At 70.0% G+C, this 42,824-nt stretch carries 35 protein-coding genes, 1 tRNA gene and 1 rRNA gene (1 of these 37 cut by a window edge); 32 read left to right on the top strand and 5 right to left on the bottom strand.

All coding sequences use genetic code 11. The features are described from left to right. The 20 genes from rrf to B0I32_RS45945 all read left to right on the top strand — a co-directional run. Positions 1-87: ribosomal RNA gene (gene rrf / locus B0I32_RS46035) — 5S ribosomal RNA — on the top strand; the annotation flags it as partial. A gap of 275 nt (positions 88-362) precedes the next feature. Next, a complete protein-coding gene (locus B0I32_RS46030) occupies positions 363-1,682 on the top strand; it encodes a bifunctional folylpolyglutamate synthase/dihydrofolate synthase (protein ID WP_106250504.1) in 1,320 nt (439 codons plus the stop codon). Then, positions 1,679-2,023 (top strand): DUF4233 domain-containing protein, encoded by a 345-nt coding sequence (locus tag B0I32_RS46025; RefSeq protein WP_106250502.1) that lies wholly within the window; start codon positions 1,679-1,681, stop codon positions 2,021-2,023. Before B0I32_RS46030 ends, B0I32_RS46025 begins: the two co-directional genes overlap by 4 nt. A gap of 11 nt (positions 2,024-2,034) precedes the next feature. After that, positions 2,035-3,684: a hypothetical protein gene (locus B0I32_RS46020; RefSeq protein ID WP_106250500.1), complete on the top strand. Its 1,650-nt coding sequence runs from the start codon at positions 2,035-2,037 to the stop codon at positions 3,682-3,684. Between the two features lie 206 nt (positions 3,685-3,890). Beyond that, complete coding sequence (ndk, locus tag B0I32_RS46015; protein ID WP_090773482.1) at positions 3,891-4,301, top strand: nucleoside-diphosphate kinase; 411 nt, start codon at positions 3,891-3,893, stop codon at positions 4,299-4,301. 361 nt (positions 4,302-4,662) lie between these two features. Then, on the top strand, positions 4,663-5,694 hold the full coding sequence (locus tag B0I32_RS46010) for a rod shape-determining protein (protein ID WP_106250496.1): 1,032 nt from the start codon (positions 4,663-4,665) through the stop codon (positions 5,692-5,694). Continuing rightward, positions 5,694-6,572 carry a rod shape-determining protein MreC gene (gene mreC / locus B0I32_RS46005; protein ID WP_106250494.1) on the top strand — a complete coding sequence of 293 codons (879 nt, stop codon included), beginning with the start codon at positions 5,694-5,696 and terminating at the stop codon, positions 6,570-6,572. Before B0I32_RS46010 ends, mreC begins: the two co-directional genes overlap by 1 nt. A gap of 361 nt (positions 6,573-6,933) precedes the next feature. Further along, positions 6,934-7,398: a rod shape-determining protein MreD gene (mreD, locus tag B0I32_RS46000; protein ID WP_106250493.1), complete on the top strand. Its 465-nt coding sequence runs from the start codon at positions 6,934-6,936 to the stop codon at positions 7,396-7,398. Next, positions 7,395-9,440 carry a penicillin-binding protein 2 gene (gene mrdA / locus B0I32_RS45995; RefSeq protein WP_106250491.1) on the top strand — a complete coding sequence of 682 codons (2,046 nt, stop codon included), beginning with the start codon at positions 7,395-7,397 and terminating at the stop codon, positions 9,438-9,440. Before mreD ends, mrdA begins: the two co-directional genes overlap by 4 nt. Before the next feature lie 310 nt (positions 9,441-9,750). Then, on the top strand, positions 9,751-10,917 hold the full coding sequence (gene rodA / locus B0I32_RS45990; RefSeq protein WP_245956516.1) for a rod shape-determining protein RodA: 1,167 nt from the start codon (positions 9,751-9,753) through the stop codon (positions 10,915-10,917). Between the two features lie 1,257 nt (positions 10,918-12,174). Beyond that, positions 12,175-14,085, top strand: coding sequence for a TIGR03960 family B12-binding radical SAM protein (locus B0I32_RS45985; protein ID WP_106250489.1), 1,911 nt, complete (start codon positions 12,175-12,177; stop codon positions 14,083-14,085). A gap of 153 nt (positions 14,086-14,238) precedes the next feature. Beyond that, on the top strand, positions 14,239-14,991 hold the full coding sequence (locus B0I32_RS45980; RefSeq protein ID WP_245956514.1) for a TIGR03936 family radical SAM-associated protein: 753 nt from the start codon (positions 14,239-14,241) through the stop codon (positions 14,989-14,991). Positions 14,992-15,498: 507 nt separating this feature from the next. Next, the gene (locus B0I32_RS45975) at positions 15,499-18,345 is read left to right on the top strand and encodes an Rne/Rng family ribonuclease (RefSeq protein ID WP_342751840.1); all 2,847 of its coding nucleotides are present in this window, start codon (positions 15,499-15,501) and stop codon (positions 18,343-18,345) included. A 216-nt stretch (positions 18,346-18,561) separates the two neighbouring features. Then, positions 18,562-18,864 carry a 50S ribosomal protein L21 gene (gene rplU, locus B0I32_RS45970; protein WP_080046162.1) on the top strand — a complete coding sequence of 101 codons (303 nt, stop codon included), beginning with the start codon at positions 18,562-18,564 and terminating at the stop codon, positions 18,862-18,864. Between the two features lie 15 nt (positions 18,865-18,879). Next, positions 18,880-19,140, top strand: a complete 261-nt coding sequence (gene rpmA / locus B0I32_RS45965; RefSeq protein ID WP_106250486.1) for a 50S ribosomal protein L27 — start codon at positions 18,880-18,882, stop codon at positions 19,138-19,140. A 148-nt stretch (positions 19,141-19,288) separates the two neighbouring features. Next, positions 19,289-20,641, top strand: a complete 1,353-nt coding sequence (gene obgE, locus B0I32_RS45960; RefSeq protein WP_106250485.1) for a GTPase ObgE — start codon at positions 19,289-19,291, stop codon at positions 20,639-20,641. Positions 20,642-20,856: 215 nt separating this feature from the next. Beyond that, entirely contained in the window at positions 20,857-21,975 is a 1,119-nt protein-coding gene (gene proB, locus B0I32_RS45955; RefSeq protein WP_397026670.1) for a glutamate 5-kinase, read from the top strand. A 78-nt stretch (positions 21,976-22,053) separates the two neighbouring features. Beyond that, positions 22,054-23,328: a glutamate-5-semialdehyde dehydrogenase gene (locus B0I32_RS45950; protein WP_106250483.1), complete on the top strand. Its 1,275-nt coding sequence runs from the start codon at positions 22,054-22,056 to the stop codon at positions 23,326-23,328. A gap of 50 nt (positions 23,329-23,378) precedes the next feature. After that, positions 23,379-23,555 carry a hypothetical protein gene (locus tag B0I32_RS58360; RefSeq protein ID WP_181308516.1) on the top strand — a complete coding sequence of 59 codons (177 nt, stop codon included), beginning with the start codon at positions 23,379-23,381 and terminating at the stop codon, positions 23,553-23,555. An 82-nt stretch (positions 23,556-23,637) separates the two neighbouring features. Continuing rightward, positions 23,638-25,575 (top strand): serine/threonine protein kinase, encoded by a 1,938-nt coding sequence (locus tag B0I32_RS45945; RefSeq protein ID WP_106250481.1) that lies wholly within the window; start codon positions 23,638-23,640, stop codon positions 25,573-25,575. 125 nt (positions 25,576-25,700) lie between these two features. On the opposite strand, the gene B0I32_RS45940 is transcribed toward B0I32_RS45945, so the two are convergent. Beyond that, complete coding sequence (locus tag B0I32_RS45940) at positions 25,701-26,732, bottom strand: M48 family metallopeptidase (protein WP_181308514.1); 1,032 nt, start codon at positions 26,730-26,732, stop codon at positions 25,701-25,703. A gap of 87 nt (positions 26,733-26,819) precedes the next feature. On the opposite strand from B0I32_RS45940, the gene nadD reads away from it, so the two are divergent. The 4 genes from nadD to B0I32_RS45920 all read left to right on the top strand — a co-directional run bounded on the left by nadD (position 26,820) and on the right by B0I32_RS45920 (position 28,907). Next, a complete protein-coding gene (nadD, locus tag B0I32_RS45935; RefSeq protein WP_106250480.1) occupies positions 26,820-27,434 on the top strand; it encodes a nicotinate-nucleotide adenylyltransferase in 615 nt (204 codons plus the stop codon). Positions 27,435-27,528: 94 nt separating this feature from the next. Further along, positions 27,529-27,924 (top strand): ribosome silencing factor, encoded by a 396-nt coding sequence (gene rsfS, locus B0I32_RS45930; RefSeq protein WP_106250478.1) that lies wholly within the window; start codon positions 27,529-27,531, stop codon positions 27,922-27,924. Between the two features lie 70 nt (positions 27,925-27,994). Continuing rightward, positions 27,995-28,624 carry a histidine phosphatase family protein gene (locus B0I32_RS45925; protein ID WP_106250476.1) on the top strand — a complete coding sequence of 210 codons (630 nt, stop codon included), beginning with the start codon at positions 27,995-27,997 and terminating at the stop codon, positions 28,622-28,624. Between the two features lie 210 nt (positions 28,625-28,834). After that, positions 28,835-28,907 (top strand) — tRNA-Ala (locus B0I32_RS45920). Positions 28,908-30,817: 1,910 nt separating this feature from the next. Here the strand turns inward: B0I32_RS45920 and B0I32_RS45915 are convergent. The 3 genes from B0I32_RS45915 to B0I32_RS45900 all read right to left on the bottom strand — a co-directional run bounded on the left by B0I32_RS45915 (position 30,818) and on the right by B0I32_RS45900 (position 34,173). Further along, complete coding sequence (locus B0I32_RS45915; protein WP_106250474.1) at positions 30,818-31,150, bottom strand: hypothetical protein; 333 nt, start codon at positions 31,148-31,150, stop codon at positions 30,818-30,820. Between the two features lie 87 nt (positions 31,151-31,237). Then, complete coding sequence (locus B0I32_RS45910) at positions 31,238-32,494, bottom strand: glycosyltransferase family 2 protein (protein WP_106250473.1); 1,257 nt, start codon at positions 32,492-32,494, stop codon at positions 31,238-31,240. Between the two features lie 1,325 nt (positions 32,495-33,819). After that, complete coding sequence (locus tag B0I32_RS45900; protein WP_106250471.1) at positions 33,820-34,173, bottom strand: SPW repeat domain-containing protein; 354 nt, start codon at positions 34,171-34,173, stop codon at positions 33,820-33,822. Between the two features lie 303 nt (positions 34,174-34,476). On the opposite strand from B0I32_RS45900, the gene B0I32_RS45895 reads away from it, so the two are divergent. The 7 genes from B0I32_RS45895 to B0I32_RS45865 are packed head-to-tail and all read left to right on the top strand — an operon-like array spanning position 34,477 to position 41,529. After that, a complete protein-coding gene (locus B0I32_RS45895) occupies positions 34,477-35,412 on the top strand; it encodes a GNAT family N-acetyltransferase (RefSeq protein ID WP_106250470.1) in 936 nt (311 codons plus the stop codon). Then, complete coding sequence (locus B0I32_RS45890; RefSeq protein ID WP_106250468.1) at positions 35,409-36,119, top strand: PIG-L deacetylase family protein; 711 nt, start codon at positions 35,409-35,411, stop codon at positions 36,117-36,119. The genes B0I32_RS45895 and B0I32_RS45890 overlap by 4 nt, the downstream gene beginning before the upstream one ends. Then, positions 36,116-37,759, top strand: coding sequence for an ABC transporter substrate-binding protein (locus tag B0I32_RS45885; RefSeq protein WP_146178556.1), 1,644 nt, complete (start codon positions 36,116-36,118; stop codon positions 37,757-37,759). Before B0I32_RS45890 ends, B0I32_RS45885 begins: the two co-directional genes overlap by 4 nt. After that, positions 37,756-38,736, top strand: a complete 981-nt coding sequence (locus B0I32_RS45880) for an ABC transporter permease (protein WP_106250465.1) — start codon at positions 37,756-37,758, stop codon at positions 38,734-38,736. The genes B0I32_RS45885 and B0I32_RS45880 overlap by 4 nt, the downstream gene beginning before the upstream one ends. Beyond that, the gene (locus B0I32_RS45875) at positions 38,733-39,563 is read left to right on the top strand and encodes an ABC transporter permease (RefSeq protein ID WP_106250464.1); all 831 of its coding nucleotides are present in this window, start codon (positions 38,733-38,735) and stop codon (positions 39,561-39,563) included. Before B0I32_RS45880 ends, B0I32_RS45875 begins: the two co-directional genes overlap by 4 nt. Beyond that, entirely contained in the window at positions 39,560-40,543 is a 984-nt protein-coding gene (locus tag B0I32_RS45870) for an ABC transporter ATP-binding protein (protein ID WP_106250462.1), read from the top strand. Before B0I32_RS45875 ends, B0I32_RS45870 begins: the two co-directional genes overlap by 4 nt. Next, on the top strand, positions 40,540-41,529 hold the full coding sequence (locus B0I32_RS45865) for an ABC transporter ATP-binding protein (protein ID WP_219912347.1): 990 nt from the start codon (positions 40,540-40,542) through the stop codon (positions 41,527-41,529). The genes B0I32_RS45870 and B0I32_RS45865 overlap by 4 nt, the downstream gene beginning before the upstream one ends. Positions 41,530-41,586: 57 nt before the next feature. Here the strand turns inward: B0I32_RS45865 and B0I32_RS45860 are convergent, their stop codons facing one another. Then, positions 41,587-42,564, bottom strand: coding sequence for a helix-turn-helix transcriptional regulator (locus B0I32_RS45860; protein WP_106250459.1), 978 nt, complete (start codon positions 42,562-42,564; stop codon positions 41,587-41,589). 45 nt (positions 42,565-42,609) lie between these two features. On the opposite strand from B0I32_RS45860, the gene B0I32_RS45855 reads away from it, so the two are divergent. Continuing rightward, on the top strand, positions 42,610-42,824 hold the start of the coding sequence (locus tag B0I32_RS45855; protein ID WP_106250457.1) for a hypothetical protein. Its footprint extends 241 nt past the window's final position; the window shows 215 of its 456 coding nt (coding positions 1-215); its start codon is at positions 42,610-42,612; its stop codon lies beyond the right edge, outside the window.

Raw genomic sequence — 42,824 nt, 5'->3', positions numbered from 1 at the left:
GGTTACATTCCGAACCCGGAAGTTAAGCTTCTCTGCGCCGATGGTACTGCACTCGGGAGGGTGTGGGAGAGTAGGTCACCGCCGGACAATCTTTCAAGGGGAGGGTTCCGACGCTTCACAGCGTCGGGGCCCTCTTCTTGCATTTCCGGACCTTTTCTGGGCGTTCTGCCGCCGTGCAGCCTTTCGGGGCAGCTTGGCGGGCTGCCGGCCTGTGAGGGATCGGGTGGGCCTCCCTGGGAGCGTTCCTGAGGAGGTTCTGCTCCCAGGGCATGCCCCGCTGTGAGGGCTTCTTGGCCGGCTGTGGGTGGGGGAGAGGTTCGCCCCGCGTACGGACTGGTGATGACGGTCAGTAGGGTTGAGGGGTGGATTATCGTGCGGTAGAACGCGCGATCCTGGATCGTGGCGTCGAGTGGGATTTCGAGCCGACGCTCGATCGGATCGCGGCCCTTCTTGACCTGCTCGGCTCGCCGCAGCGGGCGTACCCGGTCATACACATCGCCGGCACCAACGGCAAGACGAGCACGGCGCGGCTCACCGAGGCGCTGCTGAAGGAGCGCAACCTGCGGGTGGGGCGGTTCACCAGCCCGCACCTGGTCTCGATGCGTGAGCGCATCACCGTGGACGGAGAGCCGCTGAGCGAGGAGCGGTTCGCGCAGGTCTACGAGGAGATCATTCCCTATGTCGACCTGACCGACCAGCAGGGGCGGCGGATCCAGTTCTTCGAGCTGCTGACGGCCATGGCGTTCGCGGCGTTCGCCGACAGCCCGGTCGACGTCGCCGTCGTCGAGACCGGCATGGGCGGCTCCTGGGACGCGACCAACGTGGCCGACGGCACCGTGTCGGTCATCACGCCCATCTCGCTCGACCACACCGACCGGCTCGGCCCTGACCTGCCCAGCATCGCCACGGAGAAGTCGGGCATCATCAAGCCCGGCGCGACGGCGGTGTTCGCGCAGCAGGAGCTCGCCGCGGCCGAGGTGCTGATGCGGCGCGCGGCCGAGGTCGGCGCGGTCGTCGCCCGTGAGGGGCTGGAGTTCGGGGTGCTCAACCGCGAGGTCGCGATCGGCGGGCAACTGCTGTCGCTCCGCGGGCTCAAGGGTGTTTACGACGACGTCTACCTGCCGCTGTACGGCGCCCACCAGGCGAGCAACGCGGTCTGCGCGCTGGCCGCGGTCGAGGCGCTGACCGGAGGCGACGACCCGCTCGACGTCGAGCTGGTCCGCCAGGCGTTCGCGCAGGCGTCCTCGCCCGGGCGGATGGAGGTCGTGCGGCGCACCCCCACGGTGGTGATCGACGCCGCGCACAACCCCGGCGGCATGCAGGCGTCCCTCGACGGGCTGCACGAGGCGTTCGACTTCGCCAAGGTGATCGGCGTGGTCGGTGTCATGCGCGACAAGGACGTCGAAGGGCTGCTCGAGCTGCTGGAGCCGATCCTCGACGAGATCGTCGTCACGCGGAACTCCTCGCCCAGGTCGTTGTCCGCCGAGGAACTCGCGGCCCTGGCCGAGCCGCTCTTCGGCGAGGACCGCGTGCACGTGGTCGAGCGGCTCGACGACGCCATCGACCGGGCGATCGGGATCGCCGACGCCGAGGGCGAGTTCAGCGGCACCGGCGTGCTCATCACCGGGTCCGTCGTCACGGCCGGCGACGCCCGGCAACTGCTGAAGGCGGATGGCGCATGATGGACTTCGAGGTCACCCCGGGCATGCGCCGGCTCGGCGCGAGCGTGCTCGGCATGGAGGCCATCGTGGCCGGCCTCATCACCCCCGTGGCGATCAGCGTGGGCGGGGTCGAGCCTGGGCTCGCCGTGGCGGTCGGCATCGGTCTGCTCGTGCTGTGCGTGGTCGCCGCGGGCATGCTCAAGCGGCCTGTCGGGTACGTCGTCGGCAGCGTCGTACAGGTCCTGGCGATCGCCACGGGCTTCCTCGTGCCGACCATGTTCTTCCTCGGCGTGATCTTCGCCGCGCTGTGGATCACGGCGATTATCGTAGCTCGCCGTGTCGAGGGCGCTACTACCCGCTAAAGTCGGCCTACATGGCCGTCCCCCCGATTCAACGGCCGCCGCATCAGGCGCGCCTCAGTAACTCCTGGCTGCTCGACATCGTCCTCGGGCTGCTGGTCGTGGCGTCGCTGCCGCTGGCGGTCGTCTCGATCCCCAACACGCTCTCCGTGGTCGCCAGGCTGCTGCCCGACGACCTCGACCAGGCCGGGCTCATGCGGACGAACGGGCTCTCGCTGCCCGCGCTGATGCTGACCGTCCCGCTCGTGGCCGCCGCGCTGCGCCGTGTTCCCGCGCCCCACCTGCTGCTCGGCGGGCTGGTGCTGGTGGCGCTGTCCGAGGCGGCCGGCGGTTACGCGGGCTCCGAGTTCTTCGTCGGCGTCGTCCGCGTGCTGCGCGGCGTCGGCGCGGGCGTCATCCTGGCCGCCACGCTGGCGGCGGTGTGGCACCGGGCCGCCGTCCTGCGGGCGCTGTGGGCGGGCATGTTCGGGCTGAGCCTGCTCACGGCTCAGGCACTGGCGTTGTGGCCGCTCGACGCGGTGAGCAGCTGGCGGGTCACGCTGCAGCCGTACCCGCTGGTGACCGGCGTCGCGCTCGGGCTGGCGGCGGTTCACCTCGTCGCGTGGACGCTGGGCGGGCGGTCCGCCGGGCCCGTGCCGAGCGTCAGGGAACGCGGGCGGCTGCTGCTGACGGCCGTGCCCGCGGCGGGCATCGCGGCGCTGGCGATCAGCACGGCGACCGAGGGCTGGCGAGCCGTTCCCGTCATGGTGCTGGCGGTGGTCGCGATCCTGGGTCTGCTCGCGCTGGCCTCGATCGGCTCCTCCGAGAGCCGTACCTCGGCGTACACGATGGTGGCGGTCGGCGCGGTGCTGCTGCCCAGCGCCGCGCAGGTGACGCTGGTGGAGATGGGCGGGCTCGGCGGGCCGGGGCTGCGAGGGCTGTGGGTGCCGTACGCGGTGGCCGGGGTGCTCGCGATCGTGGCGGCGGTGGCCGTGCGGTTGTTCGCGCAGGGCGTGGGGCGCCGGGTGGCGTCGCTGGGGCTGCTGGCCATGGTGGCCGGGCTCTGCTCGGTGCGGCTTGTGGTGCCCGCCGCCGACGGGATGGTGCTGACGGTGCCGTTCAGCCTGCTCGCGGCGGGTGCGGCGGTGGCGGTGACGGCGGCCCTGCAAGGGGTCGGGGCCGGTGCGGCGATGTCCGGGCTGTCGCTGGGCTGCGCGGGGGTGCTGGCGGGCTTCCTGCTCGGCGCCGGGGTGCAGATGGCGATGCTGGACGGCGTGCGGTCGGCGCAGGAACTCGTCGACAGTTTCGTGGGGGCGCTGCACTGGTGGGCGCTGGCCGGTGGGTTCCTGCTGGTGATGATCATCGTGCTGGCGGCCGTGATGGCCCGTCGCCCTGGGCGCGGGGTTCTGGTCGATGAGCCGGAGGGGCCGGGGACGCCGCCGGACGTTCCCTGCGCGGGGCTGCCTCCCGCGGACGTGCTGCTCGTACGGGGAGCCGATCAGGCGGGGCCGGACGGTGACGGGACGGTGCGGTCTGATGGCGACGACGACCCGTCCACCGTGGCGATCCCGCGGGTCGGTGCGGTGATGGCCGGGCAGATCGTGGAGCCGGTGGCGGGGGCGGGTGGTGTGACGCCCGCGGTGCCGCCGCAGGGGCAGTCGCCCGAGGACGCCGGTTCCGCGTAGCCTTCCGGCTTCTGCGTGGCTTCCGACGGTCGTGTGGCTTGCGGCTCCGCTTAGGCTTCCAGCGTACGGAAGCTAGGGCGAGGGCTCGGGACGGTAAGCTGAGGGCCCTGCTACAGCGACGTGCGGGCGCGTGCCCCGCGAAGCGTCCTCGCGGCCAGGCCGGTGCCTGCCGCCGTGACCCCACCATGTTCGAAGGAGAACTCCAAGTGTCCGAGCGCACTCTTGTCCTGATCAAGCCCGACGGGGTTAAGCGCGGCCTCATCGGTGACGTGATCGCCCGTGTGGAGCGCAAGGGCCTCAAGGTCGTGGCGATGGACCTGCGCACCCTCGACGCCGACACCGCCAAGGCCCACTACGCCGAGCACTCCGAGCGGCCGTTCTTCGGTGAGCTCGTCGAGTTCATCACCTCGGGGCCGCTCGTCGCCCTGGTGCTGGAGGGCCCGCGCGCCGTCGAGGCCTTCCGCGCGCTGGCCGGCGCCACCGACCCGGTGAAGTCGGCGCCCGGCACGATCCGCGGCGACCACGCCCTCGAGATCGGCGAGAACGTCGTCCACGGCTCCGACTCGCCCGAGTCGGCCGCCAGGGAGATCAAGATCTTCTTCCCGGACAGGTTCTAGTCGCCTCCGGCCCCTTCGCGCCCGCGCAGCTTCGGCTGTGCGGGCGCGCTTGTTTTTCTGTCGGTCCTTTCTCGTAGGGTTCCGGGGTGGGCTCGCGCGGATTTCCTGGTCAGTGGCCGCGATTCTTGAACCGCTTTTTGTCGGGGGCTTGCCGTAGGGTTTCTTTGGATTGGATGTTGGATCGTTCCAGCGCGCTGTCGGATGTTGTGGTGCAATCCGGGCAAAATTGCGGTTGAGCTAGGGGCTGGAGATTTTTGACGGGCGCGATGGCTCATTGCGCGCATCGGTGGGTACGTCACGTTACGATTCGAATTCGATCCGTAGTCATTCGCGAACGACGTTACGGAGGGCTCCGTTCCCCATGGGCAGCAAGCTCGCGTTCCTCGGCCGTGACATGGCGGTCGACCTTGGCACCGCCAACACGTTGGTCTACGTGCGTGGCCGCGGCATCGTACTCAATGAGCCGTCAGTCGTCGCGATCAACACCGTGACCGGCAAGATCGTGGCGGTCGGCATCGAGGCCAAGCGGATGATCGGTCGCACGCCTGGCAATATCATCGCGATCCGGCCGTTGAAGGACGGCGTGATCGCCGATTTCGACGTCACCGAACGGATGTTGCGATATTTCATCCAAAGGGTGCATCGACGGCGTCATTTCGCCAAGCCGCGCATCATCATCGCCGTACCCAGTGGCATCACCAGCGTCGAGCAGCGGGCGGTGAAAGAGGCCGGATACCAGGCGGGAGCCAGGCGGGTCTACATCGTCGAAGAGCCGATGGCCGCCGCCATCGGGGCCGGGCTGCCGGTGCACGAGCCGACCGGCAACATGGTGGTCGACATCGGCGGCGGCACCACCGAGGTGGCGATCATCTCGATGGGCGGCGTCGTGACGAGCCAGTCCATCAGGATCGGCGGTGACGAGCTCGACCAGGCCGTGATCGCGTTCGCCAAGAAGGAATACTCGCTGATGCTCGGCGAGCGCACGGCCGAGGAGATCAAGATCGCCATCGGCTCGGCGTGCCCGTTCGGTGAGGAGTCGCACGCGGAGGTTCGCGGGCGTGACCTGGTCAGCGGGCTGCCCAAGACCATCATCGTGTCGAGCGAGGAGATCAGGAAGGCCACCGAGGAGCCGGTCAACGCCATCGTCGATGCCGTCAAGACCACGCTCGACAAGTGCCCGCCCGAGCTGTCCGGCGACATCATGGACCGCGGCATCGCGCTGACCGGTGGCGGCGCCCTGCTCAAGGGGCTGGGCGAGCGGGTCAAGGCCGAGACGGGCATGCCGGTCCACCTGGTCGACAACGCGCTCGACTCCGTCGCCATCGGCTCCGGCAAGTGCGCCGAGGAGTTCGAGGCACTCCAGCAGGTGCTGGTGCCGGAGTCGCGGCACTGATGAGAGATTCGCGCCGTGCTCGGCTGATCCTGGGAGTGCTGCTCGCCGCCGCACTGGTCATCCTGACCGTCGACCACCGCACCGGCGAGAGCTCGCCGCTGCGCCCGCTGCGTGCGGCCGGGGCCTACCTGTTCGGCACGGCGGAGCAGTTCGGCAGCGGTGTGGTGCGCCCGGTGGGCGGGTTCGTGCACGCGATCCTGACCGCGCCGGCCGCCAAGCAGCGCATCGAGGCGCTCAAGGAGGAGAACGCCGAGCTCCGGGCCGGCCTGCTGGCCGGGAAGCTCGACGCCGACCGGGCCAAGCAGCTCAAGCAGCTGCTCGGGCTGGCCGGGACCGGGGGATACAAGGTGGTCACCGGCAACGTGATCGCGCGGCGGGGGCAGCCGGGGTTCGAGGACGCGGTGCAGATCGACGTCGGCACCAACGACGGGGTGCGGTCCGAGATGACCGTGCTCAACGGAGACGGGCTGGTCGGCCGGGTGCTGCACGCGTCGTCCCGCACCTCGACCGTGGTGCTGCTGAGTGATCCGGCCTCGGCCGCGGGGGCGCGGCTGGAAGGCGGCAAGGAGATCGGCGTCGTCCACGGGGTGGGGGAGCACGGCCGGCTCGTGCAGTTCCGGCTGCTCGACTCCACGGCGTCGCTGAGCAGGGGCGGACGGATCGTCAGCTTCGGCTCGCAGCACGGGCGGCCGTACGTGCCCGGGGTGCCCATCGGGGTGATCGAACGGGTGGAGTCCACGCCTGGAGAGCTGACGCGGATCGCGTACGCGCGGCCGTACGCGGACCTGACGGCGCTCGACGCGGTCGGCGTGGTGGTGGAAGCGCCCAAGCGGGACCCGCGTGACGCGGTGCTGCCGGCCAAGGAGCGGGCGCGGTGATCGGCAGCCGGGACGGTCGCGCGCGGTGGGCCGGGGGCGTCGGGGCGGGGAGCGGTGGTCGCGCGAGGCCGGACGGTCTATCGAGGCGGAGAAGTGGCCGGGGGTGGCGTGACCAGGTACGGCGGAGTGGTCGGGTGCGGTGTGACCAGGTACGGCGGGGTGGTCGGGTGGGGTGTGACCAGGTACGGCGGGGTGGTCGGGTGGGGCGTGAGCAAGTGCTGCGGGGCGGTCGGGTGGGGCGGGAGCAGTTGACGTGGGGCGACGGGGTCGGGCGGGTTCGGGTGGGGTCCGCGGGTTGGGCTTGGTGGGGGTGTCCGGGTGGTGACGTGGGGCGGTTTTCCGCGTGTGGGGAGGGGGCGGCGTGATCGGCGGGGTTTCCGTGGTGCTGGCGCTGCTGGCTCAGGTGATGCTCGTCAACCGGGTGTCGCTGCCCGCCGGGGGCGCGCCTGATCTCGTGCTGCTCGCCGTCATCGGGGCGTCGCTGGTCCGGGGGCCGTCGTCCGGGGCCGTGCTGGGGTTCTGCACGGGGCTGCTGGTCGACGTCATGCCGCCCTCGGCGCACCTCGTGGGCCAGTACGCGTTCGTCCTGGCGCTGGCCGGCTACGTCGCCGGGCGCGGGGCGGGAGGGCCGGTCACCACCGTCGTGCTGTGTGTGCTGATGGCGCCTCTGCTGGCCGCGGCCGTGGGCGGGCTGATCGGTGATCCGCGGGTGACGCTGTCCACCCTGACCGAACAGGTGCCGGTCACGATCGTCTACACGTTGCTGGTGTCGCCGATCGTGATCTGGCTGACCACGCGCGGCAGACAGGCGAGGTTCTCGACATGATCAGGATGCGCGCCAGGCTGCTGGTGCTCCACGTACTCGTGCTGACGCTGCTCGTCGTGCTGGCCGTGCGCCTGTGGCAGGTGCAGGTGGTGCGCGGGCAGGAGTTCGTGACGCGGGCCACCGAGACCAGGACGAGGGCGGTCATCGTGCCGGCGGTCCGGGGTCAGATCCTCGACTCCAAGGGCCGGCCGCTGGTGCGCAACAAGACCGCTCTGGTGGTGTCCGTCGACAGGACCCGGCTGTCGCGGATGAAGGACGGCGGCGTCAAGGTGCTGACCAAGCTGTCCCAGGTGCTCGGGCGACCGGTGGCCGATCTGCAGCAGCGCATCACGCCCTGCGGTCCCGGGGTGGGCAAGCCGTGCTGGACGGGGTCGCCGTACCAGCCGGTTCCGCTGGACGAGAAGGTGGACACGCGCGAGGCGTTGCAGATCCTGGAGCGGCAGGAGGAGTTCCCCGGGGTGACCGCGGAGATCCACTCCGTCAGGCAGTATCCCGGCGGCAGGGCCGGGGCGCAGATGCTCGGCTACCTGCAACCCGTCACCGAGGCTGAACTGGAGAAGCGGGAAGGGCTGAAGGCCAGCTTCTCCGGGGTCGACCTGGCCGGGCGCGACGGGCTCGAATACGTCTACGACGACGCGCTGCGAGGCAAGGCCGGGCTGCGCAGGGTGCAGGTCGATCGGATGGGCAAGGCGCTCGGCGTCGAGGAGCAGATCACCCCGATCCCCGGCGACCACCTGGTGACCAGCATCGACTCGCGGGTGCAGATGGTTGTCGAGAAGGCGCTGGCGAAGGCGATGAAGTCCGCGCCCGGCGCCGACGGTGGGGCCGCGGTGGTGCTCGACGCGCGTACGGGGCGGGTCGTGGCCCTGTCCAGTGCGCCCAACTACGACCCCGAGATCTGGGCGGGCGGCATCTCGGCGCGCGGCTACCAGTGGCTGCTGTCGGAAAAGTCCGGCAAGCCGCTCGTGTCGCGGGCGATCAACGGCCAGTTCGCGCCGGGCTCGACGTTCAAGGTCTCGTCGGTGTCGGCGATGTTGCGCGCGGGCTATCCGCTCAACGGGACGTACTCGTGCCCCGGCTCCTACAACGTGGGCGGCCGGGCCTTCAACAACTTCCGCGGCATCGCGCTGGGCACGCTCAGCCTGCACACGGCGCTGGTCAAGTCGTGCGACACGATCTTCTACCGGGCCGCGTACGAGCAGTACGTCAAGGACGGCGGGCGGACGCCGAAGAAACCGCCCAAGGAGATCTTCGCCAACATGGCCAGGGCCTTCGGGTTCGGCAGCCCGACCGGGGTCGACCTGCCCGGCGAGTCGGCCGGCCGCATCCCCGACCGAGCCTGGAAGAAGGACCTGTGGAACAGGACGAGCGCGATCAACTGCGAGCGCTCCCGCAAGGGCTACCCGGAGGTCAAGGACAAGGCGCGGGCCGAGTTCCTCAAGCGGCTGGCGCTGGAGAACTGCACCGAGGGCTTCCTGCTGCGGCCCGGTGACTCCGCCAACTTCTCCATCGGGCAGGGCGACGTGCTCGTCACGCCCATGCAGCTGGCCAGGGCCTACATGGCGCTGGTGAGTGACGGCAAGGTGCGCAGCCCGCGCATCGGGTGGGCGCAGGTGCGGCCTGACGGCAAGGTGGTCAGGAAGATTCCGGTGCCGGTGGTGGGGAAGCTGCCGCTCAGCGAGAAGGAGCGCCTCTACATCAAGAACGCGCTCAGTCAAGTAGCTGCGGACGGCACGGCGGCCGGGGCCTTCGCCGGGTTCCCGATGAACAAGGTACGGGTGGGCGGCAAGACCGGCACCGCGGAGGTATGGGGCAAGAAGGACACCTCGTGGTTCGCGTCGTTCGCGCCGACGAAGAACCCGCAGTACGTGGTGGTCGCGATGGTGTCGCAGGGCGGCATGGGCGCGCAGACGGCGGCTCCGGCCGTACGGGAGATCTACGAGGGGATCTACGGGATCAAACGCAAGCCCGCGGTGCCGGGCGGGCGGTTGAGCACCCGGCTTCCGGAGTTCGCCCCTGACGGAACGGTGGCCGGAGGATGAGCGGGCGCGGGCGGCCGGTCGCCGCGGACGTGGTGGGGCTTGGGTGTGGTCGGTCGGTCGTCGCTGACGTCGCTGACGTCGCTGACGTCGCTGACGTCTCTGAGGTCTCTGGCGTGGCTGGCGTGGCTGGCGTGGCGGAAGGCGAGCGTGGGCGGTCGGCCGTCGCGAGAGTGGCGGAAGGCGGGCGTGGGCGGTCGGCCGTCGTGAGAGTGGTGGGAGGCGGGCGTGGGGGATCGGCCGTCGCGGATGTGACGCGACGTGGGCGTGGGTGGGGGCGGTCGGGTGGCGCGGACTTGACGGGAGGTGGCCGGTGAACGTGCGTACGGTGGCCGTACGGCGGCCCTCGCTGTTTCGTCGGATGGCTCGCGAGAACTCGACGGTGCGGCGGCTCGACGGGCTGATGCTCGTCGCGGTGGCGGGGCTGTGTGTGATCGGCACGCTGCTGGTGTGGTCGTCCACCAGGACCTGGGCGCCGGGCGCGACGGGGCTGGTCAAGAAGCACATGCTCAACGAGGCCATCGGTCTCGTGCTGTGCGGGCTCGTGGCCATGGTGGACCATCGGGCGATGCGGGCGTACGCACCGGTGGTGTTCCTGCTGTCGGTGGTGGGCCTGGTGCTGGTCATCACCCCGCTGGGCGCGACGATCAACGGGTCGCACTCGTGGATCCTGCTCGGCGGCGGGTTCGCGGTGCAGCCGTCCGAGTTCGCCAAGGTGGGGCTGCTGCTCATCATCGCGATGTTGCTGGCCCAGCCGGCCGAGGGGACCGATCGGCCACGGGCGCTGGACGTGACGCTCGCGCTGTTCGCCGCCGCGCTCACCATCGGCCTGGTCATGCTCCAGCCCGACCTGGGGACGGCCATGGTGCTGGCGGTGATCACGGCCGCCGGGCTGATCATCGCGGGCGTGCGCAAGCGGCTGATCGGAGCGCTGACGCTGGTGGCGTGCGCCGGGATGTTCTCGGTGTTCTATTTCCAGATGCTGGAGCCGTACCAGGTGGCGCGGTTCACCGCGTTCGTCGACCCGAGCGTGGATCCGCGCGGGGTGGGCTACAACAGCACGCAATCGATGATCGCGATCGGCTCGGGACAGCTCCTGGGCAAGGGGCTGCTCGGAGGCGGGCAGACGACCGGCCGGTTCGTGCCCGAGCAGCACACGGACTTCATCTTCACGGTGGCGGGCGAGGAATTCGGCTTCCTGGGGTCGGTCACGGTGGTGCTGCTGCTCGGGGTGGTGCTGCTGCGCGGGCTGAAGATCGCCAGACAGTGCGAGGACAGGTTCGGGACGCTGGTGGCGGGCACGATCGTGTGCTGGTTCGCGTTCCAGACGTTCATCAATGTCGGGATGACGATCGGGATCATGCCGATCACGGGGTTGCCACTCCCATTCGTGTCCTACGGGGGCACCGCCACGTTCGCGAACTTGATCGCGGTCGGGCTGCTGCAGGCCATCAGGGTGCGAAGACAGTCGTTCGAGTGACGAGGCAGGTCCTTGGCGCCGTCCTGAGGTGATGCCGGTCGTCGGTGTCGGTGGGGAAGCTCGCGGTGACGCCTGCCGAGGTCCGTGAGGATGCCTGCGTGGACGCTTGTCGCGGTGTCGGTGAGGACGTCTGCGGGGTTCGGCGTGGTGTCGGTGGTGACGTCTGCGGGGTTCGGCTTGGCGTCGGTGGTTCGGCGTGGTGTCGGTGAGGGAGTCCGTGAGGTCCCGCGTGGCAGTGGTGAGGGAGTCCGTGAGGTCCCGCGTGGCAGTGGTGAGGGCGTCTGCTGGGCGGTTGCCGGGTGTCTGTCCCGCGACGCCTGCCGTGGCGCCTTTGGGGGCGCTTCTTGCGGTGTCGGTGAGGTCGTCTACTCGTCTAAGGGGGCTGATGTCGCTGAGGGTGCCTGCCGTGGGAGCTTGCTGCGGGTCTTAGGGCGGCGCTTGTTGTGGTGTCTGCAAGAGCGTCTGGGGGCCGGGGTGGCTGGTGTGGGGGTATCGGTGGGGGAGTTGGTTGGGTGCTTGTCCGGCGACGGCCTGCCATGGATGCTGACGGGGCGCTTGGGGCGGGGTTTGTAGGCGCGTTGCGGCGGGACTGGCGTGGAGTCGATGAGGCGTCTGCTACGGGATCGCGATAGTGCCCGTCGTGACGTCCGGACGTGACGCGTGCGAGGACGATGGGTGCGGACTGGGGACCTCTGTCGCAGGTTCGGCGTGCTGAGAGGACGTGTGGTGATTTAGAGCCTCTGCAGGGGCGTGGTGGCTTCCTGGGGTGGAAGTAGTGCGCTCTGAATGGGTTGGAGAAGGTAGGCGTTCTGTGTGGGTTTGGGGTGAGAGGGAGGAGGCCCGGAGGGGAGGGGTGGAAGGCGTTCCGAGGTGTGTGGAGGGACGGCGTTTCCGAGGTGGGTTGGACGTGGAGGGCAGGGACGAGAGGCATTCCGGGGGAGAGATGGGTTTCCTGGGTGGGGTGAGGGGCGGGTTCTGAGGTGGTGGTGCTGGGATGGGCTGGAGAGATGGGGTTCCAGTGGGGGTGGGGACGGGTTCTGAGGTGGAGGGACAGCTGCCGGGGGTGGATGGAGGCCTGGGTGGAGGTGGGGGACGGGTTTCGGGGGGTGCGGGGTGAAGGGATGGGCTTCGGGTGAGGTGGTGGGACGGAGGGATGGGCTTCGGGTGGGGTGGTGGGACGGAGGTGGTCTGGTAGGAGCTGGGGCGGTGTGGTGGTCGGGGACGTGTCACCGTCTGATCGCCGCTACGCTGGAGCGTATGTCTGTCGAGTCGATTTTTCCCCGCCTGGAAGCGCTGCTGCCCAAGGTGCAGAAGCCCATCCAGTACGTCGGAGGTGAGCTCAACTCGACCGTCAAGGACTGGGATTCCGCCGACGTGCGCTGGGCGTTGATGTATCCGGACGCCTACGAGGTCGGGCTGCCGAACCAGGGTGTGGCGATCCTCTACGAGATCCTCAACGAGCTGCCCGCCACGCTGGCCGAACGGACCTATGCGGTTTGGCCCGATCTGGAGGCTCTGATGCGGGCCGAGGGGGTTCCGCAGTTCACGGTCGACGCGCATCGGCCGGTGCGGGCCTTCGACGTGCTGGGGGTGTCGTTCTCGACCGAGCTCGGCTACACCAACATGCTGACCGCGCTCGACCTGGCCGGCATTCCGTTGCCGGCCGTGGATCGCGGTGAGGACGACCCGATCGTGCTCGCGGGTGGCCACGCGGCCTTCAACCCCGAGCCGATCGCCGACTTCCTCGACGCGGCCGTGCTCGGTGACGGGGAGCAGATCTCCATCGCCATCAGCGAGGTCGTCCGTGAGTGGAAGGCGGAGGGCCGGCCGGGCGGTCGCGACGAGCTGCTGATGCGGCTCGCCGAGTCCGGCGGGGTCTACGTGCCGAAGTTCTACGACGTCGACTACCACCCCGACGGCCGCATCAAGCGGGTCGCGCCCAACCGGGCCGACGTGCCGTGGCGGGTGCACAAGCACACGGTGATGGACCTCGACGAGTGGCCCTATCCGAAGAAGCCGCTGGTGCCGCTGGCCGAGACGGTGCACGAGCGGTTCAGCGTGGAGATCTTCCGCGGCTGTACGCGCGGCTGCCGGTTCTGCCAGGCGGGCATGATCACGCGTCCGGTGCGTGAGCGGTCGATCACCACGATCGGGGCGATGGTCGAGAACGGCATCAAGGAGTCCGGCTTCAACGAGGTCGGGTTGCTGTCGCTGTCGTCCGCCGACCACTCCGAGATCGGCGACGTGGCCAAGGGGCTGGCCGACCGGTACGAGGGCACCAACACCTCGCTGTCGCTGCCCTCGACCAGGGTCGACGCGTTCAACATCGACCTGGCCAACGAGTTCTCCAGGAACGGCAGGCGCTCGGGGCTGACGTTCGCGCCCGAGGGCGGGTCGGAGCGCATGCGCAAGGTGATCAACAAGATGGTCACCGAGGAAGACCTGATCCGTACCGTCTCCACCGCCTATTCGCAGGGGTGGCGGCAGGTCAAGCTCTACTTCATGTGCGGGCTTCCCACCGAGGAGGACGAAGACGTCCTCGGCATCGCCGACCTGGCCAAGAAGGTCATCCAGGCGGGCCGTGAGGCGACCGGCAGCCGCGACATCCGCTGCACGGTCTCCATCGGCGGCTTCGTGCCCAAGCCGCACACCCCGTTCCAGTGGGCCGGGCAGGCCGACCACGAGACCGTCGACCGGCGGCTCAAGGCGCTGCGCGACTCGCTCAGAGGCGACAAGCAGTACGGCCGGGCGATCGGTTTCCGCTATCACGACGGCAAGCCGTCCATCGTCGAGGGCCTGCTGTCGCGCGGCGACCGCAGGGTCGGCGCCGTGATCAGAGCCGTCTGGGAGGACGGCGGCCGGTTCGACGGCTGGAGCGAGCACTTCTCCTACGAACGCTGGATGTCGGCGGCGGAGAAGGCGGGCGTCGACGTCGGCTGGTACACCACGCGCGAGCGCGAGGAGAACGAGATTCTGCCCTGGGACCACCTCGACGCCGGGCTCGACCGCGAATGGTTGTGGCAGGACTGGCAGGAGGCCGTCTCCGGCGCTGAGGTCGAGGACTGCCGCTGGACTCCGTGCTACGACTGCGGCGTATGCCCGACCATGGGCACGGAAATTCAGATCGGCCCGACGGGGCGGAAACTCCTTCCTCTTACGGTGGTCTAGCGCGCTCAGTGGGCGAGCCGTGTCACGGCGTACACGTTCATACGCCGGAGCGGCTTATCCTGAGACGAAGGAACTCTTACAAGGGAAGGACGACAAGCTCTGAAACCTGTTCCCGAAGGGCCCCCGCCCGCGCCTACGGTGCAGCGCCTGCGTGTGCGTTACGCCAAGCGCGGCCGCCTGCGCTTCACCAGCCACCGCGACATCTCGCGAGCCGTTGAGAGAGCGGTTCGCCGTGCCGGCATTCCGGTGGCCTACAGCGCGGGTTTCTCGCCCCACCCGAAGATCTCCTACGCGGGCGCGGCGCCGACCGGTGTCGCCAGCGAAGCCGAATACCTCGAGATCGGTGTAACCACGCCGTGCAACCCCGGCCAGGTCAGACAGGACCTGGACGAGTCGTTGCCGCCTGGGCTCGATGTGCTCGACGTTGTGGAGGCGGGTCCGGGGGGGCTGGCCGACCGCTTGGAGGTCTCCGAGTGGGAGGTGCGGCTGCCCGGTGCCGATCGCGAGCTCGCCGAGGTGGCGGCGGAGAAGTTTCTCGCGGCGGGCACGGTGGAAGTCGAGCGCCTGACCAAGAAGGGTCTGCGCCGCTTCGACGCGCGGGAGGCCGTACTCGGGCTCACGGTTTCCGAGGGAACAGACAGAACCGCAGCTCAAGTGCGAGGAGAGCCGTGTGTCATACTGCGCATGGTTGTTCGGCACATGACGCCTGCCGTTCGACCCGACGATGTGCTCACAGGGCTGCGCCTTGTGGCCGACTTCGCGCCGCCGGTTCCCCCCGAGGTGACCAGGCTGGCGCAGGGGCCGCTCGACGCCAGCACCGGTGCGCTTGCCGACCCGCTCGACCTGGACCGCGACATCACGCGCGGCGGCGAGGCGGGACCGGCGGGTGAGCACGTCGCCGGTTAAGGACATGCCCGGCGCGAGCCGGGCACGACTGCTGACAGGACTTGGCGCCGGCGCTTCCGTCTCGGGAGAGCCGGCGGACAACGAGACACGAGGGCTCCTGCGCGGCGCGGTGACGCGCCCGGGAGCTGACGGGAGAACGCCCGCATGCTCGACAACGAGCCCAACGCCGGGGCCACTGGCCCTGACGGGGAGACAATTGAACAGCCAGAGGTGACGAAGCGTCGCCGCTCCGCCAGCCGCCCCGCGGGTCCTCCGCCGGAGCTGCCCGAGGAGCCGGCTTCCGTTCCGGTCACGGTCGCGGCGGCGCAGACGGCGCCGTCGGTGGCCGAGGTGCGGCCGGTGCAGCGCACCGCGGCTCAGAGAGCCGCGGGTGAGCCCGCCGCCGCCACTACTCATGCCGATACCGTTGATGGCGGTACGGCCGCCGCGGCGCCGGTTTCCGCCGGCGCGGGGGCCGGTGACGTGATCGATGCCGGTACGAGTCCGGCTGGTGCGGTTTCCGGCGGTGTGCCGGACGCAAGCGGCGTGACGCCGGTGGAGAGCCCGGCCGAGGCCGCCATGGCCGACGCCGTCGGTGAGGCCGTCGGTGAGACCGCGGCCGAGAAGCCGAAGCGGGCCACGCGGACGCGGTCCACCGCCACGACGACGCGGCGGCGTACGACGAAGAAGACGGCCGAAGCGGAGGCTGAGGCTGAGGCGGCTGCTCCGGGAGCGCTCCCGGAGGGTGAGCCCGCCGCGGAGGAGCCCGTGAAGCGGCGCAGGACCCGCAAGAAGGCGGATGAGACGGTCGCGCCCGCCGCCGAGGCGGAGGCCGGTGCGCTTGCCGGTGAGGCCGGTGACGAGGCGGGGGAGCGCGACGTGCGTTCCGGCGCGCCCGGCCGTGACGAGGCGTCCTCCGGTGTGAGTGCGGCGGCGCAGGCCGCCGGTGCCGCGGACGGCACGGACGCGGGAGGCCAGGACGGCGGCGCGGGCGAAAGCGCTACCGGCGGGCGCGCGGGCCGGGCCGGTCGCTCGCGTCGGCGGGCCGGCGCCGAGGCCGCTTCAGAGGCGGCTGCCGAAGCCGCTGCTGAGGCCGCTTCCGGCGGGGACGTGGAGGTCTCCGGTGACAAGGCGGCGCAGGGCGGGGCCGATGAGGCCGACGACGACATCATGGAGATCCTGCCCGAGGACGAGCCGCTCGACGACGAGCCCGCCGGCGAGGATCTGGACGAGGACAACGTGCGCCCCAGCCTGCTCGCCGACCCGTTCGGGATGACCGCCCGCAGGCAGGACGAGCCGGGAGCCGCCTTCCAGCGGCCGGCCGCCATCTTCGCGCCGCTGTTCCAGGCGCCCGACCCCAGCAAGGCCAAGCCCGCCGTCACCCGTAAGGCAGAGGCGGCGCAGCCCGTCGCCGAGCCCGAGGCCGAGGAGGCCGAGGAGCCGGTCGACGAGATGCCGGCCGAGGAGGAGACCGACCTCGACACCTCCGACGAGCAGGAGGAGGAAGAGGGCGGCAGCCGCCGCCGGCGCCGCCGCAGGGGCGGCAGGGGCCGCGGCAAGGCGCGCGAGCGGGACGACGCCGAGGACGGCGAGGAGTCCGACGAGGACGACTCCGACGAGCAGGGTGAAGAGGCGCAGGAAGAGGAGGCCACCTCCTCGCGCCGCCGGCGCCGCCGTCGCCGCAGGGGCGGTGACGAGGGCTCCGAGCCCGCCAGCGACGACCCGCCGAACACGGTGGTGCGCATCCGCGCGCCGCGTTCGGGCCGTTCGGCCTCGCTCGACACCGCGACCGACGGCGTGCAGAGCGTGCGCGGCTCGACCCGGCTGGAGGCGAAGAAGCAGCGCCGCCGCGAGGGTCGCGAGCTCGGCCGCAGGCGCCCGCCGATCATCACCGAGTCGGAGTTCCTGGCCCGCCGCGAGTCCGTCGACCGCATGATGGTCGTGCGGCGGGTCGGCGACCGTACGCAGATCGCGGTGCTGGAGGACGGCGTGCTCGTCGAGCACTACGTCAACCGCGAGGCCAGCCAGTCCTACGTCGGGAACGTCTATCTCGGCAAGGTGCAGAACGTGCTGCCCTCGATGGAGGCGGCGTTCGTCGACATCGGCAAGGGCAGGAACGCCGTCCTGTACGCCGGTGAGGTGAACTTCGACACCGCCGGGCTGGAGGGTCAGCCGAAGCGGATCGAGTCGGCGCTGAAGTCGGGCCAGTCGGTGCTCGTGCAGGTCACGAAGGACCCGATCGGCCACAAGGGCGCCCGCCTGACCTCGCAGATCAGCCTGCCGGGACGCTACCTGGTCTACGTGCCCGACGGGTCGATGACCGGCATCAGCCGCAAGCTGCCCGACAAGGAACGTACCCGGCTGAAGAGCATCCTGAAGAAGGTCATGCCGGAGAACGCCGGCGTGATCGTGCGCACCGCGGCCGAGGGCGCCTCCGAGGACGAGCTGGCCCGCGACGTGGCCCGGCTGTCGGCGCAGTGGGAGAACATCCAGAAGAAGGCCAAGTCGGCCAGCCCGCCGGAGCTGCTGTCCGCCGAGCCCGACCTGACCATCCGGGTCGTGCGCGACGTGTTCAACGAGGACTTCACGAACCTGGTCGTGCAGGGCGACGACGCCTGGGAGACGGTGGACGAGTACGTCAAGTACGTCGCGCCGCACCTGGCCGAGCGCCTGTCGAAGTGGGACGACGGGGAGCACGGCGACGTGTTCGCCTCGTACCGGATCGACGAGCAGCTGAGCAAGGCGATGGAGCGCAAGGTGTGGCTGCCCAGCGGCGGCTCGCTGGTGATCGACCGTACCGAGGCGATGACCGTCGTCGACGTCAACACCGGCAAGTTCACCGGCCAGGGCGGCAACCTGGAGGAGACCGTCACCAGGAACAACCTGGAGGCGGCCGAGGAGATCGTGCGCCAGCTGCGGCTGCGCGACATCGGCGGCATCATCGTCATCGACTTCATCGACATGGTGCTGGAGTCCAACCGCGACCTGGTGCTGCGGCGGATGCTGGAGTGCCTGGCCCGCGACAGGACCAAGCACCAGGTGGCCGAGGTCACCTCGCTGGGCCTGGTCCAGATGACGCGTAAGCGGGTCGGTCAGGGGCTGCTGGAGGCGTTCTCGACGCCGTGTGACTGCTGCAACGGGCGCGGCCTGCTCGTTTCCACCGAGCCGGTGGAGAGCAAGCCGGAGCCGCGCGGTACGCAGGGCAAGATGGCGGTCGAGAAGGCGGTGGCGGACAAGGTTTCCGCGGCCAAGGACTCCGCCGGCCGTGATACCGTGACCGGTGCGCTTGAAGACGTCCCGGCCGAGGACGACCAGGCAAGCCAGACTTCCGGCAGAGGGCGGAGACGCTCCCGCCGAGCCAAGTCGGCCGACTAACCTCGGCTGACTTCCGACGATCCGTCCGGTTCGCCGGGGCACCGTTCATCCGGTACCCTGGTGAATCGGTGCGTCAGGTGACGTGCCCTGTTGGCGCGCTTACTCGGTTCGTCGGGTTTCAGACAGGCCGAATGATAGGCGCAGCATTCGGCGGCCACCTCCGATGAGGTAGCTGATGTTCGAACAGCAACAGTGAGTCAGTAGAAGGGTTCCGCGGTGTACGCGATCGTTCGTTGCGGCGGCAGGCAGCAGAAGGTCTCCGTCGGTGACGTCCTCGAGGTGGACAAGGTCGCCGGCGAGGTCGGCTCTTCGGTATCGCTGCCGACGGTGCTCGTCGTCAACGACGGCGATGTGACCACGGAGGCGGGCAAGTTCACGGTCAACGCCGAGATCCTCGGTGAGACCAAGGGCCCGAAGATCCGCATTCTCAAGTACAAGAACAAGACCGGTTACAAGAAGCGCCAGGGTCACCGCCAGCGGTACACCCAGGTGAAGATCACCGGTATCGAGCAGGCCTGAACGGGAGTTTGAGAGATGGCACACAAGAAGGGCGCGTCGTCCACCCGGAACGGTCGTGACTCCAACGCCCAGCGTCTGGGCGTCAAGCGCTTCGGTGGTCAGCTGGTCAACGCGGGCGAGATCATCGTCCGCCAGCGTGGCACCCACTTCCACCCCGGTGACAACGTCGGCCGCGGTGGCGATGACACGCTGTTCGCGCTGGCCGCGGGTCACGTGCAGTTCGGTGTCAAGCGCGGCCGCAGGGCCGTGAGCATCGTCCCCGTCGCCGCCGAGTAGGTTCTTCCTGCTCTTCGGCCTCGGGCTCGTCGCTTCAGGGGTGGATCGATCCGTTCGGATGCGATCCACCCCTTGGTGTTTCCCGGGCCGGTCGGCGATGGGTTGTCAGACATGAGAGGCCCCTGGTGGGGCGATGGAGGAATGCGGGATGCCGGACTTTGTGGACCAGGTGGTCCTTCACATCAAGGCCGGTGACGGGGGGAACGGGTGCGCCTCCATCCACCGGGAGAAGTTCAAGCCGCTCGGCGGGCCCGACGGGGGCGATGGCGGGCGCGGGGGCGACGTGATCCTCGAGGTTGATCCCAACACCGCGACCCTGCTCGACTACCATCACCGGCCGCACAGGAAGGCCCCGAACGGCAAGCAGGGGCAGGGCTCCAACCGCGACGGCGCCAACGGTGAGGACGTGGTCCTGGCCGTGCCCAACGGCACCCTGGTGAAGGACTCCGCCACCGGTGAGGTGCTGGTCGACCTGGTGGGGGCGGGCACCCGCTACGTGATCGCCGAGGGCGGGCACGGCGGGCTCGGCAACGCGGCGCTGGCCACCACCAAGCGGAAGGCGCCCGGGTTCGCGCTGCTCGGCGAGCCGGGCGACGAGCTCGACGTCATGCTGGAGCTCAAGAGCGTCGCGGACGTGGCGCTGGTCGGCTTCCCCAGCGCGGGCAAGAGCTCGCTGATCGCGGCGCTGAGCGCGGCCAAGCCGAAGATCGCCGACTATCCGTTCACCACCCTGATCCCCAACCTGGGCGTGGTGACGGCGGGCGACAACGTGTTCACCGTGGCCGACGTCCCCGGGCTGATCCCGGGCGCGTCCGAGGGCAAGGGGCTCGGGCACGAGTTCCTGCGGCACGTCGAACGGTGCGACATGCTCGTGCACGTCATCGACTGCGCCACCATGGAGCCGGGCCGCGACCCGGTCACCGACTACGAGGTGATCGAGGCGGAGCTGCGCGCGTACGGGAAGCTGGAGGACCGGCCGCGGCTGGTCGTGCTGAACAAGGCCGACGTGCCCGACGCGCGGGAGCTGGCCGAGATGGTCGCGCCGGAGTTCGAGGCGCGGGGGCTGAAGGTGTTCACGATCTCGGCGGCCACGCGTGACGGGCTGCGGGAGCTGTCGTACGCGATGGGCGAATGGGTGGCGGCGGCGCGGGCCAACAAGCCCGTCGAGGAGCCGACCCGGCTGGTCATCAGGCCCAAGCAGCTCGGCGCGGCCGGGTTCAAGGTGCGCCGGGTCAACGACAACCTGTTCCAGATCACCGGGGAGAAGCCGGAGCGGTGGATCAGGCAGACCGACTTCAGCAACGACGAGGCGGTGGGTTACCTCGGTGACCGGCTCGAACGGCTCGGGGTCGAGGTCGAGCTGGCCAAGCTCGGCGCCAAGGCCGGGGCCGAGGTGGTCATCGGGCCCATGGAGGGCGGTTACGTCTTCGACTGGCAGCCCACGCTGAGCGCCGAGACGGTGCGGCAGGGGCCGCGCGGGTCGGACAACCGGCTGGGGTAGGCGGAGAGACGCGGCGGGTCTCGCGAGCCCCGCCGACAGCCGGTCTCGCGGGTCCGACGACCGGTCGGACGTGACGGTCCGAGGGTCGGACGACCAGCCGGACGTGACGGTCCTGCGGGTGGCGTGTCAGCGGGTGGAGGAAGTTACGCGGACGGCGCAGCCAAGATCGTCGGCTGGTAGCGAGGCGCGTTCGGGGAGCGGATAGGCTGCCAGACGTGCGGGAACAGATCAGCTCAGCGTCGAAGGTCGTCGTCAAGGTCGGCTCCTCCTCGCTCACCACCCCTCAGGGCATGATCGACGTGGATCGCGTCGACGCCCTGGTCGACGTGCTGGCGGCGCGGCGCCGTACCGGGACGCAGATCGTCCTGGTCTCCTCGGGAGCGATCGCGGCGGGCCTCGGCCCGCTCGGGCTGAGCGCGCGACCGCGCGACCTGGCGACCCAGCAGGCCGCCGCCTCCGTCGGGCAGGGCGTGCTGGTGGCCCGCTACACCTCCTCCTTCGCCCGCTACTCGCTGCGCGTGGGGCAGGTGCTGCTGACCGCCGACGACATGATGCGGCGCGCCCACCACGCCAACGCCCAGCGCACGCTCGCGCGGCTGCTGGAGCTGGGCATCGTGCCGATCGTCAACGAGAACGACACCGTGGCCACCGACGAGATCCGCTTCGGCGACAACGACCGGCTGGCGGCGCTGGTGGCGCACCTCATCCACGCCGACGCGCTGGTGCTGCTGTCCGACGTCGACGCGCTCTACGACGGCCCGCCCAGCCGCAGCGGCTCGCGCCGGCTGGCCGAGATCCGCGGCCCGGAGGACCTGGTCGGGGTCGAGCTGGGCAAGAACGGCGCGGCGGTCGGCACCGGCGGCATGGTGACCAAGGTGCAGGCGGCCAGGATCGCCACCGGCGCCGGCGTGCCCGTGGTGCTCACCGCGGCCGCGCACGCCGCCCAGGCGCTGGGCGGGGCCGACGTCGGCACCTACTTCCACCCCGGGGGGCGCCATCCGGGCACGCGCCTGCTCTGGCTCGCGCACGCCACCACCGGGCGCGGCCGGCTGCACCTCGACGAAGGCGCGGTGGAGGCCATCGTGGGGCGGCGCAAGTCGCTGCTGCCCGCCGGGGTGACGTCGGTGGAGGGCGAGTTCGCGGCGGGCGATCCGGTCGACCTGTGCGGCCCGCAGGGGCTCGTGGTGGCCCGCGGCCTGGTGAACTTCGACGCCGTCGAGATCCCCGGCCTGCTGGGGCGCTCGACGAGGGAGCTGGCGAGCACGCTCGGTCCGGAATACGAACGCGAGCTCATCCACCGCGACGACATCGTCATACTGGAAGCCCACAACTGAACGCCCGACGAGGGCCCGCCCCGCTCCCGGCCGGCGCACGCGGAGGAGCGGGACGACCATGGTGATGAGGGAAGAGCGATGAGCACAGAGTTCTTGAAGGTCGCCCAGGCGGCGCGAGAGGCCGCCGCCGAGCTGGCCCCGCTGCCGCGGGCGCCCAAGGACCGGGCGTTGCGGGCGATCGCCGACGCCCTGGTCGCCCACACGTCCCAGATCGTCGCGGCCAACGCCGAGGACGTCGAACGGGCCAGGGCCCAGGGCACGTCCGAGGCCATGGTCGACCGGCTGCGGCTCGACGAGGCCAGGGTAGCCGCCATCGCCGACGCCGTACGCGAGGTGGCCGACCTGCCCGACCCGGTCGGCGAGGTCGTGCGCGGCTCGACGCTGCCCAACGGGCTGGAGCTGCGCCAGATCAGGGTGCCGCTGGGCGTGATCGGCATCATCTACGAAGGCCGCCCCAACGTCACCGTCGACGCCGCCGCGCTCTGCCTCAAGAGCGGCAACGCGGCGCTGCTGCGCGGCTCGTCCAGCGCCTACTCCTCCAACACCGCCCTCGTCCGCATCATGCAGGAGGCCCTGGAGGGCACCGAGGTGCCGGCCGGGGCCGTCCAGCTCGTGCCCGGCCGCAGCCGCGACTCCGTCAAGGAGCTCATGCGGGCCAGAGGGCTGGTCGACGTGCTGATCCCGCGCGGCGGCGCGTCCCTGATCAACTCGGTGGTCGAGGAGTCCACGGTGCCGGTGATCGAGACCGGCGTCGGCAACTGCCACGTCTACGTGGACGCCGAGGCGGACGTCGACCTGGCCGTGCAGATCCTGCTCAACTCCAAGGCGCAGCGGCCGTCGGTGTGCAACGCCGCCGAGACGTTCCTGGTGCACGAGGACGTCGCCGCCGCGTTCGTGCCGAAGGCCCTGGAGGCGCTGCGCGAAGCGGGCGTGACCGTGCACGGCGACGAGCGGATCGCCGCCCACGGGCCCGGCGTCGTGCCCGTGACCGAGGACGACTTCTACGCCGAATACCTCTCGCTCGACATCGCCGCCGCCGTCGTCGGCTCCCTGGAGGAGGCCGTGGCCCACATCAGGCGCTACGGCTCCGCCCACACCGAGGCCATCGTCACCCGTTCGCAGCGAGCCGCCCGCAGGTTCGTCACGCTCGTCGACTCGGCGGCCGTGGCGGTCAACGCCTCCACCAGGTTCACCGACGGCGGCGAGTTCGGGTTCGGGGCGGAGATCGGCATCTCGACGCAGAAGCTGCACTCGCGTGGCCCGATGGGGCTGCCCGAGCTCACCTCGACCAAGTGGATCTATACGGGTGAGGGGCATTTGCGCACGTCAGAGGGTACGGTGGTGGCCGGTTAGTCGGCGTGTCGGCCTGACCGGCGCCGTGCGCCGTAGGTTGACTGGGGGCCATGGAAATCGTCGTCGCCCTCGTCTTCTCCGTGGTGGTGCTGTTCGGCGCCGATCGGCTGCTGCTCTGGCTGGAGCGCCGGGGCCACGTCAACTGGCGCAGGAAGGGCCGTCGCCGGCTGTCGGAGGAGCCCACCGCCCGGCTGGACAGCATGCTCACCGATCACACTCGCGGATAATCCATCGGCGTGCCTCAAGCGGCAACTCGCGTACCGGCGCTAGGGTTGTGTCCCTTATGGCTGCGCCGGGCGGGGAGGGACGGTGAGCAAGCTCGGCAAGGTCGGGCCGTACACCCTGATCGAGCGGCTCGGCCGCGGCGGCATGGGTGAGGTCTACCTCGCCAGCGCCCGCCGTGGCGAGCAGGTCGCTCTCAAGGTCCTGCACGACCTGGCCGAGGACGAGACCTCACGCATCCGGCTGGAGCGTGAGGTGCGCGCGCTGCGCAGGGTCGAGAGCCCGTACGTCGCCAAGGTCCTCGACGCGGACCTGGACGGCGCCCGGCCGTACCTGGTCATGGAGCACATCGAGGGCGTGACGCTGCTCGACCAGGTGCGCCAGAGCGGCCCCCTCGACGTGGCCGGGCTCGTCGACATGGCCCAGGGCATCGCCGCCGCGCTCGCCATCATCCACGCGGCCGGGGTCGTCCACCGTGACCTCAAACCGGGCAACATCATCATGGGCGGCCAGGGGCCGGTGCTGATCGACTTCGGCATCGCCCAGGTGCTCGACGCGACCCGGCTCACCATGACCGGCACGTTCCTCGGCACGCCCGGCTACACCGCGCCGGAGATCTTCGCCGACGAGCACGTCGACTCGCCGGCAGACGTGCACGCCTGGGCGGCCACGGTGGCGTTCGCGGCGACCGGGCGGCCGACGTTCGGGCGCGGCACGGCCGAGGCGCAGATGTACGCGGTGCTGAACGGGCAGGCCGACCTCAAGGGCGTGCCGGTGGAACTGCTGCCGCTGGTACGCGCCGCGCTCAACCGGGAGCCGGGCAAGCGGCCGACGGCGGCGCTGCTGGCCGACCGGCTGTCCAGGCTGGCCAGGGCCACCAACGCGACCGAGACGGAGCCGCCGGCGGGCGGAGGGCGCGCCGATGCGGCGGAGGAGGCCGGCAACGCACGCGGGCGTGCCGCGGAGGAGCCGGCCTCGGCGCGCGGTGAGGCCAAGGCGCGTAGCCGGCCCAACGCGGTGCCGGCCGAGGGGAAGGTGCCGCCGCCGCGTGGGCGTACCGGTGGCCGGACCGCACCCGACGGTGTTGGACGTACCGGCGGCAGGGTCGCTTCCGAGGGGACCGGGCGTACCGGTGGCCGGACCGCTCCTGACGCCGCTGGGCGTACCGGCGGCAGGGTCGCTCCCGACGCTGCTGGACGGGCTGGCGGCAGGGCTGCTCAGGAGGGTAGCGGGCGAACCAGTGGCCGGGCCGCGCCGGAAGGCACGGGGCGTGGCGCCGGGAGCCGGGGTGCGGCCGACGGCAAGGGTTCGGTGCCGGCTCGCAGCCGGGCCGAGGGCAAAGTGCCGGTGCCGCGCGGGCGGGCGGGCGGCGAGGCGAAGAACACCGGGCCTCGGGCCAAGATGGTCGCCTCGCGCCAGCGTACGGCCGCGGCCGTACGGAGCCGGACGGCCGCCGTCAAGCCGCAGGACAGGCGCGGCACCGGGCTGCGCGGGCAGTCGGCCACGACCCTGCCCGCGGGCAACGGCGCGCTGCTGCTGCTCGCGGTGCTGGCCGTGCCGTGCGTGGTGGCCTCGGTCATCTGGCCGATCGCCTCCATCGCGATCACGACCGTGTTCGTGGTGCTGACCAGGACGTTGTGGATGGGGCACTGGATGGTGCGCAAGCGCGGCTCCCGGCGTACCCGGGTGACGCTGCGCGTGCTGTCCTTCCCCGTCGCGCTGACCGGGGCGGCGGCGACCGCCGTCGTGTGGCCGGGCGTGCCCGTCGCGGTGGCCGCGGGCGGAGCGCTCTGGGCCACCGGCGGCGGGCAGATCGACGCCGACTGGTGGCAGCAGGCCGCGCCCGTGACGGTGGCGGGCGTGGTGTTCGGGATGTTGTGCGGTGGTATCACCGGGCGCGAGATCGAACGGATCGGGCAGCGGCTGCCTGATCTGCGCAGGGAAGGGTTGCGGGCGCTGGCGGTGCTGGGCGGGTTCGTCGCCTTGTGCGCGGCCGCCGTACGCGCCATCGCGCTGCTGCTCTGACCTGCTGTACGCGCCCGTGATGCTTCAGCTCTGGCCTGCGGATCGCGGGGGTTTTCCGCGGCCCGCCGCCGCGTGCGGCGGGCCGGCGCGGCGATCAAGTGGATCGGCCGCGCGTGGCGATCCGGCTAGCCCTGGCCGCCGTCGCGGCGGGAGAAGCGGTTGAAGATGCGCTCGCCCGCGTTGACCGCGCCCTCGGCCACGTCGCGCAGGACGCCGATGAACGGGTCCTGCGACTGGGACCAGGACGCGCGGTAGGACTCGGCCGCCGCCTTGATCTCGTCGGTGACCCTGGCGTTGGGGTCGTCCTCCCTGCGCGGGTAGTCGCCGCCGATGATCCGCTCGTACTCGCCGCTGCGCTGCCACTTGTCCAGCTCCGCGACACGCACGACCGCGAACGGGTGGGTGGTGCCGAGAAGGTTGAGGACCTTGAGGAAGCCGTCGCGAAGGTCGCCCGCGGTGTCGTATTCCTGGTACTGCTCCAGGAACGCCTCGATGTTCATCTCGTGGGTGTAGTCGCCGCCGGCCAGCTTCATCAGCGCGCGCTTGGCCGCCTCGGGGTCCTGCCCCGTGAGCAGGCCGCCGCGGTCGGAGGACAGCTCGGACTTGCGGTACCACTCCTCCAGGCCCGCGACGATCGCGCGCAGGCCGATGTAGCCGAGCGGGATCCAGGCGACGCGGGCGGCGAGGCGGGTGAGGATGTCGAGCATCGTCCGGTAGACCGCGTGCCCCGACAGGATGTGCGAGGTCTCGTGGCCGATGACGAAGCGCTGCTCCTCCTCGTTCATGAGGTTGAGCAGGCCGGTGGTCACGACGATGAACGGGTCGTCGAAGCCGATGGCCTTGGCCTGGACCTGCGGGTCCTGCTGGACGTAGATCTCGGGGATCCGGTGCAGGTCGAGCGTGTAGGCGGCGTCGCGCCCCATGTCGTAGAGGGAGCGGAACTGGGTCTCGCTGACGCGCACCGCCGAGGCCAGGTACATCAGGCGCAGGCGGCGCTCGCTGACGAGACCGGACATCTGCTTGAGAACCGTGTCGAACCCACTCAACTTACGCAGAGCGACCAGGGCGGACCGGTCTGCGGGGTGTTCGTAGGCTCGGGACGAGATGCCGGGCAGTTGGACGCGGTTGCGGTCCGGGGTGGTCGTCATGCCCGGCATGCTACGTCCGCAACTGAAGTGATGCGCGGTCATCACGAAGGGGGGTCCCATCATGTTGTGATACAGCCCCCGCGTAAGGTCCGTTTCATGATGAACGCGCCTGGTGTGCAGGGGAAGCGGCGAGTGGGTGTGATGGGTGGGACTTTCGACCCCATCCACCACGGGCACCTCGTCGCCGCCAGCGAGGTGGCTCACCACTTTCAACTCGACGAGGTCGTTTTCGTACCGACCGGACGGCCGTACCAGAAGTCCGGGCGTGAGGTGTCGGCGCCGGAGGACCGCTATCTGATGACGGTCATCGCGACCGCGTCGAACCCCCGGTTCTCCGTCAGCAGGGTGGATGTGGATCGGCCGGGGCCGACGTTCACGATCGACACATTGCGGGATATCGCGGAAATCTACGGACCTGCGGTCGACCTGTACTTCATCACCGGCGCCGACGCGCTCGGCGCGATACTCGGCTGGCAGGAGGCCGACGAGCTCTTCGAGCTCGCGCATTTCGTCGGCTGTACGCGTCCCGGGCACACCCTGCACGACCCTGGCCTGCCGGAAGGCCGCGTGACGTTGCTGGAAATCCCCGCGCTGGCCATTTCCTCGTCAGAGTGCCGTCAGCGGGTGGCAAAGGGCGAGCCCATTTGGTATCTGGTGCCCGATGGAATCGTCCAGTACATCAACAAACGCGGCCTCTATCAGGGAGGCTGAACAAGCCTGTCGTGGCGTAGGTGAGGGGTTTCGGGCTGGAAGGGTACCCTCAACATATGGGCATGCTGCCGACACAGGAGGACAGACCCGCATCGTGACCGCATCTGACAGATCCGTCCAGCTCGTGCGCATCGCCGCGGAAGCCGCGGCCGACAAGCTGGCCGATGACATCCTCGCGTACGACGTGAGCGAACAGCTCGTCATCACCGACGCCTTCCTGCTCTGCTCCGCCACCAACGACCGCCAGGTCCGCGCCATCGTCGACGAGATCGAGGAGCGGCTGCGCACCGAGGCCGACGCCAAGCCCGTCCGCCGTGAGGGCGAGCGCGAAGGGCGCTGGGTGCTGCTCGACTACATCGACATCGTCGTGCACGTCCAGCACGAAGAAGACCGTACCTTCTACGCGCTCGAGCGCCTGTGGAAGGACTGCCCGGCCATCGCGCTGCCGGAGAGCGTCCTGCAGGCCAACCTCCAGCGGGCGCGCGCGTGAGCGAACCGACCATCACCGGACCCGGTAGTGACACTCATCCGGATTTCGAGCGTCCCGGCGAGGAATCTGCATGAGTAAGAGGATCGTGTGTCTGCGTCACGGGCAGACACTGTGGAACGTCGAGCAGCGATTCCAAGGTCACTCCGACATCCCCCTCGACGAAACCGGCGTCGCGCAGGCCGCGAGGGCGGCCTCGCTGCTCGCCTCGCTCCGGCCCACCCTGATCGTCTCCTCCGACCTGCAGCGGGCCAACGACACCGCGCTGGCGCTGGGGCGCATCGTCGGGCTGGAGGTGGCCGTCGACAAGGACTTCCGCGAGCGCGGCGGAGGTCAGTGGGAGGGGCTCACGCGCGAGGAGATCGCCGCGCGCTGGCCCCACGAGTACGCGGCGTGGGAGGCGCCGGACGGCGAACCCGTCACCGACGTGGCCGGAAGGGTGGCCGGCGCGATGCGCCGCTGGGCCTCTCGGCTCGACGACGACGGGCTGCTGGTCGTGGCCTCACACGGGGCCGCGCTGCGGCTCGGGATCTGCGAACTGCTCGGGCTGCCCGAGGAGCTGTGGCCGGCGCTGGGCGGGCTGGGCAACTGCTCCTGGTCTGTGCTGCATGAAGGGCGCAGAGGGTGGCGGCTGCTGGAGCACAACGCCGGCACCCTGCCGGAGCCGGTGCACAGCGACGACAAGCCCGAAGCCGAGGTCTGAGCGCGGTTCGTACGGCTCGGGGGCCGTACGGGCTTCCGCGCCGCTACGACCCCTGCTTCCGTCGCTTTCTCTGGCGTTCTCGGGCAGTGCCGTCCCGCTCCCGTGTGGTTGTCTGGCTGTCGTGGTGCCGGGGCGGGCGATTAGGTGAATCGGGGCGGATGGCTATATGCTCTCGGAGCGCCGCAACGGGTGGACTCGAAGCGGTGACCAGGGGCTATGGCGCAGTTGGTAGCGCGCCTCCATGGCATGGAGGAGGTCTGGGGTTCGAATCCCCATAGCTCCACAAAACGAACCGCCTCTGCCTGGTGACGGGCAGGGGCGGTTCTGTTTGTTCGAGGACGTATGGGGCCTCGAATGGGCTTGAGCGTTGGTAGTTGTCCGCGTTCGCGGCCCCCGGGGTCACGGTGTGCCAGCGGGTCCCGAGAGGGGGCCTGGGCGGTCGACGCGATCGTCGGCCTGCGGATCCGGTAAGTCGGCGATGCCGATCAAGACACGGGCATCGGCGAATGTCGCGCTGGTGTGCCCTCCGCTGGGCTGCGCTGGCTGACCGTCCTGCGGGTGTGCGACGTGGGCTTCGACGCCGGACGCTCACCGTCGCCCAGGCCGCTCCGCGAGGACCGCGCGTAGAGAAGCTGCGGAGGGTGGGGCCCAGGCTCGCACGCTGCCTCTCACAGCCCTGGATGTGCTGCAGCGGCGGAAGCGAAGGGCGGGCCGAAGTCGGGCCTGCTGTTGGTTCCGCCCTCCTCTGGTACGGCGGGCAGCCGGCACCCTGGGGTAGCTGTTCCGGCGCTGGGCCGTCGGCGTCACACCCCGTGCCCGTCTGGACGGCGCCGGGCCTCGTGGTCACACCCCGTGCCCGTCTGGACGGCGCCGGGCCTCGTGGTCACACCTCGTGCCCGTCTGGATGGAGCCGGGCCTCGTGGTCACACCTCGTGCCGTCTGGACGGCGCCGGGCCTCGTGCGCGTCTGCGTGGCGCTGGGCCGTCGGCACCACGCCCCGTGCCTATCTGGATGGTGCTGGGCCTGATGCCCGGCTGGACGGGGTCGGGTCTGGTGCTCACCTGGACGGCGCCGTACCTTGTGCCCGTCTGGACGGCACTCGTGCTCATCTGGACGGGACGGCTTCGACGCCGCTATCTGTGGCTGTCCGGGCGTGTTCGTTGTCGGCGGTCAGTTTCGCCGCAATACCTGTATCCATAAAACGCAATCGATCGGACGTTCACTGGATATTGCCGTCGGCGGCCTGACATTAATCTCCCTCTGGGGGCGGGGACGGGCGTGGGAAACAGGATGGCCTCTGCGCGGAGAGTGCCGATTCATTGGCCTGCGCTTTTCTCGGTTCGATGAGTGCTGGTCGGCGGTGTCTGCTGTGAGCAGCAAGGACGCAGGGCCGGATTCAGCGCCATGGGATCACGTCGCATGGTTGCCGCGACGCGACGGGCGTCCTCACCCCATGGCAAGGCGTGTGCGCAGTTGGAAACAAGAATGGGGAGTGTGTCATGTCTGTCAGGATTTGCAGGGTGAAGCCGGTGAAGGTGACCAGTCTGCCGACGGACAAGTGAGGTGGGGTGTTTCCGATGGAGGCCGTCCGTTCTCCGTCGGAAACACTCCGACCGTCAGATCGGATCCGGGCTCGCTGAAGAACGCTTGCGAGGGTGGGTGGCCGGATGGGGATCATCCTGAAGGTGGCCGCCAGAGATCCAGGCTGATGGCTATGGCGGTCCTGGTTGGTGGTCACGTCAGCGGGGTGACGCCCTTGCCTGCGAGTTGGTCGGCAGAGCTGGTGTGCTCATGCCGCCGTCCACTTGGTGGTCAAGGGTTCAGGGCCAGGTCCCGTGGCGGCTTAGTGGCACCCTCAGCGCCGGGCACAATGCCGGGTCCGGTGCCGGGTTCAGTGCCCGGTCCGATGCCGGGCACAGTGCCCGATCCGGCGTCCGGTCCAGCGCCGGGCGCAATCCCCCGTCCAGTGCTGGGTCCGGTGCTGGGTTCATTGTCGGGCTCAGCGGCGGGGCCAGCTCTTTCAAGTGTGGCGATTGCTGGAATGAGGCCACAGGGTTCATAGGTGGGGTTCATTGGGGCTCGGTGGTGGGGGCTCAGCTTTATTCAAGCGTGGCGAGGTGGGGTGAGCTCGTTCAGGGTTGCTGCTTTGATGGGGGCGGGCTTGGTGCCCGCCCTTTCTGGTTTTCGTGGTGGTCAGGAGAAGACGACTGACCTGAGGAAGAGCCTGTCGGAACCCCTGCCGCCGGGGCGGAGCGAGTAGTAGGGGCCGGAGCAGTCGGGGCCCATGAAGAGGGTGGCGGTGGAGTCGGTGTCGTTGCGTGGGGTGTGGGCGCTGTCGTCGGAGTAGCGGATCTCAGGGATGTCGATGCACGCGCCGCTCCTCGGGTTGTGCAGGTGGCCGGTGTCTGTGCCGTACGAGGCGGGGAAGCTGTAGGCGAACGTGCCGGTGGCCGCGACGGCCGGGAAGCATGGCGCCAGGGTCAGGGTGAGGGCGGCGAGAGCGGTGGTGGCGGTGCGAGTGATCATGTGGCTCGTCCCTTCGGTGGTGCGGAGGCTTGGACGAGCCCACATCCTATGGCTACTGAGAGTAACTGTGCTGCTACTGAGACGTGGTCAGCGGCCCTTTTCGTAGACGAGCAGGCCTCGGGACAGGTGTAGGGGTACGAGGATCAGCTCGACCAGGAGGGCCTTCCAGGCGTAGTAGAGGTTCACGGCCTTGTTGAGGTAGACGAAGGGCAGGTTGAGCAGGACCCTGCCTACAGGGAGGCGGCGGCGTTTGGCCGCGTAGAAGAGGATCGGCACGGTGAGGAGCAGTTCGCCGCCCGCCCACCAGGCGAGCGTGCGGGTCGGCGGCTCGTGCAGCGCCAGGGTGAGGACCAGCGGGGTCGCCCACCACAGCGGGGCCAGGACGATTTCCAGCAGGGCGATGACGATCCAGGTGGCGAGCATGGGCTTGTGGACGAGCAGGCGCGGGAGGTGGAGGCGGACGTTCTGCATGAAGCCGGCCATCCAGCGCCAGACCTGCTTGCGGAGGTAGGTGAGGCTCTCCGGGTCGGCGGCCCAGGCGACGGCGCCGGAGACGTAGACCGCTCGGTGGCCGGCGCCCTGCTGGCTCCAGGTGTAGTCCATGTCCTCGACGATGGTGCGCTCGGGGAAGCCGCCGGATTCGGTGAGGGTCGTGCGTCTGAACGCCGAGCAGCAGCCTGAGCAGACCATGGGACTGTTCGCGAGTTGCTGGATCGGCCGGTGCCAGTGGAAGCCGAAGAGGTATTCGGTGGATCTGCCTCGCTCCCATGGTGTGCGGGCGAACCTCGTCTGTACGTTGCCCGCCGCCACGTTGACGGCCGGGTCGGCGAAGGCGGGCTTGATGCGCTCGATGTAGTCGGGGGCGAGGACGGTGTCGGCGTCCACGGCCAGGATCAGGTCGGTGTCGCAGTGGGGGAGCGCGTGGTTCTGGGCCCTGGCCTTGCTGCCCAGGTTGTGCGGTGGGCGGAGCACTGTGACGCCGTAGGAGGCGGCGATCTCGCCTGTGCGGTCGGTCGAGCCGTCGTCCACCACGATGATCTTCTCTGGTGGGGTCGACTGGGCCTGGATGGAGCGCAAGGTGGCGGGTAGGCCCTGCTCCTCGTTGTGGGCGGGGACGATGACGGTGAGGGTGAGGGTCAGCGGGGCGGCGCCGACGGCGGGGTCTGTCGCGTGTACGGCTTGTGCCGGATGACCAGGTTGTGCGGGTTGTGCGGATTGTGCGGATTGTGTCGCTGGTGTTTGTCGGTTTGGTGATGGCTCGGTGGTTGGCAGAGTCTGTGTGATCGGCCGGGGCTGTGGGATCGGCCGCGGCTGCGGGATCGGCTGGGTTTCTGTGATCGGCATGGTCTGGGGGATTGGCAAGGGCTGCGGGGTTGGCAAGGTCGGTGGGATGGACAGGCTTGATGGGAGCTGCGGGGTCGGTAGGGGCGGGGGTGGCGTGGTGGGCGGGGGTTGGGCGCTCATCTGTCGCGACGCCTCCTCAGCTTGGGCGCGATCAGGGCGATCAGCGCTACTGCTGCGTAGATGAGCAGACTGAAGCCGAGTGTGGGCGGGCCTCCGGGCATCCTCGTGTCTCCCTTGTCGTGATGGGACGGCGTGGTGCCGCCGTGCGGGTATGAGGATGCACTTCGGTGGTCGGGTTGGATGGGGCCGAATCGGGTTCTGTGGATCGAGGGTCTGCGGGGGCTGTCGCCTGTGGACAGCGGGTGCCGGGGTGGCAGGCGGTGGAGGGATCGAGGGTGGGCGGTCAGTCATCTGGTGGTGGCGTGGGTGGCCGCGTGGGGTGATGACTGGGGAGGTTCAGAGCCGGGTGAGGTGGCGAGGTCCGGGATAGCGGCGTATGAGTAACGCCTGGGGTGCCACCGCGGGCGCGTTGAGCGGAGGTCGGGGTGATGGGTTGGGGAGCGACGGCGGTAGGGGCTTGCGGCGGTGTGGTGGGTGGGTGGTCGGGGTGATGCAGCGTGAAGGAGTGACGGCTGCGGGGGCGTCACAGTGGGCGCGGTGAGCGGGGAAGGGGAGTTGGGAGGCGTAGGGCTGGAGTGGGTGGACGGTGCAGGCCGTCGGTTAGGGCAGTGGTCCGCTTTGTGGGCCGGGGCCTCGTAGCCGGTTAGGGTGCGCTGGGTGGTGGGTGGATGAGCTTGTTGCGCATCGTCGGCATGGCTGGGGCGACAGGGCTGAGTGGGCGGGAGCGGCGTTGGTCTGCTGGATGTGACCGGGCGTGACCTCGCGGGCGCTTCCCAGTTGGGTGGTGGCGCTGGGGATCCCCTGCGGACCGCGACTTTTCGGGCGTCTCTGTGCGGGCGTCTGTATGCGGACATCCCATGTGGACGGCTTCGTGTGGCTGGTAGCTGGTGGCTGTTGGGGGTCCTGCGGATCGTGACTCTTCGGGTGTCTGAGTGCGGACGGCTCCGTGTGGCGGGTAGCTCTTCGGGGGCCCCGCAGAGCGCAACTCTTCGGGTGTCTGCGTGCGGGTGTCTGCGGGCGGGCGCTTCTGTGTGGGTGGTAGCTCTTCAGGGGGTTGCGTGTGGAGGGCGGCTCTTCGGGTGTGCTCGTGCGGGCGGCTTCGTGGGGGTGGGGGTCTTTGGGTTGCCCCGGGTGGGTGGTTGCTGGTTGTGGGTGGGAAGGGTGAGGGCCGGGCCGCAAATGCGGCCCGGCCCTTTTTGGGTGGGTCAGTGTTGGACGGCTCGGTGGTGGGCTGCTCTGCTGGATGGGAGGGCGGTCAGGCTCAGGGCGACCGTGAGGACGCCGATGACCCAGGACGTCCACGACGCCCCCTGGCCCTGGGTGTACGTGATGGCCCACGGTGCGATGAAGAGCAGGACGCCCCACAGGGCGTTGAGCCATTCCGTGGCCACGGCGCCCGGGCCGGCGAGGGCGGCGATGGACGTGAGCACGATGAGGGCGCCCAGCACGATCAGTGAGGGGGCGGCGCCCGAGGCGCCGGCGACCCAGATCGGGGAGAGTGCCGCGTAGAGGCCGGCGACCAGGGTTGCCCAGTCCTGCCAGCGTGACCATGCCTTCATGAGGACCTCCGCGTGTGGCTTATGCGAGAGGCTGGCCTTTTGGTCAGTCGATCAGGTGAAACTCCCTGGGAGGGGTGGTGATTCCCGGGTTCGTGCGGTGGCGTGCGATTGCGTGGTGTGAGGTGCGCCACAGCGTTTGTGCGGAGCTGGGACAGGGGCAACCATCCATAGATACCGCAGACGAAAACAATTTTCTAGATGTCCGACTTGTTAGAAAATTTCTTCCGAAATCTCCTTGACCTGGGGGTTGACGGTGGGAAAGCTGTGGCGGGAGTGCCGAAAGGTGAAAGGACCGCTCCCCTCATGGTCACCGTCCGCCCCTTCCAGTCCGGCGATGAGACCGCGCTGGTCGACGCCTGGAACCGCAGCATGCCCGCCGACCCCACGACGGCCGGCTGGTTCAGGGACTGCGTGCTGCTCGACCCCAACTTCGACCCCGAGGGCCTGCGTGTGGCCGTGGCCGGGGACGACGTGGTGGGCTGCGCGTACGCCGTCCGCCGCCTGATCCCCTTAGCGCCGGGCACCGACCTGGAGCCGGACACCGGCTGGATCCCGTTCTTCTTCGTCGTCCCCGAGCACCGCGGCGGCGGGCTGGGGCGGCGGCTGGTGGGTGAGGCGGTGGAGTTCCTGGAGCGCCTCGGCCGGACGAAGGTGGACTTCTCGTCGTACACCCCCAACTACGTCCTGCCGGGCGCGGACGCCGAGCTCTATCCGGACGGCCACCGGCTGCTGGAGGAGCTCGGGTTCAGGACGCTCTACTCGCCGGTCGCCATGGATCGCGCCCTCGTCGGCTACCGGACGCCGCGCGAGGTGCACGAGCTGCTGCGCGAGCGTGAGCGCGAGGGGTACGTCTTCCGCAGTCCCGAGGTCGGTGAGCTGCCCGAGCTGATCCGGTTCGCGGCCGACGCCTTCAACCCCGACTGGGGGGAGGCGATCCGGCAGCATCGCGATCCCGAACGCATCGTGATCGCGAAAAAGGAGCACATAGTCGGCTTCGCCTTGTACGCGGCCTATCGCGGCATCCCCGAGCGCTTCGGCCCCTTCGGCGTCGACCCGGGCCAGCGCGGCACCGGCCTCGGGAAGATCCTGCTCCATCTCACCATGACCCGGATGCGCGCCGAAGGGCTGCATTCGTCCTGGTTCCTGTGGACCGGCGCCACCAGCCCGGCCGGCCACCTCTACGCCAAGGCGGGCTACGAGATCACCAGAAAGTTCCACGTGATGAGGCGATCCGCATGACACACGTTCTCGCCATCGGGGCCCACGCGGGCGACCTCGATCTGACCGCGGGCGCCGTGCTCGCCCAGCACGTCCTGCGCGGCGACCGGGCGACGCTGCTGCACCTGACGCTCGGCGAGCGCGGCCATCCGCGCATGACCGTGGCCGACTACGCCAAGCAGAAGCGCGAGGAGGCCGAGACGTTCGCCGAGCGGATCGGCGCCGGCGTCAGGTTCCTCGACTACGAGGACGGCCTGCTGCCCGAGGACGACGAGACCAAGATGCGGGTCGGCGACATCATCAGGGAGCTGCGCCCCGACGTGATCCTGACGCACTGGAGCGCCTCCATCCACAAGGACCACGCGCGTACGCACCGGATCGTCGAGGACGCCCGCTTCTACGGCGGCCTGAAGACGCTGGAGCGCGAGCATCCGGCCTACTGGGCGAGCGAGCTCTACTACGCCGACAACTGGGAGGACGCCGAGGGCTACGCGCCCGACGTGTTCGTCGAGCTGAGTGAGGAGGCGTACGAGCTGTGGTCGCAGGCGATCACCGGCTACGCCTACGCCAGGGGTGAGACCTACGGCTTCCCGTACGTGGACTACTACCGCGCGCTGACGATCGTGCGCGGTGCGCCGGCCGGGTTCGGCCGCGCCCAGGCCTTCGCCGCCCCGAAGGGGTCGCGGCAGCTGCGCACGAAGTACTTCGGAAAGGGGCCCTCCGCATGAGACGGCGCGAGATGAGACGGCCGGTGGGACGGGTCGCGGTGGTGCTGGCCGCGCTGGTGCTGGCCGGGTGCTCGGGCGGCGGCGGCGGTGGCGGCGGTGGTGGCACCGCCGAGGCGGACGCGCCGCCGCTGGTGATCCACGCCGTGGACGCGGGCACGTTCCAGGAGGACTTCAACCCGTACCACCTCGAAGGCGTGAACTTCGGGACCAGCGGGATGATCCACGAGACCCTCATGTACTTCAACAAGCTGAAGCCGGGGGAGATCACGCCCTGGCTGGCGCTGGACCACAAGTGGTCGAACAAGGGCAAGTCGGTGACGTTCACGCTGCGGCAGAACGTGAAGTGGTCAGACGGGCAGCCGTTCACCGCCGACGACGTGGCCTTCACGTTCCAGATGCTGAAGAAGTATCCGCAGCTCAACAGGAACGCGCTGGAGATCGAGGAAGCCGAGGCGCTGGCGCCCGACAAGGTGCGGGTGGACTTCGGCAACACCTCCTACGCCAAGCTGTTCAACATCGCCGGCAACTCGCCCATCGTGCCCAAGCACGTGTGGGAGAAGGAGAAGGACCCGTCCACCTTCACCAACCCCAAGCCGGTCGGTACGGGCCCGTACACGCTGTCGAAGTTCTCGGCCCAGCTGTACGAGCTGGTCAAGAACCCGTCCTACTGGCAGCCGGGCAAGCCCGAGGTGCCGGTGCTGCGCTTCCCCGCGTACACGGCCAACGCCCTCCAGACGGCGCTGCAGCAGGGTGAGGTGGACTGGGCGGGCGCGTTCGTGCCGGACATCGAGAAGATCTACGTGCAGGGCAAGCCGGAGCAGAACAAGTTCTTCTTCCCGCCCGAGGGCGTGGTGACGCTGCTGCCGAACCTGACCAATCCGGTGCTGGCCAAGCCCGAGGTGCGCGCGGCCATGAGCCTGGCGATCGACCGGGACAAGATCGTCCGGGTGGCCGAGCGGGGGTACACGAAGGTCGCGCATCCGACCGGCGTGCCGATGCCGGGTGGGGAGGCGTACATCCCGCCCGAATACCGCGCGCTCTCCTACAAGATGGACATCGAGAAGGCCAAGGAGCTGCTCAAGGGCGTGGACCCGGCACAGCTGAAGTTCACCCTGCTGGTGCCCTCGCCGTTCACCGACTGGGTGAACGCCGCGCAGCTCATCCGCGAGGACCTGGCCAAGATCGGCATCACCGTCGAGACCAGGGGCGTGGCGTTCCAGGACTGGGTGTCCAAGGTCGGCAAGGGCAACTACGACCTGTCGATCAGGGCCACCGCGGCCGGGCCGACGCCGTACTTCCAGATGCGCTCGATGCTCTTCGGCGGGCTGGCCGAGCCCGTGGGCGAGGCCGCCACCGGCAACTACCAGCGGTGGAAGGACGCCGAGACCGACAAGCTGATCGACGCGTACGCCGCCACCGAGGACGAGACCGAGCAGCAGGAGGCCACCCAGGGCCTGGGCAAGATCATGGTGGAGAAGATGCCCACGCTGCCGCTGTTCTACAGCCCGTCGTGGGCGCAGTACCGGACGAACAAGTACGTGGGCTGGCCGTCCGAGCAGGACCCGTACGCGATGCCGTCGCCCTACACCTCGCCCGACGCGGCCGTGGTGCTGCTGCACCTGAAACCGGCCGGCAAGTGAGGTTCCTGGCCAGGCGGCTCGGCTTCTACCTCCTGACGGCCTGGGCCGCCATCACGCTCAACTTCCTGATCCCCCGGCTCATGCCGGGGGACCCGGTGGAGCTGCTGGTGGCCCGGATGAAGGGAAACGTCGACCCGGCCGCCATCGACGCGATGCGCAGGGCGTTCGGCATCAGCGACGCGAGCCTGTGGCAGCAGTACCTGAACTATCTGGGCAATCTGGCGCACGGCGAGCTGGGCCGCTCGATCACGTTCTTCCCCACCGAGGTCTCCACGGTGATCGCCGACAGCCTGCCGTGGACGGTCGGGCTCGTCGGCGTGGCCACGCTGATCAGCTACCTGATCGGCACCGCGCTCGGCGTGATCATGGCGTGGAAGCGCGGCACCTGGCTGGACGGCGTGCTGCCCGCGGCCACGTTCATGCACGCGGTGCCCTACTTCTGGGTGGCGCTGGCGCTGGTGTTCGTCTTCGGGGTGACGTTGCAGTGGTTCCCGGTCAGCCGGGCGTACGGGCTGGACGTGATGCCGGAGCTGAGCGGTGAGTTCGCGCAGAGCGTGCTCTACCACGCGGCGCTGCCTGCGGTCACGATCGTGCTGGCCTCGATGGCCGACCGGATCCTCGGCATGCGCAACGTCATGGTGACCACGCTCGGCGAGGACTACGTGGTGATGGCCGAGGCCAAGGGGCTGACCTCGCGCCGGGTCATGTGGTCCTACGCCGCCCGCAACGCGATCCTGCCGAACATCACCAGCTTCGCGCTCTCGCTCGGCTTCGTGGTGGGTGGCTCGGTGCTGACGGAGATCGTCTTCTCCTACCCTGGTATCGGATCGATGCTGCTCAAGGGCGTGGAGAACGAGGACTTCCCGCTCATGCAGGGCATCTTCCTCGTCATCTCGCTGGCCGTGCTCGTCGCGAACTTCCTGGCCGACCTGGCGTACGTGGTGCTCGACCCCCGGACCAGGCAGGAGTCGGAATGAAGATCAAGATCGGGGCCGGGATCCTCGTCTTCTTCGCGCTGATGGCGATCTTCGGGCCGCTGCTCATCGGCGCCGATCCCGCCGCCACCAGCGAGGACGGGCTGCAGGGCCCGTCGGCGCAGCACTGGCTCGGCACCACGCAGACCGGGCAGGACATCCTCGTCCAGATCGTGTACGGCGCCCGCATCTCGCTCGGCGTCGGCGTGCTGTCGGCGCTCATCGCCACGGTGCTGGCCGTCGCGGTCGGCCTGGTCGGCGGCTACGTCGGCGGCGCCGTGGACGAGGCGCTGTCGGTGCTGACCAACATCTTCCTCGTGCTGCCCGCCCTGCCGCTGATCATCGTGCTGGCCGGCTACCTGCCGCAGCGCGGCGTCGCCTCGGTCGCCGTGGTGATCGCGGTGACCGGCTGGGCCTGGGGCGCCCGGGTGCTGCGCGCCCAGACCCTCTCGGTACGCCGGCGCGACTTCGTCCAGGCCGCCAGGGCGAGCGGGGAGGGGCCGCTGCGGATCGTCTTCTACGAGATCCTGCCGGTCCTGCTGCCCGTCATCGCCACCAGCTTCCTGGCCACCGTGGTCGCGGCGATCCTGGCCGAGGCCGGGCTCTCGTTCCTGGGCCTGGCCGACCTGTCCACCGTGAGCTGGGGCAGCATGCTGTACTTCGCGCAGAACGGGCAGGCGCTGCTCATCGGGGCCTGGTGGTGGTTCATCCCGCCCGGCCTGTGCATCGCGCTCATCGGCACCGGCCTGGCCCTGGTGAACTTCGGCATCGACGAGATCGCCAACCCGCGGCTGCGCACGATCAAGGCCCCCAGGAAGGCACGCGCATGAACGTCCTGGAGATCCGCGACCTCGGCGTGGACTACCTGTCCGGCACGGGAGCCGTGCACGCGGTGTCCGGCGTCTCGCTCGACCTGCGCCGCGGCGAGATCCTGGGCCTGGCCGGCGAGAGCGGCAGCGGCAAGTCCACGCTGGCCAACGCCGTCGCCCGGCTGCTGCGCCCGCCCGCCTCGATCACGTCCGGGTCGGTCGTCTACCGGCGCCAGGACGGCTCGGCCGTGGACGTGCTCGGCCTCGGCAGGAACGATTTGCGTGCCTTCCGCTGGAAGGAGCTGGCGGTCGTCTTCCAGAGCGCCATGAACTCCCTCAACCCGGTCATCACCGTGGGCGCCCAGATCGACGACGTGCTGCGCATCCACGCGCCCCGCATGTCGCGCGCCGAGCGCACCGAGCGGTCGGTGGAGCTGCTGCAGCGCGTCGGTATCAGCGCCGACCGCCGCCGCTCCTATCCGCACGAGCTGTCCGGGGGCATGCGCCAGCGCGCCGCCATCGCCATCGCGCTCGCGCTCAACCCCGAGATCATCATCATGGACGAGCCGACGACCGCGCTCGACGTGGTGGTGCAGCGCGACATCCTGGCCGAGATCAAGGCGCTGCGTGAGGAGTACGGCTTCGCGGTCGTCTTCATCACCCACGACCTGTCGTTGCTCATGGAGATCTCCGACCGGATCGCCATCATGTACGCGGGCCGGGTCGTGGAGACCGGGACGGCCAAGGCGTTGCACCGGACGCCGCGGCATCCGTACACGCTGGGGCTGTTGCGCTCGTTCCCGCGCCTGCGCGGGGCGCGCGAGGAGCTGCTCGGCATCCCCGGCACGCCGCCGGACCTGCGCTCGCCGCCGCCCGGCTGCGCCTTCCACCCCAGGTGCGCGATGGCGTTCGACGCATGCTCGCGGACGCTGCCCGTGCTCACGTCGGAGGCGGACGGCGAGGTCGCGTGCCTGCTCAACGACGGGAGGGGAGTGTCATGAACATCCTGGAGGGGCGCGACCTCACCAAGCACTTCACCGCCGCCCGCGGTCCGCGCGGCCGCTTCGGCAAGCGGCCGCCGGTGCGGGCGGTGGAGGACGTCTCGATCGCGCTGCGGGCCGGCGCGGTGACGGCGCTGGTCGGCGAGTCCGGCTGCGGCAAGAGCACGGTCGCGCGGCTGCTGGCCCAGGTCTATCCGCCCACGTCCGGCGAGGTGCTGCTGCGCGGCGAGCCGGTACGCGCCCATCGCGGCGCCGCCTTCAGGGAGTACCGGCGTCAGGTCCAGCTCATCTTCCAGGACCCCTTCGCCTCACTGAACCCCTTCCACCGGGTCCGCTACCACCTGGCCAGGCCGCTGCGCCTGCACGGGCACGCCCGTACCGACGCCGAGGAGCGCGAGCAGGTCGCCGAGCTGCTGGAGCGCGTCAGCCTGACGCCGGTCGAGCAGTTCATGGACAAGATGCCGCACGAACTGTCCGGCGGGCAGCGGCAGCGGGTGGCGATCGCGCGGGCGCTCGCGGTGCGGCCCGTCGCGCTGATCGCCGACGAGCCCGTCTCGATGCTGGACGTGTCCATCAGGCTCGGCGTGCTGCGGCTGCTGGAGGGACTGGCCAGGGAGAACGATCTGGCACTGCTCTACATCACGCACGACATCGCCAGCGCCCGCTACTTCGCCGAGGACATCACGGTCATGTACGCGGGGCGGCTGATCGAGAGCGGGCCGAGCGAGGAGCTGACGCAGTCGCCGCGGCATCCGTACACGCGGCTGCTGCTGGAGTCGGCGCCGGATCCCGACCGGGTGGCGGCGCCGGAGGGACGGCGGCACGGTGAGCCGCCCAGCCTGATCGACCCGCCGGGCGGGTGCCGGTTCCATCCGCGCTGCCCGGTGGCGCTGCCGGTGTGCTCGACCGAGGTGCCGGGGCGCACGGAGCTGGGCGAGGGGCACTGGACGCACTGCTGGCAGGCCGAGGCGACGCTTGCCCGGTGAGCCGCCCGGGAGTGCTCAGGACGCGCGGTGATGCCGCCGGAGGGCACGGGCTGCGCTTCAGGAGGCGCGGTAGCGTTCGGCCAGCTCGCCGGTCGTCGCGGCCATCTGGCGGCGCAGCTCGTCCGGGGCGAGCACCTCGGCGTCCGTGCCCAGCCGCAGGAACTCGCCCGTCGCGTGCTCGATCGACTCGATCGGCACCGTGACCAGCGTCCAGCCCTGCTCGTCCGGCCCCCGCGCGCTCTCCCGCGCCGCCTCCACCACGCCCGGCGTCATGAGGTCGGCCAGGCGCTGCATGCCGCGCGGCGACAACCGCACCTCCGCCTGGCCCCACCTCAGCCTGCTCTCGAACGCGGCCAGGTAGTCACGCCAGTACGCGGCCAGGTCGAACCCCTCCGGCCGGGTGAACGTCTCGGGCAGCGGATGCAGGTCGAGGATCTGGGAGACGCGGTAGGTGCGTACCTGCTCGCCCGAGCGCGCCACCAGATACCACCGCCCGGCCTTGACCACCAGCCCGTACGGCTCCAGCCGCCGCTCCACCTCCTGCGGCGCCTTCCACCGCCGGTAACGCACCTGCACCCGCCGCTCGTTCCAGACGGCGTCGGCCACGGCGGGCAGGTAGGTGACCGGCTCCCGGTCGCGGTACCAGGTGGGCGCGTCGAGGTGGAAGCGCTCCTGGATACGGCCGGCCCGGTCGCGCAGCTCGACCGGGAGCGCGGCCATCAGCTTGAGCTGCGCGGCGGTCACCACCGCGCCCAGCCCCAGCTCGGCCGCGGGCCCCGGCAGGCCGGCCAGGAACAGCGACTCGGCCTCGTCGGCGGTCAGGCCGGTGAGCCTGGTGCGGTAGCCGTCGAGGAGCTGGTATCCGCCCTTCGGGCCGGCGTCGCCGTAGAGCGGGATGCCGGCGGAGTGGAGGGATTCGACGTCGCGGTAGATGGTGCGGACGGAGACCTCCAGCCGGTCGGCCAGCTCCTGCGCGGTCATCCGGCCGCGCGTCTGCAGGAGCAGCAGGACCGAGACCAGGCGCGAAGCTCGCATATCACTGACACTACCTGTCAGTGACCCTGCCATACGGTCTCAGCCATGAACGACTTCGACTTTTTCGCCGGCCGCTGGAACGTCGTCAACCGCCGGCTGCTCAAGCCTCTGTCCGGCAGCGCGGAATGGGACGAGTTCCCCGGCGTCTGCACGGCCAGCAGGCACTTCGGCGGCGCGGCCAGCTTCGACGAGATCGAGTTCCCGACCAAGGGCAGCAGCGGGATGACCGTGCGCCTGCGCGACGTGGACAGCGGGCTGTG

Source organism: Nonomuraea fuscirosea, assembly GCF_003001935.1.
In the GTDB taxonomy this organism is placed as follows: domain Bacteria; phylum Actinomycetota; class Actinomycetes; order Streptosporangiales; family Streptosporangiaceae; genus Nonomuraea; species Nonomuraea fuscirosea.
Note: the sequence above shows the minus strand (reverse complement) of the source record. Positions and strands in the feature narration are given on the sequence as shown.

Coding starts and splice junctions, on each gene's coding strand:
- B0I32_RS58360 (WP_181308516.1), top strand. CDS start 23,379: ATGGAAATCGTCGTCGCCCTCGTCTTCTCCGTGGTGGTGCTGTTCGGC.
- B0I32_RS45870 (WP_106250462.1), top strand. CDS start 39,560: ATGAACGTCCTGGAGATCCGCGACCTCGGCGTGGACTACCTGTCCGGC.
- B0I32_RS45910 (WP_106250473.1), bottom strand. CDS start 32,494: ATGCCGATCACAGAAACCCAGCCGATCCCGCAGCCGCGGCCGATCCCA.
- B0I32_RS45885 (WP_146178556.1), top strand. CDS start 36,116: ATGAGACGGCGCGAGATGAGACGGCCGGTGGGACGGGTCGCGGTGGTG.
- B0I32_RS45950 (WP_106250483.1), top strand. CDS start 22,054: ATGAGCACAGAGTTCTTGAAGGTCGCCCAGGCGGCGCGAGAGGCCGCC.
- B0I32_RS45915 (WP_106250474.1), bottom strand. CDS start 31,150: ATGATCACTCGCACCGCCACCACCGCTCTCGCCGCCCTCACCCTGACC.
- B0I32_RS45875 (WP_106250464.1), top strand. CDS start 38,733: ATGAAGATCAAGATCGGGGCCGGGATCCTCGTCTTCTTCGCGCTGATG.
- rpmA (WP_106250486.1), top strand. CDS start 18,880: ATGGCACACAAGAAGGGCGCGTCGTCCACCCGGAACGGTCGTGACTCC.
- mreC (WP_106250494.1), top strand. CDS start 5,694: ATGAGAGATTCGCGCCGTGCTCGGCTGATCCTGGGAGTGCTGCTCGCC.
- nadD (WP_106250480.1), top strand. CDS start 26,820: ATGATGAACGCGCCTGGTGTGCAGGGGAAGCGGCGAGTGGGTGTGATG.
- B0I32_RS45895 (WP_106250470.1), top strand. CDS start 34,477: ATGGTCACCGTCCGCCCCTTCCAGTCCGGCGATGAGACCGCGCTGGTC.
- B0I32_RS45985 (WP_106250489.1), top strand. CDS start 12,175: ATGTCTGTCGAGTCGATTTTTCCCCGCCTGGAAGCGCTGCTGCCCAAG.
- B0I32_RS46025 (WP_106250502.1), top strand. CDS start 1,679: ATGATGGACTTCGAGGTCACCCCGGGCATGCGCCGGCTCGGCGCGAGC.
- B0I32_RS46020 (WP_106250500.1), top strand. CDS start 2,035: ATGGCCGTCCCCCCGATTCAACGGCCGCCGCATCAGGCGCGCCTCAGT.
- mrdA (WP_106250491.1), top strand. CDS start 7,395: ATGATCAGGATGCGCGCCAGGCTGCTGGTGCTCCACGTACTCGTGCTG.
- B0I32_RS45940 (WP_181308514.1), bottom strand. CDS start 26,732: ATGCCGGGCATGACGACCACCCCGGACCGCAACCGCGTCCAACTGCCC.
- B0I32_RS45925 (WP_106250476.1), top strand. CDS start 27,995: ATGAGTAAGAGGATCGTGTGTCTGCGTCACGGGCAGACACTGTGGAAC.
- B0I32_RS45900 (WP_106250471.1), bottom strand. CDS start 34,173: ATGAAGGCATGGTCACGCTGGCAGGACTGGGCAACCCTGGTCGCCGGC.
- B0I32_RS45860 (WP_106250459.1), bottom strand. CDS start 42,564: ATGCGAGCTTCGCGCCTGGTCTCGGTCCTGCTGCTCCTGCAGACGCGC.
- B0I32_RS45890 (WP_106250468.1), top strand. CDS start 35,409: ATGACACACGTTCTCGCCATCGGGGCCCACGCGGGCGACCTCGATCTG.
- B0I32_RS45865 (WP_219912347.1), top strand. CDS start 40,540: ATGAACATCCTGGAGGGGCGCGACCTCACCAAGCACTTCACCGCCGCC.
- B0I32_RS46010 (WP_106250496.1), top strand. CDS start 4,663: ATGGGCAGCAAGCTCGCGTTCCTCGGCCGTGACATGGCGGTCGACCTT.
- obgE (WP_106250485.1), top strand. CDS start 19,289: ATGCCGGACTTTGTGGACCAGGTGGTCCTTCACATCAAGGCCGGTGAC.